The sequence below is a fragment of the Streptomyces sp. Ag82_O1-12 genome (genome assembly GCF_900182715.1).
Classification (GTDB): Bacteria; Actinomycetota; Actinomycetes; order Streptomycetales; family Streptomycetaceae; genus Streptomyces; species Streptomyces massasporeus.
On sequence record NZ_FXUW01000001.1, the window covers coordinates 8281030 to 8338348 of the forward strand.

Annotated in this window: 52 protein-coding genes and 5 pseudogenes (2 of these 57 running past the window's edge); 42 read left to right on the top strand and 15 right to left on the bottom strand. The window is 69.4% G+C overall.

The window, feature by feature from the left end; all coding sequences use genetic code 11:
• Window positions 1-1259 carry the 5' portion of a S8 family peptidase gene (locus tag QOL88_RS37780; protein WP_257028007.1) on the bottom strand. 541 nt of this gene lie to the left of the window's left edge, so the window shows 1259 of its 1800 coding nt (coding positions 1-1259); its start codon is at window positions 1257-1259; the stop codon falls past the left edge of the window.
• A gap of 246 nt (window positions 1260-1505) precedes the next feature.
• On the opposite strand from QOL88_RS37780, the gene QOL88_RS37785 reads away from it, so the two are divergent.
• Window positions 1506-2351 (top strand): RNA polymerase sigma factor SigF, encoded by an 846-nt coding sequence (locus QOL88_RS37785; protein WP_179879075.1) that lies wholly within the window; start codon window positions 1506-1508, stop codon window positions 2349-2351.
• Here the strand turns inward: QOL88_RS37785 and QOL88_RS37790 are convergent.
• Window positions 2338-2616, bottom strand: coding sequence for a hypothetical protein (locus QOL88_RS37790; RefSeq protein ID WP_179879076.1), 279 nt, complete (start codon window positions 2614-2616; stop codon window positions 2338-2340). The two genes, QOL88_RS37785 and QOL88_RS37790, sit on opposite strands and share 14 nt — an antisense overlap.
• A gap of 238 nt (window positions 2617-2854) precedes the next feature.
• Between QOL88_RS37790 and QOL88_RS37795 the strand changes: the two genes are divergently transcribed.
• Complete coding sequence (locus tag QOL88_RS37795) at window positions 2855-3214, top strand: hypothetical protein (RefSeq protein ID WP_097222683.1); 360 nt, start codon at window positions 2855-2857, stop codon at window positions 3212-3214.
• Between the two features lie 41 nt (window positions 3215-3255).
• Here QOL88_RS37795 and QOL88_RS37800 read toward each other — a convergent pair whose 3' ends face one another.
• Window positions 3256-3402 (bottom strand): hypothetical protein, encoded by a 147-nt coding sequence (locus QOL88_RS37800; RefSeq protein ID WP_257028008.1) that lies wholly within the window; start codon window positions 3400-3402, stop codon window positions 3256-3258.
• Window positions 3403-4301: 899 nt separating this feature from the next.
• On the opposite strand from QOL88_RS37800, the gene QOL88_RS37805 reads away from it, so the two are divergent.
• The 29 genes from QOL88_RS37805 (at window position 4302) to QOL88_RS37945 (ending at window position 38276) form a co-directional block, all read left to right on the top strand.
• Complete coding sequence (locus QOL88_RS37805; RefSeq protein WP_257028009.1) at window positions 4302-5243, top strand: ParB/RepB/Spo0J family partition protein; 942 nt, start codon at window positions 4302-4304, stop codon at window positions 5241-5243.
• A gap of 416 nt (window positions 5244-5659) precedes the next feature.
• Window positions 5660-6931 carry a TrpB-like pyridoxal phosphate-dependent enzyme gene (locus tag QOL88_RS37810; RefSeq protein ID WP_097222686.1) on the top strand — a complete coding sequence of 424 codons (1272 nt, stop codon included), beginning with the start codon at window positions 5660-5662 and terminating at the stop codon, window positions 6929-6931.
• A gap of 48 nt (window positions 6932-6979) precedes the next feature.
• On the top strand, window positions 6980-8017 hold the full coding sequence (locus QOL88_RS37815; protein ID WP_097222687.1) for a BtrH N-terminal domain-containing protein: 1038 nt from the start codon (window positions 6980-6982) through the stop codon (window positions 8015-8017).
• Entirely contained in the window at window positions 8014-10086 is a 2073-nt protein-coding gene (locus tag QOL88_RS37820) for a molybdopterin-containing oxidoreductase family protein (RefSeq protein ID WP_257028011.1), read from the top strand. The genes QOL88_RS37815 and QOL88_RS37820 overlap by 4 nt, the downstream gene beginning before the upstream one ends.
• Window positions 10079-10768 carry a class I SAM-dependent methyltransferase gene (locus QOL88_RS37825; protein WP_097222689.1) on the top strand — a complete coding sequence of 230 codons (690 nt, stop codon included), beginning with the start codon at window positions 10079-10081 and terminating at the stop codon, window positions 10766-10768. Before QOL88_RS37820 ends, QOL88_RS37825 begins: the two co-directional genes overlap by 8 nt.
• Window positions 10765-11442, top strand: a complete 678-nt coding sequence (locus QOL88_RS37830) for a hypothetical protein (protein ID WP_097222690.1) — start codon at window positions 10765-10767, stop codon at window positions 11440-11442. Before QOL88_RS37825 ends, QOL88_RS37830 begins: the two co-directional genes overlap by 4 nt.
• Window positions 11429-12415 carry a BtrH N-terminal domain-containing protein gene (locus QOL88_RS37835; protein WP_097222691.1) on the top strand — a complete coding sequence of 329 codons (987 nt, stop codon included), beginning with the start codon at window positions 11429-11431 and terminating at the stop codon, window positions 12413-12415. The genes QOL88_RS37830 and QOL88_RS37835 overlap by 14 nt, the downstream gene beginning before the upstream one ends.
• Entirely contained in the window at window positions 12412-13791 is a 1380-nt protein-coding gene (locus QOL88_RS37840; RefSeq protein WP_097222692.1) for a phenylacetate--CoA ligase family protein, read from the top strand. Before QOL88_RS37835 ends, QOL88_RS37840 begins: the two co-directional genes overlap by 4 nt.
• Entirely contained in the window at window positions 13781-14029 is a 249-nt protein-coding gene (locus QOL88_RS37845) for a ferredoxin (RefSeq protein WP_097222693.1), read from the top strand. The genes QOL88_RS37840 and QOL88_RS37845 overlap by 11 nt, the downstream gene beginning before the upstream one ends.
• A 7-nt stretch (window positions 14030-14036) precedes the next feature.
• Window positions 14037-15506 (top strand): tryptophan 2,3-dioxygenase, encoded by a 1470-nt coding sequence (locus QOL88_RS37850; protein WP_097222694.1) that lies wholly within the window; start codon window positions 14037-14039, stop codon window positions 15504-15506.
• 11 nt (window positions 15507-15517) lie between these two features.
• Complete coding sequence (locus QOL88_RS37855; protein WP_097222695.1) at window positions 15518-17014, top strand: 4-hydroxyphenylacetate 3-hydroxylase N-terminal domain-containing protein; 1497 nt, start codon at window positions 15518-15520, stop codon at window positions 17012-17014.
• Complete coding sequence (locus QOL88_RS37860) at window positions 17011-20046, top strand: flavin reductase (protein ID WP_097222696.1); 3036 nt, start codon at window positions 17011-17013, stop codon at window positions 20044-20046. Before QOL88_RS37855 ends, QOL88_RS37860 begins: the two co-directional genes overlap by 4 nt.
• On the top strand, window positions 20043-21077 hold the full coding sequence (locus QOL88_RS37865) for a phenylacetate--CoA ligase family protein (RefSeq protein WP_097222697.1): 1035 nt from the start codon (window positions 20043-20045) through the stop codon (window positions 21075-21077). Before QOL88_RS37860 ends, QOL88_RS37865 begins: the two co-directional genes overlap by 4 nt.
• Window positions 21078-21147: 70 nt before the next feature.
• Window positions 21148-22086 carry a carbon-nitrogen hydrolase family protein gene (locus tag QOL88_RS37870; RefSeq protein ID WP_097222698.1) on the top strand — a complete coding sequence of 313 codons (939 nt, stop codon included), beginning with the start codon at window positions 21148-21150 and terminating at the stop codon, window positions 22084-22086.
• Complete coding sequence (locus QOL88_RS37875; RefSeq protein WP_097222699.1) at window positions 22083-22871, top strand: carbon-nitrogen hydrolase family protein; 789 nt, start codon at window positions 22083-22085, stop codon at window positions 22869-22871. The genes QOL88_RS37870 and QOL88_RS37875 overlap by 4 nt, the downstream gene beginning before the upstream one ends.
• Window position 22872: 1 nt before the next feature.
• Complete coding sequence (gene mfnA / locus QOL88_RS37880) at window positions 22873-24054, top strand: tyrosine decarboxylase MfnA (protein WP_097222700.1); 1182 nt, start codon at window positions 22873-22875, stop codon at window positions 24052-24054.
• On the top strand, window positions 24051-24902 hold the full coding sequence (locus tag QOL88_RS37885) for a carbon-nitrogen hydrolase family protein (RefSeq protein WP_097222701.1): 852 nt from the start codon (window positions 24051-24053) through the stop codon (window positions 24900-24902). The genes mfnA and QOL88_RS37885 overlap by 4 nt, the downstream gene beginning before the upstream one ends.
• Window positions 24902-25678 carry an ABC transporter permease gene (locus QOL88_RS37890; RefSeq protein ID WP_257028013.1) on the top strand — a complete coding sequence of 259 codons (777 nt, stop codon included), beginning with the start codon at window positions 24902-24904 and terminating at the stop codon, window positions 25676-25678. Before QOL88_RS37885 ends, QOL88_RS37890 begins: the two co-directional genes overlap by 1 nt.
• Window positions 25671-26645, top strand: a complete 975-nt coding sequence (locus QOL88_RS37895; protein ID WP_097222703.1) for an ABC transporter ATP-binding protein — start codon at window positions 25671-25673, stop codon at window positions 26643-26645. The genes QOL88_RS37890 and QOL88_RS37895 overlap by 8 nt, the downstream gene beginning before the upstream one ends.
• On the top strand, window positions 26642-28024 hold the full coding sequence (locus QOL88_RS37900; RefSeq protein ID WP_097222704.1) for a coproporphyrinogen-III oxidase family protein: 1383 nt from the start codon (window positions 26642-26644) through the stop codon (window positions 28022-28024). Before QOL88_RS37895 ends, QOL88_RS37900 begins: the two co-directional genes overlap by 4 nt.
• Window positions 28011-28718: a class I SAM-dependent methyltransferase gene (locus QOL88_RS37905; RefSeq protein WP_097222705.1), complete on the top strand. Its 708-nt coding sequence runs from the start codon at window positions 28011-28013 to the stop codon at window positions 28716-28718. Before QOL88_RS37900 ends, QOL88_RS37905 begins: the two co-directional genes overlap by 14 nt.
• Window positions 28718-29551, top strand: coding sequence for a carbon-nitrogen hydrolase family protein (locus QOL88_RS37910; protein ID WP_097222706.1), 834 nt, complete (start codon window positions 28718-28720; stop codon window positions 29549-29551). Before QOL88_RS37905 ends, QOL88_RS37910 begins: the two co-directional genes overlap by 1 nt.
• 15 nt (window positions 29552-29566) lie before the next feature.
• Window positions 29567-31066 carry a B12-binding domain-containing radical SAM protein gene (locus tag QOL88_RS37915; RefSeq protein WP_097222707.1) on the top strand — a complete coding sequence of 500 codons (1500 nt, stop codon included), beginning with the start codon at window positions 29567-29569 and terminating at the stop codon, window positions 31064-31066.
• Window positions 31063-31815: a DNA alkylation repair protein gene (locus QOL88_RS37920; RefSeq protein WP_257028014.1), complete on the top strand. Its 753-nt coding sequence runs from the start codon at window positions 31063-31065 to the stop codon at window positions 31813-31815. Before QOL88_RS37915 ends, QOL88_RS37920 begins: the two co-directional genes overlap by 4 nt.
• 4 nt (window positions 31816-31819) lie before the next feature.
• Entirely contained in the window at window positions 31820-32857 is a 1038-nt protein-coding gene (locus QOL88_RS37925) for a BtrH N-terminal domain-containing protein (RefSeq protein ID WP_097222708.1), read from the top strand.
• Between the two features lie 15 nt (window positions 32858-32872).
• The gene (locus QOL88_RS37930; RefSeq protein WP_031106464.1) at window positions 32873-33268 is read left to right on the top strand and encodes a pentapeptide repeat-containing protein; all 396 of its coding nucleotides are present in this window, start codon (window positions 32873-32875) and stop codon (window positions 33266-33268) included.
• A 15-nt stretch (window positions 33269-33283) separates the two neighbouring features.
• On the top strand, window positions 33284-35062 hold the full coding sequence (locus QOL88_RS37935; RefSeq protein WP_097222709.1) for a carbamoyltransferase family protein: 1779 nt from the start codon (window positions 33284-33286) through the stop codon (window positions 35060-35062).
• Window positions 35063-35152: 90 nt separating this feature from the next.
• Complete coding sequence (locus tag QOL88_RS37940) at window positions 35153-36139, top strand: BtrH N-terminal domain-containing protein (protein ID WP_097222710.1); 987 nt, start codon at window positions 35153-35155, stop codon at window positions 36137-36139.
• Window positions 36140-36836: 697 nt separating this feature from the next.
• Complete coding sequence (locus tag QOL88_RS37945; RefSeq protein ID WP_257028015.1) at window positions 36837-38276, top strand: serine/threonine protein kinase; 1440 nt, start codon at window positions 36837-36839, stop codon at window positions 38274-38276.
• On the opposite strand, the gene QOL88_RS37950 is transcribed toward QOL88_RS37945, so the two are convergent.
• Both QOL88_RS37950 and QOL88_RS37955 read right to left on the bottom strand, forming a co-directional pair.
• Complete coding sequence (locus QOL88_RS37950; RefSeq protein ID WP_097223380.1) at window positions 38268-38942, bottom strand: NAD(P)-dependent oxidoreductase; 675 nt, start codon at window positions 38940-38942, stop codon at window positions 38268-38270. The two genes, QOL88_RS37945 and QOL88_RS37950, sit on opposite strands and share 9 nt — an antisense overlap.
• Window positions 38943-38950: 8 nt before the next feature.
• Window positions 38951-39943: an EamA family transporter gene (locus QOL88_RS37955; RefSeq protein WP_097222712.1), complete on the bottom strand. Its 993-nt coding sequence runs from the start codon at window positions 39941-39943 to the stop codon at window positions 38951-38953.
• Window positions 39944-40022: 79 nt separating this feature from the next.
• Here QOL88_RS37955 and QOL88_RS37960 point away from each other — a divergent pair, with 79 nt between their 5' ends.
• Window positions 40023-40937 carry a LysR family transcriptional regulator gene (locus tag QOL88_RS37960; protein WP_097222713.1) on the top strand — a complete coding sequence of 305 codons (915 nt, stop codon included), beginning with the start codon at window positions 40023-40025 and terminating at the stop codon, window positions 40935-40937.
• On the opposite strand, the gene QOL88_RS37965 is transcribed toward QOL88_RS37960, so the two are convergent.
• A complete protein-coding gene (locus QOL88_RS37965; RefSeq protein WP_179879077.1) occupies window positions 40931-41413 on the bottom strand; it encodes a GNAT family N-acetyltransferase in 483 nt (160 codons plus the stop codon). The genes QOL88_RS37960 and QOL88_RS37965 overlap by 7 nt on opposite strands.
• A 116-nt stretch (window positions 41414-41529) precedes the next feature.
• Here QOL88_RS37965 and QOL88_RS37970 point away from each other — a divergent pair, with 116 nt between their 5' ends.
• Window positions 41530-42054 (top strand): hypothetical protein, encoded by a 525-nt coding sequence (locus QOL88_RS37970; protein WP_257028016.1) that lies wholly within the window; start codon window positions 41530-41532, stop codon window positions 42052-42054.
• A 25-nt stretch (window positions 42055-42079) separates the two neighbouring features.
• Here the strand turns inward: QOL88_RS37970 and QOL88_RS37975 are convergent, their stop codons facing one another.
• The gene (locus QOL88_RS37975; RefSeq protein WP_097222715.1) at window positions 42080-42991 is read right to left on the bottom strand and encodes a helix-turn-helix domain-containing protein; all 912 of its coding nucleotides are present in this window, start codon (window positions 42989-42991) and stop codon (window positions 42080-42082) included.
• Window positions 42992-43078: 87 nt separating this feature from the next.
• On the opposite strand from QOL88_RS37975, the pseudogene QOL88_RS37980 reads away from it, so the two are divergent.
• The 4 genes and pseudogenes from QOL88_RS37980 to infA all read left to right on the top strand — a co-directional run.
• A pseudogene (locus QOL88_RS37980) lies at window positions 43079-43227 on the top strand (Crp/Fnr family transcriptional regulator); the annotation flags it as partial.
• A gap of 43 nt (window positions 43228-43270) precedes the next feature.
• Window positions 43271-43462, top strand: a pseudogene (locus QOL88_RS37985) (SAM-dependent methyltransferase); the annotation flags it as partial.
• A 210-nt stretch (window positions 43463-43672) separates the two neighbouring features.
• Complete coding sequence (locus QOL88_RS37990; protein WP_097222716.1) at window positions 43673-44464, top strand: GNAT family N-acetyltransferase; 792 nt, start codon at window positions 43673-43675, stop codon at window positions 44462-44464.
• Window positions 44461-44685, top strand: a complete 225-nt coding sequence (infA, locus tag QOL88_RS37995; RefSeq protein WP_007386266.1) for a translation initiation factor IF-1 — start codon at window positions 44461-44463, stop codon at window positions 44683-44685. Before QOL88_RS37990 ends, infA begins: the two co-directional genes overlap by 4 nt.
• 84 nt (window positions 44686-44769) lie before the next feature.
• Here the strand turns inward: infA and QOL88_RS38000 are convergent.
• From QOL88_RS38000 to QOL88_RS38015, 4 genes and pseudogenes are all read right to left on the bottom strand, one after another.
• Window positions 44770-45228: pseudogene (locus QOL88_RS38000) on the bottom strand (GtrA family protein); the annotation flags it as partial.
• A 472-nt stretch (window positions 45229-45700) separates the two neighbouring features.
• Window positions 45701-46177, bottom strand: coding sequence for an ATP-binding protein (locus QOL88_RS38005; RefSeq protein ID WP_097223382.1), 477 nt, complete (start codon window positions 46175-46177; stop codon window positions 45701-45703).
• A gap of 306 nt (window positions 46178-46483) precedes the next feature.
• Window positions 46484-47332, bottom strand: a complete 849-nt coding sequence (locus QOL88_RS38010; protein WP_097222717.1) for a class I SAM-dependent methyltransferase — start codon at window positions 47330-47332, stop codon at window positions 46484-46486.
• 74 nt (window positions 47333-47406) lie between these two features.
• Entirely contained in the window at window positions 47407-47778 is a 372-nt protein-coding gene (locus QOL88_RS38015; RefSeq protein WP_257028017.1) for an STAS domain-containing protein, read from the bottom strand.
• Between the two features lie 165 nt (window positions 47779-47943).
• Here QOL88_RS38015 and QOL88_RS38020 point away from each other — a divergent pair, with 165 nt between their 5' ends.
• The 3 genes from QOL88_RS38020 to QOL88_RS38030 all read left to right on the top strand — a co-directional run bounded on the left by QOL88_RS38020 (window position 47944) and on the right by QOL88_RS38030 (window position 49137).
• Complete coding sequence (locus QOL88_RS38020) at window positions 47944-48408, top strand: ATP-binding protein (protein WP_097222719.1); 465 nt, start codon at window positions 47944-47946, stop codon at window positions 48406-48408.
• Window positions 48409-48465: 57 nt separating this feature from the next.
• Window positions 48466-48633, top strand: a complete 168-nt coding sequence (locus QOL88_RS38025; protein WP_097222720.1) for a hypothetical protein — start codon at window positions 48466-48468, stop codon at window positions 48631-48633.
• A gap of 120 nt (window positions 48634-48753) precedes the next feature.
• Window positions 48754-49137 (top strand): VOC family protein, encoded by a 384-nt coding sequence (locus tag QOL88_RS38030; protein WP_097223383.1) that lies wholly within the window; start codon window positions 48754-48756, stop codon window positions 49135-49137.
• On the opposite strand, the gene QOL88_RS38035 is transcribed toward QOL88_RS38030, so the two are convergent.
• Window positions 49127-50221, bottom strand: coding sequence for an extracellular catalytic domain type 1 short-chain-length polyhydroxyalkanoate depolymerase (locus QOL88_RS38035; protein ID WP_097222721.1), 1095 nt, complete (start codon window positions 50219-50221; stop codon window positions 49127-49129). The two genes, QOL88_RS38030 and QOL88_RS38035, sit on opposite strands and share 11 nt — an antisense overlap.
• A 510-nt stretch (window positions 50222-50731) precedes the next feature.
• Here QOL88_RS38035 and QOL88_RS38040 point away from each other — a divergent pair.
• Window positions 50732-52186, top strand: coding sequence for a 3-hydroxybutyrate oligomer hydrolase family protein (locus QOL88_RS38040; protein WP_097222722.1), 1455 nt, complete (start codon window positions 50732-50734; stop codon window positions 52184-52186).
• A 125-nt stretch (window positions 52187-52311) separates the two neighbouring features.
• On the opposite strand, the pseudogene QOL88_RS38045 reads toward QOL88_RS38040, so the two are convergent.
• Window positions 52312-52724, bottom strand: a pseudogene (locus tag QOL88_RS38045) (5-methyltetrahydropteroyltriglutamate--homocysteine S-methyltransferase); the annotation flags it as partial.
• A gap of 371 nt (window positions 52725-53095) precedes the next feature.
• Here QOL88_RS38045 and QOL88_RS38050 point away from each other — a divergent pair.
• Entirely contained in the window at window positions 53096-54295 is a 1200-nt protein-coding gene (locus QOL88_RS38050; protein WP_097222723.1) for a S8 family peptidase, read from the top strand.
• Between the two features lie 86 nt (window positions 54296-54381).
• Here QOL88_RS38050 and QOL88_RS38055 read toward each other — a convergent pair.
• Window positions 54382-54624, bottom strand: a pseudogene (locus QOL88_RS38055) (cryptochrome/photolyase family protein); the annotation flags it as partial.
• Window positions 54625-54858: 234 nt separating this feature from the next.
• Window positions 54859-57319: the 3' portion of a family 78 glycoside hydrolase catalytic domain gene (locus QOL88_RS38060; protein ID WP_218892929.1), read on the bottom strand. 824 nt of this gene lie beyond the right edge of the window; 2461 of the gene's 3285 nt are visible here — the last part of the coding sequence; its start codon lies off the right edge, out of view — the gene reads right to left on this strand; its stop codon occupies window positions 54859-54861.

The following is a 57319-nucleotide window of genomic DNA, read 5'->3' on the forward strand; positions in this document are numbered from 1 at the left end:
GCGACGTGCGGCGATGCCATCGACGTGCCGTTCATGTTCCCGTACTTGCCGCCGGGGAGCGTCGAGTAGACGCCGTAGGCTCCGTCGCCGCCCGGCGCCGCGACGTCGATGACGTCCCGGCCGAAGTTGGAGTACGACGCCTTGATGTTCCCGTTGCCCATCGCCGCGACGGTCACCACGCCCGGCAGCTCCGTCGGGATGTCGACGCAGGCGTTGGTGATGGTGCGGTTGACGGGGGTGGAGTCGTTCGGGCTGGAGCTGTCGCTGCGCTTGTTCGCCAGGTCGTAGGTGGAGTTGCCCGCTGCCGCGACCTGGAGCGAACCCTTGCCCTCCGCGTACTCCTGCGCCCGGCGCACACCCTCGATGATGGCCGCCTGGTCCGGGTCGTCGGGGCAGTTGAACATCCAGGGGTCCGTGTAATAACTGTTGTTGGTGACGTCGAAGCCGTGGTCACCGGCCCACATGAAGCCGCAGATGGTGTTCTCGGCGAAGAACATGCTGGTACTCGGCTCCGCCACGCGCACGGACGCGATCTTCACGCCCGGCGCGACGCCGACCACGCCCTTGCCGTTCTTCGCGGCGGCGATGGTGCCCGCGACGTGGGTGCCGTGGCTGCCGACGTCACGCCAGGCGCCGGCCCGGGTGTCGGCCTTGCCGTAGGCGCAGGAGACGGAGTCCGCCGTGTCGAAGTTGGGTGCGATGTCCTGGTGCCGGTCGTCCACTCCGGTGTCGAGGACGCCCACCGTGACGGACGGCGAGCCGGTGCTGACGGCCCAGGCCTTGTCGGCGTTGATCCTGGTCATGTCCCACCGCGCGGTCTCGGTGAGCGTCGTGGACGACTGCCCGGGAGCGTTCGGCAGGGTGGGGGAGTAGGCGTCGGCGGGGACGTCCGAGGTGCGAGTCGCACCCACCTTCTGCACGCCCGCGACGGAGCGCATCGCGGCGGCGAAGCCGGCCGACGAGGAGTGGGCGACCACGACGCCGATCGCGTCGTAGTACGCGAAGACCGAACCGCCGTTCGCCGCGACGGCGTTGCGGGCGGCGGAGGTGTCGCCGGGAGCGGTGATGACGAGGTAGGAGCGGGTTCCGGCGGCAGTCTGGGCAGGCACGGCGGCGCGGGCCGCGCCCGGACCGGGCGGAAGGCCGGTGTCCACGTCGGCCGCTCCGGCGGGCGTGGCGAGCGCGAGGGCCGCTCCGGCAGCGGCGACGGACAGCAGCGACCGTCTGAGACGGCGCTGGGATGTGCGGGGGGTTGTCACAGCATCCTCCGAGAGCCCGGGGCGAGGGGTGGTGCCCGCCGGGCCGTGGGTCGAATGGGTCGACGCAAGATTTCAGATGAGGGCATGACAAGGGAAGGGTCTGCGGCGCTTTGATCGTCAGGGGGGACAAGTAGGTGACTTCACTCCGGATCGCACAGGGGGCATGCTCTGTACATGCCGGGGTACACGCGCGTTCGTCAGCCCGCGGGAGGCCGGCAGCGTGCAGCTATAGGGGAGGGAAGCATCGTGGCGACAGTGACTACGGCGAAGACGGACACGAACGTGGAGGGGCTGCCGGAGGTCGCCGAGCCCTCGCGGATGGCACCGAAGGACGCCCGGCAGCTGACGCGTCTGTTCTTCGACCAGCTCGCGGCGCTGGAGGAGGGCACACCCGAGTACCAGTACGCGCGGAACACGCTGATCGAGATGAACATGTCCCTGGTCCGCTTCGCGGCGGGGCGGTTCCGCAGCCGTGGGCCGGAGGAGATGGAGGACATCGTCCAGGTCGGCATGATCGGCCTGATCAAGGCCATCGACCGGTTCGAGTTGACCCGCGAGGTGGAGTTCACCTCCTTCGCCATCCCCTACATCGTCGGCGAGATCAAGCGGTTCTTCCGCGACACCACCTGGGCCGTGCACGTCCCGCGCCGGCTGCAGGAGGCCCGCGTCCAACTCGCCCGCGCCACCGAGGAACTCCGCAGCCGTCTGGGCCGCACCCCGACGGTGAAGGAACTGTCGGAGCTGATGAGCCTGCCCGAGGACGAGGTCAGGGAGGCCCGGCTGGCCTCCAACGGCTACAACTCCACCTCCCTGGACGCGGCGATCGGCGGCAGCGAGGACGGCGAGACGGCCCTGGCGGACTTCATCGGCGCCGACGACCGTGCCCTCGAACTCGTGGAGGACTTCCACGCACTCGCCCCGATGATCGCCGCGCTCGACGAACGCGACCGGCAGATCATCCACATGCGCTTCGCGGAAGAACTCACCCAGGCCCAGATCGGCGAACGCCTCGGCGTCTCCCAGATGCACGTCTCCCGCCTGCTCTCGCGCTGCCTGGCCCGGCTGCGCGAGGGCATGCTCACCGAAAGCTGACTCCGCGGCCCACGGCGCGGGGCGCCAGATCATCCGAGGAGGCCTCTGCCGCGAACCGGGTGTTCTCCCGCTGGGGGTCCGCCGGTCCGTCCCGGTGCAGGTCGGCCACGGCGAGGGAACGGCCGAATCCGTAGCCCTGGAGGCCGTCCGGGCGACCGCCGTCGAACCCGCCCAGGCTCAGCTGGGGCAGGCCGGCGACACCCTCGGCACCATCACGGCCCGCATGTACGGGGCCGCGCCGGCCGTCCTGCGGGACACCACGCACCGCTCGGCTGACGCCGGTCGGCTGGCGCCGAGTCGCACGGCGATCCGCCCGCCGGCCCCCCGTTTCCGCGGGCCGGCGGGCGGACCCAGGGGGTCGGGCAGGCGGGGCCCGTGCAACCATCTGCCCCACGCGGCCCCGTGCTGTCGCCGACCTCGGAGGGGCCCTCTGGGCGCCTGTCCGGCCCGTTGGCGGCACCACTCGAACCAACCCGGCGACTCGGCGCATACAATTTGCTCTCATGCCGAAGCCTGACGAGCTGATCGTTGACATCGCCGCCCGTGTGGAATCCGGGCAGAGCAGCCAGATGTCCCTGACCGTGGTCACCGGTGGTGCCGTCATCACCGGTCGACTGGCTCCCGAAGCCATGTGGCGGCAGAGGGTGTCGGAGGTGCTGACGGACTCCGCCCGCCTGGGTGAGTTCTCCGCCGTCTTCGAAACCCCGCCGAAGGAGGACGGCCCGCCCACGCATCTGCACTTCCATGTCGCGCGGATTCTGCAAGGCACCGTGGGAATCCCGGAGACGGGCGGCATGTTCCGCGTCGCGATCGAGGACATCAGCGCCTGGACCGTGGGCGACTTCAGCTACTCCGACCACTGACCGGCGGCCGTGCCGGCAGCGCACAACCGTGAAGGGCGGCTCTACGCGGCGCTGCCGTGACCGGCCTCGCCGGGAGCGCCCAGTGGCCGCGTCGGCCCCTCGTCCTCCACCACCCTGCGTTCCGGCTCGGTCGCGTCCAACTCCCAGTGGTGCCGGCACTCCTCGCACCGGGGGCCGTCCGCCCTCACGTCGAGCACCTCCCCGTTCGGGCAGTCCGTGCCGTCCCCGCGACCCTCACACGCTTCCCCGCCGACCCCCATGCGCTCGACCGTGCGCCGTCCCGTACCCGAACGGGAGGGCGCCGGCGGGGCGCACAGGGGCTCAACCCCGGCACAGCGCCCCGGCACCCGCCGTCAGCCCCACCTGCGACATCATGAGGCCGCGAGCGCCATCAGGGAGACAGGCAGGTCCCCGGCTCCTGGATCGTTCTGACGATCTGGCCGCTGTATGTGGCAGGTGAATTCACCGGGAGAGCAACCACCGAAGCAGGCGGAGTACTGGTCGAATTTTGAACTTTTTCGGGGTTGCGCGACACTACCTGTGAATCGTCGGCTTCCGTCGCTTCCATGATCTCGTCTTTGCACTTCACGCAGGCCAAGAGAACCGGCCGCGTGGTCCGGAAGGCGAAGGGAGATCATGCGGCCAACTGCGGGGATTTCTCCGTCCGCTCACGGGGAGCGGCTCATTCCGCCCGCGGGGGAGCTTTGCACTCCGGTCCGCCCCTCGATCAGCGATCAAGAATGGGAGGGCTTCCTCGACAGGACGGTATGACAGAAGCCTTGCACCGATCCGATCCTCCTGCCAGGGTTCGGGAGTCGGTTCTCGGCATTGCGTCACGGGGGAGACTCGATGTTGTTCACCTTTCCGATGGACCATGACGGCTCTGCCTTTCCTCGGCCCGTGGTTCGCCGCGCTGCCTGACGACATCCGCAAGCGGATGAGTCGCACGACAGTCGGTGGGCCCACTGGGAGTTGCTGAGGAGGAAGAGTGATGGACCACATCTCCGCATCCGTACAGAAACCGATACGGCAGCACGTACGCCGCCCGGATCCGCATCTGGGCGGACGTTTATCGGAGATCACCCAGGTGCCGATCAGCAGAATCATGGTCGGGGGCTCACTACGTACGGCCGGGGAGGATCCACGGCACATCGACGCGCTCGCCGAAGTGTGCTCCGAACTGCCGCCGATCGTCATCCACCGGAAGACGATGACCGTCATCGACGGTGTGCACCGGCTCAGGGCGGTGGAGAACAGCGGCGCCACGCACATCAGCGCCGTGCTCTTCAACGGCGATGAGCGCGAGGCCTTCGTGCTCGCGGTCAAGCTGAACAGCAACCACGGACTGCCGCTCTCCCTCGCCGACCGCAAGGCCGCGGCCCTGCACATGCTCGCCGACTTCCCGGAGTGGTCCGACCGGCGGCTGGCGGGGGTCGTCGGCCTGTCGGACAAGACCGTCGCGGCACTCAGGCGACGGTCGGGTGCGGAACTTCCGCACCCGACCGCGGTGCGACTGGGGCGGGACGGGGTGGCCTACCCCCTCGCGGCGACGGAAGGCCGCAGTCGCGCGCTGGCCCACCTCACCGCGCATCCCGACGCGTCCGCGCAGGAGGTGGCGCGTGCCGCGGGCATCTCGCTCACCACGGCGAAGGACGCGCGAAAGCGGGCCCGCGCACTTCGAGGTGAGCCACCGCCGACGGAGCAGCCGGGCGCCGGGCCGGTCCGGGAGACCGGGGCCGGCCGCCCCGCCCTCGTGAAACGTCCCAAGGCGGGGAGCGCGGACCTGGCACTGGCCGTGCGGCGGTTGCGCGCCGATCCCTCGCTCCGGTTCACCGAGGTGGGCCGGAAGCTGCTGCGGACCCTGGACCCCTCGGCCACGCAGCCGCACGACTGGGCGGCGATGGCGAGCAGCATCCCGATCCACTGCGCACCTCTGATCGCCGAGCTGGCACGGCACCACGCCGAGAGCTGGCAGCTCCTGGCGGAATCGTTGACGGAACGGATCAATTCCCGGGAAGCTGACGTATAGATGTCCGGCCGGTTCATCGAACGCCGTTGCCGACGCCTCGGATTTGTCGCCTCCGGTTTTTCCGTCGAGATCATCTCCTGGATTCTCGCGGACGTTGCGTGAAGCGCCGGCGCATCAGATTTGGCGCACTCGGGGCCTATTCGCCGACGCGCTCCGAGCTGTCTCCCGGTGTCTGATCGAGCCGGCGTGGCTCCTGGTGGGGGACAGAAAAGCCTTTCTGAAGCCTGCGGTATTTGTTGAATGTACGACTTGAGTTCAAACGGTTGCGCGGTGCCCGAACGGTTTGTACTGTGACTCACACAATTTTGAAGCGGGGGTGCGGGGGGAACGTGACTTCGTATAGTCCTGGCCATGTTGGGCATGAGCAGTCACCCGTGCCTCAACACATTGTTCGTGACGGTTCATCCTTACCGGGGATGCCGACCCATTGGTACAACTTCCTGGCGGATCTACCGGGACCCATGCCCGAAGTCAGGGATTCCGGAAGCCCCACGGCCGCAGAGATATCGGCCAGAATTCGGCCGCGAGTCCTCGTCGAGCAAAACGGTTCGGGCGAGCAATGGATTGCCATTCCCGAACCGGTCCTGGAGTTGCTGCGGCAATGCGGCCGGCCGACACCGTTGCACCGGGCGCACCGACTCGAGAAGTATCTCGGTACCGGCGCGAGAATCTACCTCAAGCGTGAAGACGTCCTTCCCACCGGCAGCTTCAAGCTGAACACCGCCATAGCTCAGGCGTATTACGCGGCCGAGGAGGGGCGGACGACCCTCGTCACCGAGACCGGGGCGGGTCAATGGGGGATGAGCGTCGCGCTGGCGGCGAAGATGTTCGGCCTGCGGGCCGAGATCTTCATGGTGAGGTGCTCGCTCGAGCAGAAGCCCTACCGGCGTCACTACATGGAACTCCTGGGGGCCGAGGTACGGCCGTCGCCGTCGACCCGCACGGCGATCGGACGAAAGATCCTCGGGGAGAACCCGGGCCACCCCGGCAGCCTCGGCACCGCGATCAGCGACGCGATCGAGCACGCCCTGGGCGACCCCTCCGCCGCGTACCTCGCCGGCAGCGGGATGCCGCACGTCTACCTCCATCAGACGTTGCTGGGGCTCGAGGTCGCCCAGCAGCTCAAGACGACCCACGGCGAGGACCTGGGCGTCGACGGGCGCGGCGACCACCTCATCGCGTGCTCGGGTGGCGGAAGCAACCTCTGCGGTCTCATCGGCCCTCACCTGCGGGCCAAGGCCGACGGGGCCGACCTCCGCTTCCTCGCCGCGGAATCCACGGCGGCGCCCCGGCTCACCCAGGGCGTCTACGCGTACGGCCGCACCGACCTGGGCGGCTACACGCCCGAGGTGCTGGGCTACACGATGGGGGAGAGTTTCATCCCCCCGCCCAACCACGTCGGCGGCCTGCGCAACCACCACAGCTCCGCCCTGGTCAGCCTGCTCCGGCACGAGGGCGTCCTGGACGCCGTCGCCTTCGACCAGCGGACGGCCCTGGAGGCCAGCCGGCTCCTGCTGCAGACCGAAGGCCTGTTGCTCGCCCCCGAGGCCGGCCACGCGGTCGCCGCGGCCCTGGACGTCGTGGCGAAGGCCGACGCGGAAAACGCCGAACCGGTGATCGTGGTCCTGGCCAGCGGCTCCGGATTCCTCGATCTGCAGGGATACAACGAAGTCCTGCTCGACGCATAGCCGCACCATCGTTCACGGCATCTTCGCACCATGCGATTGGGAAGCCATATGCGCTTGGCGACATTTCAGCCCCAGCACGGCGTTCATTGCGAGACGACCACCCTCCGCAACATGCTCCACCATGCCGGCGCCGGTATATCCGAAGCCATGCTGTTCGGCCTCGGCCAGGGGATCGACTTCCAATACTGGGACGCTCCGGATCCTGCTCGCGGCACGCCGATGCTCACCGGTCGGATCGAGCCTGCCCTGCTGTCCCGCAACGCCTGCGCGGCCCTGGGGGTGACCTTGCGTGAATCGCGGTCACCCGACCCGGAATCGGCCTCCGCCACAGCGGCGCAACTGCTGGCCGCGGGCCACGTCGTGGGAGTGTCCGTCGACATCTTCCACCTCGACTACTTTTCGTCCCGCAGTCATTTCGCGTCGCACTACATCGCGGTGTACGGGCTCGACGACTCCCTCGCCCACGTCGTCGACACCGATCAGCAGGGAGGGGCACAGACCCTTCCGACGGAGTCGCTGCGCCGAGCCCGCGCTTCCGACGAAGGCTTCATGCCGTCGCCCCACCTGCACCTGTACGTCGAGAAGCCGCCGGAGCGTCTGATCACCGACACCGACGCGGTCCTGCGTGAACAGATCTGGAACGCCGTCCGGCTGACCGCGGAGCGGATGACCGAGGACCGCGGACCCCGATTCGGTCTCCGCGCCATGCGCCGGGCCGCTTCCGAGATCGCCGGATGGAGCGACACCCTCGCCTCCCCGGACGACTCGGTGCCGGGGGTCGGGCGCTTCTGGCGCTTCGCGGGAACCGGCGGAGCGAACTTCCGCAAGCTCTACCGCGAGTTCCTGCTGGAGGCCCGGCAGCGGTATGACGACCCCGAACTCGACCCGTTCGTCGAGGACTTCGGTGACGTGGAGCGGCAGTGGGACCAGGCGATCGACCTGCTGATGGCCTACCGCGGCGCGGACGACGGGCGAGGGCGACTTCAAGCCGTCGCGTCCCGGCTGCACGCGATCGCCGACGCCGAACAGGCCGCCTTCGAAAGGCTGCTCGTCTCGGCCGCCAAGCGGGCGGGTGAGTCGGCTTGACGATCACCCGGGCCAGGTCCATCTGCCGTATGTGCCACGGCGGTTGCGGCGCCGTGGTCGAGCTCACCGACGGCGTCCCCACCGACATCCACGGCGACCCGGACAATCCCACGAGCGAAGGCTACTTCTGCATCAAGGGCAAGGCCTCACTCGACCTGCTGCGCAGCCCGGACCGGCTGACGACACCGCTGATGCGGACCGGCCCGCGCGGCTCGGGGACGTTCGAGCCGGTCAGTTGGGAAGCCGCCCTCGACCGGATCGCCGGCGAGCTCGCCGCGACCATCGGCCGGCACGGACCCGAGTCCGTCGTCCTCGGCCAGGGCACCGACCGCAACTACCAGGAATGGGTGTTCCGGCTCGCCAACGCGATCGGGACGCCGAACGTGGTCGGTCCGGCACACGTGTGCTTCTACCCGCGGGTCATGGCCTCGATCATGACGTACGGCGCCTTCACCTTCTGCGACTACGACGGCGACCCCGAAGTCGTCCTGCTCTGGGGCAGCAACAAGCCGAGCACCCACTCGGACGGCGTGATCGGCGTCAAGCTGCTGGGAGCCGTCGAACGCGGCAGCCGTGTCATCACCGTCGATCCGCGACGTACGCAGACCGCCGCACGCTCCAGCCTGCACCTGGCGATCCAGCCGGGCACCGACTGCGCACTGGCCCTCGGCATGATCAAGACCGTCATCGACGAAGGCTGGTACGACCACGACTTCGTCGCCGCGCACACCTCCGGGTTCGACGAACTCGCCGCGCACGTGAAGGCGTACGACATCGAGCGGGTCGCGCGGATCACCGGACTCACGCCCGAGCTCATCCACGAAGCCACCCGCTCCTACGCCCTCGCCGCCCGGGCCTGCATCGAGGCCGGAACCGGTCTGTCGCAGAACGAGAACTCCTTCGACGCCCACCGCGCCATCGCCATCCTCGCCGCGATCTGCGGAAACATCGACGCCCCCGGCGGCGACGTGATCTGGGAGCCGATGCCGATCGAGGGCCGGCGTGCCTTCCCCCGCTCGGACCTGCTCCCCGAGGAGCAGGCGAAGAAGCGGATCGGCGGCGACAAACACAAGATCCTTTCGATGTCCGGCTGGGTCGCGCCGGGAGACCTGCACGAGGCCATCGTGACCGGCGCGCCGTACCCGATCACCTCCATGCTGATCTTCGGCAGCAACATGCTGGCCTCGCACGAGAACACCGGGCTCGTCCGCGAGGCGATGAGCAAGCTGGACCTGATCGTCGTGTGCGACCTGTTCATGACGCCGACCGCCCGGTACGCCGACGTCGTCCTGCCGACGTCGAGCTGGCTGGAGCGGGACCAGATCGTCGAGTTCAACTCCTACATCGCGGCCCGGCAGAAGATCGCCACGGTCGACGGCTGCCGGTCGGACGAGGAGATCATCCTCCAGCTCGCCGAACGGCTCGGCCTGGGCGAGCACTTCTTCCCCTCGCTGGAAGCCGCTCTCGACGCCAAGCTGGCCGGCATCGACCTCACCTGGGAACAGTTCACGAAGATCGGCTACATCCGGAACGAGAAGCGGTACCACAAGTACCGCGACGGCGGATTCCGTACCCGGTCCGGACGCGTGAACCTGATGAACCACGGGCTGCGGGCCATGGGCTACAAGGCGTTCCCGGTCTTCCGGCGCCCGCCGGAAACCGACCAGGCCCTCCCGTACGTGATGACCAGCGCCCATCCGCGCCAGTTCTACAACACCGAGTTCCATCAACTCCCGACCACCTCGCGCAGCCAGAGCACGGCGCGGGTGACCGTCCATCCGGACACCGCCGAGCGGGAAGGGCTGACGGACGGCGAAGAGGTGGACCTCTTCACGCGGGCCGGTGCGCGCGGGGTGCGCATGACGGTCAAGATCTCCGACTCCGTCGCACCGAACGTCGTGATGGCGGACGCCGGCTGGTGGTATCCGGGCGAGTCCTCGGTCGACGCCTCGCTCAGATCCTCGGTCAATCTCCTGACGGACAACGACCGTTCCGACGTGCACATGGGGAGCGCGACGATGAGAGGTGTAGCAGTGGGAATACGGCGGCTGGGGCCGGGCCGTGGCTAGCGCGCGGGGCACCGTCGCCGCCCGGGTGCCGGAGACCGACGAGGGCCTTCAGGGCGACGAACTGGCCCTCAAATACGACGAGATGCAGCGTCACATCCGGGACAACGGCTGGCTCCAGGAGAAGATCGACGACATCCTGGCCGCCGAGATCACCACCGGCGAGGTCCTGGAGCTGGGATGCGGCCCGGGCTACCTCGGCCTGGAATGGCTCACCCAGGCCGAGGACTCCGCCCGGCTCGTCGGCCTCGACATCTCACCGGCGATGCTCCGGCGGGCGGGCATCAACGCGGGCGGCTACGGCGTCGCCGAGCGGTGCGCCTACGAATGCGGCACCGTCCTGGCCCTGCCGTTCGAGGACGACCGCTTCGACCACGTCATCAGCGCGTCCTCCCTGCACGAATGGGCGGATCCGGTGACCGCCCTGTCGGAGATGCACCGCGTGCTCAGGCCGGGCGGCCGGTACTGCGTCTCCGATCTGCGCAGGGACGTCGACCGGACGACGTTCCAGTTCATGAAGGCGAACATCGCGGCCGACATGCGCCCGGGCTTTCGCACCTCGATCCGGTCCGCGTACGTCAAGAGCGAGATCGAAGAGCTGCTGCGCGGCACCGCGCTCGACACGGCCGTCGTGACGGAGGCGCAGATGGGGATCGTCATCACGGGCAGGAAGGAAGCGCCATGAACGCACTCGCGGGAAGTTCGCCGGCCATCACCGCCACGCGCGACGGGCGCTTCCCCGACCGCGCCGGCTTCGGACGGGCCTGGGAGGAGATCCTCCGGACGTCGAGCACCTGGCGGGACCTCGACTGCGGACAGTACCTGTCGGCCTGGTGCGGATACGCGCCGGAGCACGTCGTCGAGAAGTTCGCCGGTGTCAACCACGTCGGCATCTACATGGGCGACTACGACAACGACGACGAGGTGTTCGGATGGAACGCCCACCTGAACGACCTCCGGGCGTCCGGCGAGATCACAGCCGTCGAGATGGGGCCGTCGTACATCTCGCCCCGGCAGTACGGCACGCCGGGATGGTGGAACTCGATCGCCCTCACCGACGGACGGGTCATCGAGATGTTCGCCTGCCGCCGGTTCGGCCCCTGGGCGGACCGCCCCGCCGGAGAACGGGGACGGCTCATGTCGCACGTCGCCATCGACGTGCACACCGACGCCGACGTCCGCTACCTCCTGGACGTCCTCGACCGGGACGTCGACCACCTCGAGAACATCGCGTTCACCGAGGCCGACGAGCTCGGCCACACCTACGGCCACCTGCGCAACAACGACAGCGGTTCCGTGCTCGAGATCGTCTACGAGGCGCAGCGCGGCGGAACGGGGCACGGCGATGGCGGTCATTGAGATCTCGCCGCACTCCGGCGAACACTGCGAATCGACCGCTCTGCTCAACATGCTCCGCAACCACGACATCGAGCTGAGCGAGCCGCTGATCTTCGGGCTGGGACAGGGGCTGTCGTTCCTGTACTGGCACTCGAAGCAGATGCCGAGCCCGTTCCTCGCCGGCCGGGTCAAACCCGACCACCTCATGCGCAACGTGGCGGACGCCCTCTGTCTGGAGCTGCGGGCGCAGGAGACGTCCTCACCGGCGAAGGCCGAGGCCACGCTGATCGAGGCTCTCGACGAGGGCGATGTGGTGGGCCTCAAGCTCGACCGCTACCACCTCGACTACGCGCGGGAGAACCACCACTTCGCCGCGCACTACGTCGCCTGCATCGGCTACGAGGACGACAGGTTCGTCGTCGTCGAGACCCGGTCGCTCGGCGTCCGGTCGACATCGCGGGAGAGCATGGCCCGGGCCCGGTCCGCCAAGGGACCGATGTCCTCGCGCCACCTGTCCGTCCGGGTGAACCCGAGCGGGTACGACGAGTCGATCCTCGCGAAGGCCTGCCGCACCTCGATCCTGGCCGCCGCACAGGACTTCCTGAGCCCGCCGATCACCAACATGGGATTCAAGGGGATCGCGAAGGCCGGCTCCCTGATGCGCGGATGGCACGACAAGCTCGACCGGCCGGTGGAGGCGATGAGCGCCGTCGGCACCAGCATGGAGGAAGGCGGCACGGGCGGCGGACTCTTCCGGACGCTGTGGGCGCAGTTCCTGGAAGAGGCGCACGAGCTGACCGGTGTCGAGGCCTACGACGAGCTCGCCGTCGAGTACCGCCGCATCGCCAAGCGCTGGACGGACGTGGCGAACCTGCTGCGCGACGCCGACGACTCCGGCGCCCGGCGCTCACTCGACGACGCCGCCTCGATCGTCAGCAGCTTGGCGGCCGAGGAACGTACGGCGATGGCGAGGCTGGAGGAGGCGTCCCGATGACCACGCTCGCCCGGCCGGCCGGGCACGACCCGCGCGGCACACTCCGCGACACCCTCGTCTCCCGCGTCGACATCGCGCGCAAGGTCGCCACGGTCACCTCGCTGGACCGGCAGGCGCTCGACGCCTGGGCCGCTCAGGCGCTCTCCGCGACCGTCGAGCACGCCTGCCGCAACTCACCGTTCTACACCGGCTTCGTCCCGGCCGAGGTCGCCCGAGCGGTCGCGCAGGGCCGTCCGCACGCCTTCGAGGCCCTTCCCTTCACGACGCGCGAACATCTCGCCGCCGCCTATCCGCTCGGCATGCTCGCCGTGCCGAGGCGTGAGGTGATCCGGTTCGACGAGAGTTCCGGTACCGGCAACGGGCGCCCCATCGCCGCGTTCTTCACGATGGCGGACTGGCTGGAGAACAACCTCACCGTCGCCGGGCTGCTGGCCGCCGTCCTGGACGAGCGGGACGTCGCGGCCATCGCCGTCCCGTACGAGCTGGCCGGGGTGGGCCAAGACCTCGACCGGGCGATCGAGATCCTCGGCTGCACCATCGTGCCGCTCGGCGCGGCCTCACCGTCCTGCACCCCGGACCGGATGGTCGACGCCCTCCTGCGGTCCGGCACCACCACCCTGGTGTGCTCCGGGACGCGCGCCCTGTTCCTCGGCGAGATCGCCCGCCGCCGGGGCATCGACCCCCGGCGCGACCTCGCCGTCTCGAAGATCCTCATGGCGGGGGAGGGGGCGTCGCCGGCCAAGAAGCGGCGCCTGGCCGACCAGTGGGACGCCGTCGCGTACTCGATGTTCGGCATGACCGAGACCAACACGCTGGCCATGTTCTGCCGCGAGCGCGCACTGCACCTGGTCGAGACACGGACGTTCTTCGAGGTGGTCGATCCGGGGTCCGGCGAGCGGCTGCCGGACGGCTCCGTCGGTGAGCTGGCCGTGACGACGCTGGCGAGCCGGGCCATGCCGCTGCTGCGGTACCGCACCGGTGACGTGTGCCGGATCGAGGCGGCGCCGTGCGCCTGCGGTTCCCCGCTGCGCCGGCTGCAGCACCGGGGCCGGATCGGCGACCGGATCCCGCTCGGGGAGCGCTGGACCTCCCAACTGGAGGTCGAGGACATCGTCCTGGGCGCCATGACCACCGAGCCGTACTACTTCGCCTTCGACATCGACGGCGATGCCCTTCAGATCGCTCTGCCGCCGACCGGCGCCGACGACGCGACCCGGAAATCGATCGAGGCCGCAGTCCGTGACCGCCTCGGAGCGGCCACCCGATTCCGCGTGCTGGACACCGACCGGTTCGAGACGGCGCTGCGAACCTCGGCCAAACCGACGATGCGCAACTTCAGTGCCTACGGGGGAGGAGGGGCTGACGGTGAGGGTTGAACTGCCGCTTCCCACGCGCATTCCGATCGACGGGCGCTTCGAGATCGATGACACGTGCATCGACTGCAAGCTCTGCAACGACCTGGCGCCCGACAACTTCGACGCGGACCTCGACAACGACGTCCACTACGTGTGCAAACAGCCCGAGACACCCGACGAACTCGAGCGGGTCCTCGACGCTTTCGAATCCTGCCCCACCGAATCGATCCGGTACTCAGCGGAACCCAGCGGGGAGTGATGGCGCGATGCCAAGCCTGGACGATCCAGTGGAAGCCGGCATGTGCGCCGGCCGACGGCAGATGACCGGACTGGGACCGGTGGCCGAGAGCTACGACCAGCTGCACCGCATCGACCTGCTCGGCGAGGCGCGGGCCGCACGAGGAGTACCGGAGGGCACGTACGACTCGACGGTGTGCGCCGTCCTCCAGGCGTCCGAGGTGTGCCTGCTCAACCTGGCCCGGCTGGCGAACAGGACCCAGGCATGCCTGCTGGCCGACGACATCCCGACCGCGTCCCGCTACGTCCAGTGGGCCGTCGGGTTCCACCGGCTGCTGCGCAGACTCGGCACGGTGATGTTCGGCGCCCGCGGCATCTACGGAGCCGCCGTGTCCGCGGGGGCCACGGCCGTCAGCATCTCCGAGTCCGCCGGCTACGCGGCCTACGTCGACGCGCTCCGCGGCCTGGAGGACGTCGCCAAGGGCTCGCTGCTGGCCGGCGCACCCGAGCTGACCCGCTCCACCATCGCCACCAAGAGCATCGACGACCCGCTGTACCGCGTGCTGCACGGCATCCGGGTCGGCTGCCACGACGCCACCAAGTGGGAGAGCGACCTCACCTCCGTACCCATCGGGGTGAGCCGGAGCACCGACGAGCTGATCTCCGCCGAGACACTGGCGCGCGCGGTCGCCGCGACCGAGCTGAACGCGGACACCCTGCACGGCGAGTTCGTCGCCCTCCACCAGATCCCGGAGATCCTCTGCGCCGAGGCGAACGACCATCTCGAGGTCGCGATCCGGGCCATCCGCGCCTCGGCGCTGAGCCGGGCGGCGCAGCACCTGACGGCCTGCCGGGAGCTGCTCGACCCGGTGGTCGACGCGCAGCGGGTGATGGCCGAACACCTGGCCACCGGGGAGTACCACGAGTTCCGGACCAATCTGGGACCCGCGAGCGGTACGCACTCGCTGTCGATCAAACAGCACATGTTCCGGGATCTGTTCAAGCACATGTGGAACGACCTCGAGGCCTGGCTGAGCTCGCTCGGCGGGTCGTCGCTGGAGGAGACCGTCCGGGACATCGACGCACGCCGCCACGACGACCCGGAAGGCTGGCTGCGGCACACCGTGGTCGACCAGGCGTTCAAGCTGCACTCCGCCCACCAGCAGTGGCGCCACGAACATCTGCACATGCCCCGCAACTGCCTGGGCAGCGGCGGCACCAAATCCATGATCGGCATCCCGGACGGGCCCCAGGCGGTCTACAAGATGCGGGACGCGGCCAACGCCCAGCACGCACTGGCCACACTCCACCGGGCACGTCGGACGCCCCTGACGAACGCCGTGCCGGACTCGCCCATGGTCAAGCTCATCACCGATCCCAGCTCCCTCGACTCCGAACTGATGCGGGTCGTGGGCGAGGCGACACGCGAGTACTTCCCCCAGGTGCAAGAGCAGAGCTACCAGCCGTTCCGGTCCGGTGCGGCCGAGCGGAACCCGTAGGAGCGCGGACGGTGACCACCACAGGATCCACAGCCTCTGACAAGCCCACCGACGAGACGGCCCTTCTGCCGGGCACCTCCGGCGGCGCCTGGCGAGGCAGCGAGTACATCGCCAGCCTCAAGGACGAGCGGGAGGTCTGGTGCGAGGGACGCCGCATCGACGTGACCGGCGACCCGGGCTTCAGGCCGATGCTGTCCACGCTGGCCGGCCTCTACGACGCCCAGCACCTGCCCGACCGCGCGGACGAGATGCTGCACCGCTCGGACACCTCCGGCAACCTGGTCAGCCTGTCGTACCTGGCGCCGGCCGACCGGGACGACCTCGGCCGCAAGTGGGCCAACTCCCACCGGTGGGCGGAGGCCTCCTACGGCCAGCTCTCCCGGATACCCGACTTCATGTCGAACGTCGTGGTCGGGCTCTATGACTACCGGTTCGAACTGGCCAAGGTCGACCCCGAGTTCGGGCGCAACGCGGAGAACTACTACCACTACTGCCGCGAGAACGACCTCACGCTGACCCACGGCCTGGGCGACCCCCAGATCGACCGTTCCTCGACGCCCGCCGACCGGCCGGAACTGGGTCTCAGGGTGGTGCGGCGCGGCTCCGACGGCATCGTCGTGCGGGGAGCCAAACAGATCGCCACCCTGGCGCCGTACGCGCACGAGGTGCTCATCTACCTCTCGCCCGCGAACTACCTGCGCGAGGACCCCAGCTACGTCTGCTGGTTCGCCGCTCCCCTGGCGACACCGGGCCTGCGCGTCCTGTGCCGCACGTCGTACGCCGAAGGCTCCGGCGGCCTGTCCGCGCGCTACGACGAGCAGGACGCCATGCTGGTGTTCGACGACGTGTTCATCCCGAAGGACCGGGTCTTCCTGCTCGACGACTCCCAGGCGGCCGTCCGCGGGTTCGGCGAGCTGAACAAGTGGTCGCTCTACACCGGCCAAGTGCGCTACTACCACCGGCTGCGCACCATGCTCGGGGTCGCGTCACTGCTGGCCCAGGCGATCGGCGTCGACAAGTTCCGGCAGGTCACGGACCTTCTGGGCGAGCTCACCTCGTACGTCGAGATCGTCCGGCTCGGCCTGGCCGCGATCGACGCCGAGTGCCGGCCCACCTCCTCGGGCCTGCTCGCGCCCGGCTCGACGGCAGCGCTCGACGCCGTCGCCGGCCGCTTCTCGACGCGCGGCTCGGAGATCATCCGGCAGATCGGCGCGTCGGGTCTGATCATGCAGCCCTCGGAGGCCGATCTCGGGACCTCCGAGCTGCGCGCGGTGCTGGACACCTACATGTGCGGGCGCGAGACGAGCGTCGACGAGAAGTCCCGGATCTTCCGCCTCGCCGCCGACCTGGCCGTCGACCGCTTCGGAATGCGCCAGGAACTCTACGAGACGTGGAACCGCGGTGATCCCGCCCGGGTCCGCTCGATGCTCTATGCCCGCTATCCCGACCTGCGGCGCTGCGAAACCCAGGCCCGCGACCTGGCCGAAGGGCGGAACGACACCACATGAGTCTCGACAGCATCCGGCTCGAAGGCGTCACGACCCACAACCTCAAGTCGGTCGACGTCTCCTTCCCCAAGGGAAAGCTGGTCGTCGCCGCGGGCGTCTCGGGATCGGGCAAGTCGTCCCTGGTCATCGACACCCTCTTCGAACACTCCAAGACGCTCTACCTGGGCGCGCTGTCCAGCAAGTCCCTCGACATGGGCGACGGCGACTACCAGTTCGACCGGATCGCGGGGACCCAGCCGCCGGTGGCCCTGCGCCAGCGCGACGGCGGCTACTCCAATCCCCGCTCGACCGTGGGGACCCTCACCGGCCTCGACGGGCTGTACCGGCTGCTGTTCGGCGCCGGCTCGCGGCCGGTGTGCCCGGCCTGTCTCGGCCCGACCGGTCCGGACCTGTTCTGCGACGACTGCGGCTGCTTCGCCGAACCGCACTCCGCGAAGCACTTCAGCCCCAACCGCAAGGAAGGCAAGTGCCTCCAGTGCGACGGCATCGGTGAACTCGTCGGCTTCGCGCTGAACAAGATCATCCCGGACCGGTCGAAGACGCTCACCGAGATCTGGGACGGCGCCGACCCGGGGACATTCGCCGTTCCCAACGTGCGCAAGGCCTTCGAGGCGATGGCCGCGGACATCGGCCTGGACCTCGGCCTGCCGTTCGAGAAGCTGAGCGCGGAGCAGACCGAGCGGGTGCTGCACGGCTCGGACACCATCTACACGCTCAAGATCCGCAAGGTCACCAACGACTTTCGCTTCGAGGGCATCCTGGGCTTCCTGGAGCGCGCGTACCGCAACGCGTCGTCGGCCGCCCGCAAGAACGCCTTCACCAACTACCTCGGACGGGAAGTCTGCCCCGGGTGCAACGGAGGGCGGCTGCGCCCCGAGTCGCTCAGGGCAACGGTGGCCGGGCACACCTTCCACGACTTCCAGAGCGACGAGTTGTCGCGTTCGATCACCCGGTTGCGCGACGGACTCACGTCCGGTGCCGTCCCGGCGCAGGTGCGTGAACTCGCCTCCGCGATCGTCAAACAGAGCGCGAACATCGACGATGTCGGCCTCGGACACCTGCAACTGCAGCGGCCGGTCATCACCCTCTCCGGCGGTGAACTGCAACGGCTGCTGCTGGCGCAGCACCTGGCCAGCGACCTGACCGGCGTCATGTACGTCCTCGACGAACCGACCGCGGGCCTTCACGAAGCCGACACCGGAAAGATCCTCACCTCGCTGCGACGGCTGCGCGATCTCGGGAACACCGTCATCGTCATCGAGCACGACGAGTCGGTGATCCGCGCCGCCGACTGGATCGTCGAACTGGGACCCGGGGCCGGCTCCCGCGGCGGCGAGATCGTCTTCGAGGGCCGCGTCGCCGACCTGCTGAACTCCGGTGACTCGCTGACAGCGACCGCGATGCTGACCGGCGGGCCGTCGCGGGCACGGGCCGAACTCGCCGACGCGTCCTGGCTCGAAGTGCACGGCATCACGCGCAACAACGTGGTCGACCAGACCGCGACCTTCCCGCTCGGCGGGCTCACCTGCGTCTCCGGCGTGTCCGGCGCCGGCAAGAGCTCACTGGTGGCCGGCATTCACGCATCGGTCTCCCGGGCCATCGCCCAGCGGTCGACGGGCGCGGCGGACGGGAGCACCGGCATCCAAGGAGCCGAAGCCCTCGACGACGTCATCTACGTCGAGCAGCGGCCGATCGGCCGCTCCAGCCGGAGCACGCTCGTCACCTACATCGGCATCAGCGACCACATCCGCGACGCTTTCGCCGGCAGCGCCGACGCGGTCGAACGCGGCTTGGGACGAGGCGAGTTCAGCCCGAACGTCGCCGGCGGGCGGTGCGAGTCCTGCAAGGGACTCGGGCTGGCCGAGATCGAGATGACCCTGTTCAAGAGCGAGTTCATCGTCTGCCCCGAGTGCGAGGGCCGTCGGTTCCAGGAGCACGTCCTCGAAGTCCGGCTGGGCGACAAGAACATCCACGACGTGCTGTCGATGACCGTCGAGGACGCACTCGATTGGTTCGACGCCCAGAGCAGTCCCAAGGTCGTCCAAGCGCTCGGCGTGCTCCGCGAGTTCGGCCTCGGCTACCTGCAACTCGGCTGTTCGACGACCACGCTGTCCGGTGGCGAGGCGCAGCGGCTCAACCTGGCGGGCGAGCTGCTCAAGCAGCGCCGCAGCCGCACGCTGTTCATCTTCGACGAGCCGACGCGGGGCCTGCACGCCGCCGACATCCGCCACCTTCTGGCCCTCTTCGAACGCCTGATCTCCACCGGCAACACCATCGTGGTCATCGAGCACGACCTGAAGGTGATCGCCATCGCCGACTGGGTGATCGACCTGGGACCCGGCGCCGGCCGCGAGGGTGGCCGGGTGGTGCACAGCGGGACACCGGAGGACCTCGCGGCCAACACGGCGAGCGTGACCGGGCAGTTCGTACGCCGGCTGCGCGACGAAACCGGCGCGGCGACGCCGATGCCCGAACCCGCCGGACTCCTTCAGCCGAGTGCGGCGCCGGACCTCGGGATCATCGGCGAGCTCCTCCCACGGGCCGTCACGGTGGTCGCCGGCACGGCACGGCAGTCCGAGCGGAACGGACCGACACCGTACGGACTGGTGATCGGCTCCCTCACCGTCGTCTCCGACGAACTCGCCCTGATCGGCTTCCTGGTCCGCTCCGGCAGCACCAGCTGGAACGCCATCGCGGACACCGGCCGGTTCTGCGTCAACATCCTCGGCGAGGACCAGCACGAGGTGTCCGACGCCTTCTCGCAGGGCAGGCCGGACAGCCGCTTCGACACCCTCGCGTGGACCCCCTCCGCCAATGGCTGCCCGCGGCTCTCCGGCGCCGTCGGCACCATCGACTGCAGCCTGAAGTCGACGTACCGGATCGGCGACCACGAGTTCGTCCTGGCGACGGTCGTCAGCGTCGACATGGCGGGCGGCGCGGACCGCCGCCCACTGCTCCGGGGCGAACGGGGCGACAGCGCTCTCGACGACTACGGGTGGCGCCGGTTCGCCCGGGAAGCGGAGGCCAGGTGACCACGACCACGTCCCTCGCAACGCACTACGAACAGTTCCTGGAGCTGCTCAGCCGAGACCCCCGCACCGTGGCGGACGGCCGCGACACCCTGCGCGCGCGGTACGGCGAACGAGTCGACCCGTCGGGCGGATCACAGCCGGTCGTGCTGACCCGCGACGAGTGGATCCGCAACCAGATCGACCTGACGCTGGCACTGGGCCGGCTGCTCACCGAGGACGACGCCGTCGTCTCGGCCGTGCCGTACGAACTCTCGTTCATCGGCGCCGAGGTGGACCGCGCGATCGAGATGGTCGGCGCCTCGGTGATCAGCGTCGGGACGAGCGGGACCATCTGCCCGATGCCGCGGCTGCTCGGGCTGATCGAGCAGTACGAGGTGACGGCCCTGGTGTGCTCGCCGAGCTTCGCCGCGGAGCTCGCCGCTCTCGCGGTGTCCCTGGGCAAGCGGCCCGCGGACTCCACGATCCGGACGATCGTCTGCGTGGGGGAGGCCTGCTCCACCGAGCGCCTCGACCGCATCGGCGCCGCCTGGGCGGCCAGGACCTCGGCCCTGTACGGGACGCCGTCGACACCGACGGTCGCCGTCGCCTGCGACCACGGCGCGCTGCACCTGTGCGACCACCGGCTGCGGGCGGAGGCCCGCGGCGGTCTGCGCGGCGAGCTGATCCTGAACGGCACACCGACCGGCGAGGTCGTCGAGCTGTGGCCGGCGGAGGGCCGCTGCGACTGCGGTTCCCCGAGCCGGGTCCTGGTGCCGCTCGGCAGCGTGGCGTCGGCGGTACGCGGACCGGACGGGCTGGTCTCGGCGGTGGACGTGGAACGGATCGTGTTCGGCCACAGGAGGCTCGCACCGCACTTCGCCTGCGCCGTCCGGGACGGCACCTTCCACGTGACCTGCGCCGTGGCCGACACCGACGCGGTGGACACGGACGCGATGCGGCGCGCGATCCGCGGCGGCATCGACGAGGCACTCGGGGTCGACGCCGAGGTCACGATCGTCGGCGTAAAGGACTGGAGTACCGCCCCGTCATGACCCGCACCCCGCCGCGGCGCGCGGTCGCCGCGGCCCATCCACCCGGTGGCATCTCGAGGAGACAAGACGCATGAGGGTAGCGGTAGTACAGACCCAGTGGGTCGACGACCCCCAAGACGGCCTGCGCAACGCCTACCAGGCGATCGAGGACGTCTGCGGTGCCGGCGACATCGACCTGGTGTGCTTTCCCGAGTTCCTGCTCGGCCCGCCGTGGTACATGCCCGGGCAGGACGGGCTGAAAGGACGCACCGACACCCCGATACCGGGGCCGATCGTCGACGGCTTCCAGTCCCTGGCCCGCAAACTCGACACGCACATCCTGCTGGGGTCGCTCGTCGAGGACATGCAGGACGGCATGTACCGGAACACGTCCCTGCTGATCGGCCGGCAGGGCGTCATCACCGGACGCGCCGTCAAGGCACACCCCTTCGGCAACGAGATGGTGGTGTGCCGCCAGACGGACGCACTCGGCGTGCTGTCGACCGAGTTCGGGCAGATCGGCATCGCCGTGTGCTCGGACTTCTGGATCCCCGAGGTGGTCCGGCTGCTGGCGCTCGCCGGCGCGCGCACGGTCTTCGTACCGGGCGGGACACTGGGGCAGAACCAGCCGCTCATGGTGAACGCCCTGCGCACCGCGGCGTACCTGAACGACGTCAACATCGTCTACGCGAGCTCGGTCGGAGTCGTCCGCGGCAAACGCGGCGACCGGCTCGTGGAGATCCACTTCGCCGGCACCAGCCTGGTCGCCAGCCCGGACGGCGTGCTCGCGCAGGCCGGCAGCGACGAGCCGGAGACCCTCGTCGTCGACATCGACGAGCCCGCGGACGGCGACGGCCGCCGCTGGCAGCAACTCCGCAGGCCCGACGCCTACCGGGCGCTGCTCACCCCGTACGCCGGAGCGGACCGGGACCTCGCCGCCGAGCTGCGGGCCAGCCTGACCGGGGGCGGCGGCCCGGACCGGGGCCGGCCCGCCGCCGCGACCAGCACACATGAGGGGACTCGTTCGTGACCATCTTCGTAGCGCAGCACGCCCGCCGGGCGACCCCTGAGGCGACGGCCTCCGCCGTACTCGACGATCTCGACAGCCGGGTGACCGACGAGGCGTCGTTCGTCGTCCTCCCCGAGAACGCGTTCACCACCGGTGGCGAGGTCCAGGCACTGTCCCGGCCCCTGCGCGAACAGTGCCTGGACCGGCTGACGGCACTGGCGCGGACCCGCGGTACCTACGTGCTCACCGGCTCGTGGGCGGAGACACGGCCGGGCGGCGGGCTGACGCAGGTGGCGAGGCTGCTGGACCCGAGCGGCTCGGAGTGCGCCCGGGTGGAGCGGCCCGTCCTGCCCGACGGGACGACCGGCACCGGCGACGACTTCCCCGTCGTAGAGACGTCGTTCGGCCGCGTCGGGGTGCTCCTCGGCCCCGACTTCTGGCTGGTCGAACCGCCGCGCATCGCATGCCTGGCCGGTGCGGAGCTGCTGCTGGTGGCCGGGTCCCTCGACGGCAGGCAGCAGGAGTCGCAGCGCGCCGCGGTGTGGGGCATCGCCACCCTCAACACCGTCGCCGTCGCCTTCTCCGGATCGCTGAGCGAACGCTGCGGTGGGGGCAGTGCCGTGGCGGCGCCCGAGGGCTTCGTCGCCGAGGCGGGCACCGACGAGGGTGTCATCGAGGCGCCCTGGGACGTCGAGAGGATCCGGCACCTGCGCGAACCCGACCTGCGCTTCCAGCAGACCCTCTGGTTCGGACTGTGGGCGCGCCGGACGGAGCTGTACACGGACCTGACGGCGCAGGTGAGTTGAGATGCGCGACACCGGTGCCTCCGCCTCCGACGTCCGAGAGCGGATCGCCACGGAGATGGCGGACGACGTGCCCTGGAACAGGGTGCTCAACTCCATCTGCACCGAACCCCATCCGCTGGGTGTCGAGATGGCGTCCGCCGCGGCACACACCAACCTCGGCGACGTGCGTATCTTCCGCGGCACCAAGCGGATCGAGCGCAGGGTCGTCGAGCTGCTGCTCGACCTGATGGGCAACCCCGGCGGGTCGGGAAGTCTGGTGTCCGGTGGCACCGAGGCGAATCTGATCGCGATGCTGGTGGCCCGCGAGTCGGCGCGCGCCCGGGGACGGCTGACCGACCGGCCCGAAGTCGTCGTCAGCAGCACCGTGCACTTCTCCTTCACCAAGGTCTTCGGCCTGCTGGGGCTGACCCCGGTGGTCGTGCCGGTCGACGACTCCCTGCGGTTGCCGGCCGGCGAGGTGGCCCGGCGCATCGGCGAGCACACCGTCGCGGTCGTCGCGACCGCAGGCAGCAGCGAGTTCGGTGTGGTCGACGCGGTCGACGAGATCGGACCCGTGGTGGCGGGACGCGCCGTACACCTGCACGTGGACGCGGCCACCGGCGGCTTCATCATCCCCTTCGCCCGTGAACTCGGCCACGACCTGCCCCGGTTCGACTTCACCGTGGACGGCGTCGACTCGATCACCATCGACCCGCACAAGTACGGACTGGCCAACGTCCCGGCCGGGGCGATCCTGTTCCGCGGCGCCCAGGACGCCGGACGTTTCGCCGTCGACTCGTTCTTCATCGACACGCCGGTGCACAACACCCTGCTCGGCACCCGGCCGGGCGCCGCCGCGGTGTCGACCTACGCGGTGCTGGAGCACCTAGGGCGGGACGGCTTCCGCGACCTCACCCGGACCAACTTCGAGGTGACGAAGTACCTGGTGGACGGGTTGCGCGCCGCCGGGCACGCGTTGTTCGCCGAACCGCAGCTGAACATCGTCGTGGTCAAAATGCCGCACGCGGTCCGCATCTCGCAGCTGCTGGAGTCGAAGGGCTGGATCGTCTCCACGTCGAAGCGATTCGGCGAAACCCTGCGGCTGGTCGTCACCCGGCACGTGACACCCGCGATGGTGGACGAGTTCCTTCCGGTGCTGGAAGCAGCGTGCAAGGAAGTCACGGCCGAGGCGGCACCACGATGAGCCTCTTCCGTGGCGCCCGCACCCGGCTCGCCGCCCTCCAGCTGCGGATCGATCCCGGACAGCGGGACGAGAACCTGGCGCGAGCCGCCAAGCTGCTGTCCACCGCACGAGAACGCGAGGCCGACCTGGCGTGCCTGCCGGCGACGTTCGCCACCGGCCTGAACTTCCCGACGCTGCGCACCGACGCGACCACCGAGGACGGCCCGGTCGTCGAGTTCCTCGCCGAGCAGGCCCGCACCCTCGGCATGCACATCGCCGCGGGCGTGCTCCTGTCGGCCGGACGGGACGTCTTCGACGCGGCCGTGCTCGTCGGCCCCGGCGGCGACCCGCTCGGCTGGTACCACCGCGCCTGTGTGTGGGCGGGCGAGTCCGAGTACATCTCCACCGGCTCGCCCGGCGAGGTGATCGACACACCCGTCGGGCGGATCGGCCTCCAGGTCAGCTACGACCTGCGCTTCCCGGAGGCGAGCCGGCAGTACCTCGCCCAGGACGCCGACCTCGTCGTCTGCGTGGCCAACCTCTTCGGGCCGTTCTCGCACCCGCTGCGCTCCCTGTGCCGCGCCCGGGCCGCCGACAACGAGTGCGCGCTGGTCTTCGCCAGCGGGGTGGGGGAGAACCGCTTCGCGAACATGACCTACGTCGGCCGCAGCATGATCGTCGACGGTCTGGTGCAGGACGCCCGCGAGGACCAGGACGCCGACATCCTCGCCGAGGCCGACCCGGGCGGCCAGGAAGCCGTGATCCACGCGGACGTGTACTGGCGGCAGCGGCGCAAGGTCCGCGCCGGGCTGCCGTTCCACGACGACCTGCGCTCGACCTGGACCACGAACCACGGGGGGCCCGCCTGATGAGGGCAACGCGTATGCAGCCGGAGTCCGGCTGGCTCGGCGACGTGCTCGGCCTGGTCGTCATGGACATGCGGCAGTTCTTCGACAACCGCCTGTTCGCGGTGTCGACGCTGCTGACGTCGGTGTCGATGGTGCTGGCCTTCGGGGCCGCGACCGACCAGATGGTGAGCCCGGCCCCGACGGCCGCCAACTACTTCGGCTTCGTCTTCCCCGGCATCATCGGCGCCGGCATCATGTTCAGCTGCACCTACACCGTCGGCTACACGGTCATCATCGACCGCAACCGCCGCACGATCGAGGACCTGATCCTCTCGCCCCTGTCGTACTCCGGGTTCCTGCTCGCCCGGATCGTCGGCGTCGTGCTCAAGTGCCTGTTCCAGTTCGTGCTGGTGCTCCTGCTCGGCGTCGGGGTCTTCGACGCCCGGATCGAGTCGGTACCGCTGTTCGTCCTGGGCTTCTTCACCGCGTGCACGGCGTTCGCCGGACTCGGAATCCTCATCGCGACGTACACCAACGAGATCTCGTTCCCGGCCGTCGTGAACATCATCGTCATCCCGCTCATGTACTTCGCCGGGATCTTCTTCCCCCTCGAAAACCTCGGGACGCTCGGCGACGTCTTCGCCAGGCTCCCCCTCTCCGTGCACGTCGACATCTTCCGGGCCGCCACCTCGCCCGACGTCTCGGCCACCGGAGCATCGGCGCTGGCGGTGGCCTACTCGTTCCTGGCTCTGGGCATCGCCGCCTGGGCCTTCCGCAGGAGGATCGGCCATGGCTGACACCACGAGCACCGCGGCGCCGGTCCTGTCGGTCTCCCGGCTCGACCACCGCGTGAGCCCCGACTTCGCCCTGCGCTCCCTCACCTTCTCGGTGAACACCGGCGAGGGCGTGGCCATCATCGGCACCAACGGCGCCGGCAAGACCACCCTGATCCGGCTCGTCGCCGGGCTGCTGCGCCCGTCGGGCGGCGAGGTGCGCATCTGCGGCACCCCGCCCCGCCGCTGGGGGCAGGTCGGCCGCCACATCGGGTACGTCCAGCAGGCCAAGGACCTCCCGGACGGCGTCAGCGTGGAGACGTACGTCAAGCACCAGCTCAAGCTCCGGCGGGCCGACCCCGGCCGGTACGAGGAGCTGATCGCCCTGGCCGACCTGGAGCGGTACCGCCACCAGTACGTGCGCAGCCTCTCCGGCGGCAGCCAGCGCAAGCTGCACGTCATCTGCGCCGTGGCGCACCGCCCCGACCTGCTGATCCTCGACGAGCCGACCACGGGCCTGGACCCGACGGCCCGCGAGACGCTCTTGCAGCTGCTGGGGAGCCTCAAGAAGGACGGCGTCGGCGTGCTGTTCGCCAGCCATCACCGCGAGGAACTTCTCGCGCTGGCCGACTCGGTCGTGGTGCTCCACCAGGGCCGCCAGATCAAGGACGCCTCACTCGACGCCGTAACCCGGTGGGGCGAGCGCTCCAGCCTGATCCTTCAGGCCTTCACCGAATCCCACCTCGAGCGGCTCCAGGACTGGGCCGGGCAGGAGGCGCGGGCCGGAGGCCCGGTCCGGTCCGTCCGCACCGCCGACCAGGGCGTGCGGCTCGACCTGTCCGACGGTGACCACCACAGCACTCTGGCCGAGGTGGTCGCCCGAGCCCACGCCGCCGGCCTCGCCCTGCGCTCCGCGTCCTACTTCCAGCCCACTCTGGCGGACGTCGTCCGTTCCATCGTCGACCAAGTCGAACCGGAGGACATCGCATGAGCATCACCACCACGACCACGAGCATGCCGTTCTGGAAGGAGTACCCGGAGCGCGACAGCGAGTGGGTGCGGCAGTACCCCACCAAGCACGTGCCGGTGAACGAGGAGGAGGTGTTCACGCGCAAGCCCATGGGCGTGTACGTCCACATCCCCTTCTGCAACCGGCTCTGCTTCAGCTGCCCGTACATCAAGCACCAGACCGACCGGGACCTGACCCGCACCTATCTGGACGCGCTGAAGACGGAGATCACCAACTACGCCGAGCGGCCCTACATCCAGGACCACGTCATCACCCTCGGCTACATCGGCGGCGGAACCCCGACCGCGCTCACCGCCCCGCAACTCGACGATCTGCTGGGCCACATGTTCAGCAGCTTCAACGTCGAGGAGGGCGCGGACTTCTCCATCGAGACCACCCCGGTCGACATCAGCGAGCGCAAGGCCACCGTCCTGCTGGAACGCGGCATACGGCGCATCAGCCTCGGGGTGCAGACGTTCGTCCCGGAGGAACTGAAGAACATCGGCCGCCCGAACGACCCGGAGATGCTCAAGGAGAGCATCCGGCTGCTGCGCCGGTGCGGATTCGAGAACATCAACATCGACCTGATGCACGGCATCAACGGGCAGACGATGGAGAGCTGGGAGCACAGCCTCGACGTCGCCATCGAACTCGGGGTCACCTGCATCTCGTTCTACACGTACATGGAGTTCGCGCAGATCTCCACCAAGCGCAGGAAGCTGCCGCCGGTCCCGGAGAAGGCCGTGGTCGACGACATGTTCCTGTTCGCCGCGGAGAAGCTCTCCAAGGCCGGCTTCCTGGGCTACTACGGCGACTGCTTCGCCAAGCCCGGCCACCAGCCCAAGTACGGCGAGACGTCGTGGAGCGAGGACATCCCCATCATCCCCCTCGGCCCCACCGCCACCGGCCACCTGCGTGACCACTGGTACTTCAATGAGCCCGACATCGGCCGCTACATCCAGACGGTGATGGAGGGCCGGCTGCCGATCTCCATGGGCAAGCACATCACGAAGTCGGAGTCGATCCGGCGGTCGATGGTGCTTGGCGTCAAGGCCGGACGGGTCAACCGGGAGCGTTTCCGCCGGATCCACGGCGTCGACTTCATGGAGATGTTCCGCGCCGAGATCGACGACCTGATCGAGAAGGACCTCATCACCGCCGACGAGAACGGCATCGAGGTGACCGGCCCCAAGGGCTGGTACTACCTGGACAACATCTCCAAGGCGTTCTACTCGCCCGAATTCCGGCGCTACCCGCAGCACCTGGGAGCGGACATCTCCAACTTCATCTCCAGCCGGCCGATCCCCCTGCAGATCACCACGCGACCCAAGGACGAGGAGGCCGGCTGTGACCACCACTGAGGCCCGACTGCTGAACCTGACCGAGCGGGTCCCTCAGGCGTCCCCGCACGACGACATCGACAAGGTCCGTTTCTACGACCTCGGCATGCGCCGCTCCGCGCTGATGGCGTACAAGCGGCCGAGCGACCGCATCATGGCCCACGTCCGCGACGGGATGACCGACCTCGTCGAGGTCGGCTTCAACACCGGCCTGCTGTCCCTCCACGTGGCCGGCAAGCTGCCGGACCTGGCGGTGTCCGGAGTGGAGGAGAACCAGAACCTGGTCGACGTCGCCGAGGACAACCTGACGCTGGCCGTATGGGCCAACAGCGCCGGCGACGTGGAGTTCGAGATGGCCAAGCTGAACCGGCTGCCCTTCCCGGACGACTCCGCCGACATCGTGTTCTCGTTCTCCTCGCTGCACCGCTGGCGCCGGCCGGTCGAGACGCTGAAGGAGTGCGCCCGGATCTGCAAGCCCGACGGTGTCGTGATCATCGAGGACATGAACCGGCACGCCGAGGAGGGGCACATCACCTTCATCCTGCAGTTCGTGAAGGAGGGCGGTGACGAGTTCATGCGCTCGTTGCAGGCCGCCTACACCCGGGACGAGGCGGCCGAGCTGCTCAAGGAGGCCGGCCTGACGGACTGGCAGGTCGTCGAGGAGGACCTCGGCCTGGTGATCTCCTCGCGTCCCCTCGAACCGGTGAGCACCTGATGCCCGGGACGAAGATCGCGGTCGTCCAGATGGAGTCGAAGCTCGGCAAGCCGACGCAGAACCTGCGCCGCGCCGAGCACTACATCGGTGAGGCCGTCGCGCAGGGAGCGGACCTGATCTGCCTGCCCGAGGCGTTCTCCACCTCCGGCAACATCCTGGAGGTCGCGGACGTGTCGGTGACCATACCGGGGCCGGAGACCGACTTCCTGCGCGAGCAGGCCAAGCAGGCCGGCGTGCACATCGTGGCCGGGCTTCTGGAGCGCGGCGGCGACGGCAAGTACTACAGCACATCGGTGCTGTGCGACCCCGAGGGAACCCTGCTCGGCCACTACCGGCGCGTGCACTGCCACGAACTGGAGGCCCGCTACCTCAGCGGAGGGTCCGAGTACCCCGTCTTCGACGTCGAGTTCGGGCGGATCGGCCTGATGCAGGGCTACGACATCAACTTCCCGGAGGTCGCGCGGGAGTACGCCCGCCGCGGCGTCGACATCATCGTGTGCTCCGCGCTGGTACCGGAGATGTTCGCCTACGTGGCGAACATGCGCCTGCCGGTGAGGGCCGTGGACGCCGAGTGCATCGTCGCGTTCGCGTCCGGCATCGGCACCAACCTGTTCGCCGGATTCGGCTACATGGGGCGCAGCCAGGTCCTGGCGGACCCGCTGTTCCTGGAGGCCGAACGATTCGACTTCGTCGACGGCGACGAACGGATGGTGGACCTCGGCAAGGAGCCGGGCGTCGGCGTCGTCGAGGTCGACCTGGACCGTATGCGCCGCTACCGCACCAAAGCCACCCTGAGCGGCGACCTGCAGCCGGCGACGTACTGGCAGTCCTGACGAGAGTGAAGGCCCATGCGCGTACTGCTCATCTCCACCAACAAGATCCGGGTACCGCGGCCGGCGCTGCCCATCGGCATGGCCTATATCAGCGCCGCGCTCAAGCACGCCGGACACCAGGTCGACGTCCTCGACCTGCTCTGGGAGTCCCGGGAGCTCAAGGCGGTCCGGGAGAAGCTGACCACCGGGACCTACGACGTGGTCGGCATCGCCGTGCGCAACCTGGACAACCTGACGTTCATCGACCCCGTCTTCTTCGGCCCCATGACCGAGAAGATCGTCCAGTGCGTGCGCAAGTACACCAGCGCCACCGTCGTCCTCGGCGGCTCCGGCTTCTCGGTCGAGCCGCTGTCGTTCTTCGAGTACGCCCAGCCCGACTACGGCATCGCGGGTGAGGGCGAGGCCGGCATCGTCCAACTGCTGGACTACCTGGAGTCCGGCGGGCGGCGGGAGTCGATATCGGGGCTCTGCTATCTCGACGACAACGGCAAGTTCTGCCAGAACCAGTCGAGTCAGGCGTTCGACCTGGGCGCGCTCGAACCCGACCGGTCCGTGTACGACCCCCGCTACTTCGAGGAAGGCGTCTCGGCGGCCTCCGACCTCACCCGCGACCACCAGCCGGCCATCGAGACCCTGCAGACCAAACGGGGCTGCAAGCTGTTCTGCTCCTACTGCATCATCCGCAAGACCGAGGGCAAGGGAGACCGGTTCAAGGAACCGGCCGAGGTCGTCGGCGAGATCCAGCGGGCCATGGCGGAGAACCCCGCCGTGCGGGAGTTCGAGATCGTCGACGCGACCTTCAACTACCCGATGGAGTACGCGGCCGAGGTGTGCGAGGAGATGATCCGCGCGGGGCTCGACGTGCCCTGGTACTGCCAGCTGACGCCCAACGCGGTCACACCGGAGTTCGTGAAGCTGCTGCACGCGGCCGGCTGCATCCGGGTCGACCTCGGCACCGACGCACTCACCGACGAGGCGCTGGCGGACCTGATGAAGGGCTTCGACATGGCCCGCGTCCTCGAGATCGACCGCCTGTTCACGGCCAGCCCGATCGAACACACCCACTGCGTCTTCCTCGGCGGGCCGGGGGAGACCCCGCAGGCACTGAGGGAGTCGATCCGCTTCACCGAGCGGTTCCTGAACCCCGCCCAGATCTACGCCAACCTCGGCATCCGGATCCTCAGCGGCACCAAGCTGCAGCGCCAGGCCGTCAAGGCGGGCATCCTGCGGGAGGGCCAGGGCACGTTCGTCCCCGCCTTCTACGTGGAGCCGGCGATCCTCGCCGACCGGGACACGCTCGACTTCGTCCGCGACGCCTACCTGAGCCACAAGAACTGGTACCTGTGGTGGGGCCTGGGCGGGCAGAACCTGACGGACCGTTCGAGGGAAACCGTTCAGGCCGTGGCCGACATGCACCAGGAATACGAGTACGTCATGCAAGGCAAGCCCCGGCTGGAACGCGCACCGAAGCCGGTGACCGCCCAGCCGCTCAAACTCACGATCGGCACCAAGTGATCAATGTTCCAACCGCCGCGCACCAACTGTCGAAGACCCTCGCGGCCAAGGCCGACCCGGACTTCGCGGTGCGCATGCAGCGCTACTTCCCGCACGAGATCCGGGCCCTCGGGGTCGGCAACGCCGCGGTCGCCGAGATCGCCGCCGACTACTTCCGTGACCGGCGCGACACTCCCGCGGCGACACGGCTGCTCCTCGCGGAGGAGCTGCTGGCGCACGCCGAGTACCACGAGGAGGTGCTCCTGGGCTTCGCGGTCCTGCACAAGGTCGCCAGGACCGGACTCGGCGAGGAGCTGCTGGACCGATGCCGGCAATGGCTGGAGACGTACGTGTCCAACTGGGCGCAGTGCGACGACATGTGCCTGAAACTGCTGTACCCGTTCTTCCTCGGGCACCTGGAGCTGATCCCGCGGACCCGGAGCTGGGCCGGGTCCGCCTCCCCGTGGGCCAGACGCGCCGCGAACGTGGCCGTCGTGAAGTTCGTCCGGCGCACGGTGGGCCGGACGGTCTTCGAGCTGCCGCTGTCGCACGTCCTCGACAACTGCGTCCGGCTGATGCACGACGACGACACCTATGTGCAGAAGGGCTCGGGCTGGCTGCTCAAGGTCAGCGCCGAGGCCCACCCCGACGAGGTGGCCGAGTTCCTGCGCACCTGGCACACCGAGATGCCCCGCGACACGTTCCGGTACGCGGTGGAGAAGATGGACCCGCCCCTGCGCCGGTCCTTGATGGCACTGGGACAGGGGTGACGCGATGAACGACACCGGCCGCTACGCCCACCGGCGGGGCATCCACTGCGAGTCGGCCTGCCAATGCGCCGTCCTCGCGGCCGGCGGCTACGACGTCGACGAGGAGATCGTGTTCGGGCTGGACGGAGGCTTCGGCTTCTCGTTCTTCCCGGCGAACGGCGACGCGCCGGACATCGTCGTCGGCAAGCAGGCGATCATGCCGCTGCGGGCGGCACGGCTGATGGGTGTCGAGGTCGCCGCGCACACGCCGAAGTCCGGTGACGGCCTGGCCAAGCTGCTCGCATCGGCACCGGCCGTCATGACCCGCGTGGACCTCGGCCTGCTTCCGTACTGGGGGCTGGAGGGCCGCACCTCCTTCGGCGGGTACTTCGTCAACGTGGTCCGCCCGCTCGGCGCCGACGCCTTCGAGGTGTCGGATCCGGCGTTCGACGAACCCGTCACCGTGAGCGCGGCCGAGCTGCAGGCGGCCCGGTCCAGCCGCAACTCGCCGCCGCTGAACCCGGACTGGAAGGTGTACGTCTTCGGCGCGCCGAGGCGAACTCCGCAACTGGACCGTGTCGGACCGGTGGCCGTGCGCACCCTGTGCCGCGAGATCCTCAAGCCGGGCAGCCGGAACCTGGGCATCCCCGGGATGAAACTGCTGGCCACGACGGCGGCGTCCTGGCCGCAGTCCAAGCACGGCGAGGTCGAGGACGTGGACCTGGCCGGCCACGTGGTGCGGACCGACGCACTGGCGCGTCAACTGCTGCACCTGGGCCGGCAGATCGAGTCCTTCGGCACCGGCGGCGGGCTGTTCCGCCCGATGATCGGCCGCTACCTGACGAGGGTCGCCGACAGTACCGGCGACACCCGCTACGCGGACGCGGCCGGGCAGTTCCTCGACAGCGGCCGGCTCTGGTCGAATCTGGGATCCGCCCTGCTGGCAGCGGGGGCCGCCACCGCGCGCGGCGATCTCAAAACGCTGGTGGACGCCGTGGCGGACACGGCCCGGTCCGCGATGGACGTCGAGAAGCGGGCGCTGAGCGCGCTCACCACTCTGTAGACGCGAGGTCGACACATGCCCACCGAGGACGAGACCGTACTGCTCCAGGGTCCCCGACGCTGGAACGAGCACGCCCGCCGGCGCCGGGCGCAGGGCCCCTTCCGCCCCGACCTGCGCAAGGCGCGGCTGCACGGCGCCGACCTGCAGGGCGCCGAGCTCGCCGACGCGGACTTCACCGACGCCGTGCTGACCGAGTCGTATCTGATGTCCGCGGACCTCAGGGGCGCGAATCTCGAAGGCGCGGATCTGTGCGAGGCGTACCTCATCCTGGCCGAGCTGAACGGCTGCCGCCTCGTGGGCGCGAACCTGGACGGCGCGGACCTCAGCGGTGCCGATCTGACCGGCGCGGTGCTCGACGCGGGCTTCCGGCGATCCACCGTGATCTCGGACTACCTCACGATCTGGCCATAGCGAAAGGAGCTCCTCATGATCGTTCTGGGCTACAACGGATTCGGCAAGTCTGCGGAAATCTTCGGACGCCTCTTTCGCGCCACCGGCATCGACCGTCATCTGCTGTACGGCCATGACTCGTCCGCTGCGCTCGTCGTCGACGGGAAGCTGGTCGCCGCCGTCGAGGAGGAGCGGCTCAACCGGGAGAAGAAGACGTCGAGCTTCCCGGTCAACGCGATGCGCTGGTGCCTGGATTCGGCCGGGATATCGTTCGACGACGTCGACACCTTCGCCTTCTCCTGGCAGTTCTCGCAGGACGTGCTGAACAAGATGATCGCCGAGATCACCGAGGACCGCGCGGCGTCCGTCGAGCAGAAGTTCGCGCGCTTGCGGCGTCTGGCGGAGACCCACGAGGCGATGTTCAGCGAGACCGCGACCGAGGCCGATTTCCTCGAACACACGGGCCACAGGCTGAACCCCGAGAAGCTGGTCCGGGTCCCGCACCACATCGCGCACCTGATGACCGGATACCACCTCTCGGGCGGCGCGGACGCGGCGTTCCTGGTCAGCGACGGGCGCGCAGAATGGCTGTCCGCGATCATGGGCGAGGTGCGCGACGGTGAGGTGAAGATCTTCGACGACATGACCATCGACTCGCGTCACTCGCTGGCGATGCTCTTCTCCGTGGTGACGCGCTATCTCGGATTCGTCCCGAACAACGACGAGTACAAGGTGATGGGTCTGGCCGGCTACGGCCCGCCGCCGGAGCCGAACCCGTTCCTCGAGCACGTGGTCGAGACCTGCCCCGACGGCACCTACAGGATTCCCTACCCGGCGAACGCCGTACCCGCCTACTACGAGCTCTTCGACCGCATCTTCGGCGGAGATCCCGATGGCCGGGAGGAGTTCGACTACCGGGTCCGCGTGGCCAGTGCGGCCCAGCACATGCTCGAGACCGTGACCGCCGGCCAGATCCGCACGCTCGAAGCCCGGAGCGACCTGCCGCGCGTGATCTTCGAGGGCGGACTCGCCCTGAACTGCGTCAACAACAGCAAACTGCTGGAGCGTTCACGCTTCACCGGGATGGACGTCAGCTTCGGTGCCAGCGACGTCGGTGTGGCCATCGGCGCGGCGCTGTTCGCCAGCGGCCGGGCCGGCACACCGCCCCGGGTCGACACGTCGCCGTACCTGGGCCCGAGCTACGACGGTCAGGAGATCCAGGCGGCCCTCCAGCAGTTCGCCGACCAGGTCGTCTGGCGAGAGCTGGACCCGGCGGACGTGCCGCGGGAGGCCGCCGTCCTGATGCAGGAGCGCTGCGTCATCGGATGGTTCCAGGGGCGTATGGAGTACGGCCCGCGCGCCCTGGGCAACCGCAGCATCCTGGCCAACCCGAAGTTCCCCGACATCAAGGACATCATCAACGAACGCATCAAGCACCGCGAGCAGTTCCGGCCCTTCGCCCCCGTGGTCCTGGAGCACCTGGCGCCCGACGTCTTCGAACTCGGCAAGAAGACGTCCTCGCCCTACATGACCTTCGTGGTTCCGGTGCGACCCGAGTACCAGGAAAAGATCCAGGGCGCCTGCCACGTCGACGCCACCTCGCGGATCCAGACGGTCACCGAGCAGAGCAATCCCCTGCTCGCCCGGCTGCTGCGGGAGTTCACCGACCTGACCGGGATTCCCTGCCTGATCAACACCTCGTTCAACGTCGCGGGCGAACCGATCGTCTGCTCGCCCACGGATGCCCTGTCCTGCTTCCTCAAGACGGAGATGGATCATCTGTTCCTCGGCAACTTCCTCGTTTCGCGAATCTGAACGAGTGAAGGCCTCCCTGATTCCGGCGTCCGCAATCGTACTTCAGGGGGTTGCGCTACGCTCTACGCGAAGGAAGGGAGACCAGAACAAGTGTCGCTTTTAGAAGAAGATCCGTACGTCGGCAACCATTGTGAGTCGACCACCCTCGTGAATCTCTTGCGGCAGCGAGAGGTCGACTTGTCGGAGTCGCTCATCTTCGGGCTCGCCGGTGGTTTGTCGTTCATCTACTGGCGGACGAAGCAGATGCCGACCCCGTTCGTCGGTGGCCGTATCAAGCCCGACACGCTGTCCGAGAATCTCGCGAATGCGCTGAAGTTGCGGCTGTCCGTTCACGAGACGTCGTCGGTGAAGCGGGCGAAGGAACATCTGCTGGCCGAGCTTGAATCCGGAACCGTTGTCGGTCTCAAGCTCGACCGCTATTTCCTCGACTACTCCACCGACGACTTCCGGTTCGCGGCCCACTACGTCGCCTGCGTCGGCCACGACGACGACCGTTTCGCTCTGGTCGAAACCCAGCCGCTCGGCCTGCAATGGGCCTCGGCGGAATCCCTCGAGACAGCGCGGAACGCCCGGGGCCCGATGAGTTCCCGCAATCGCGCCTTCACCCTCGATCTTGCGAAGGGCGGCCTTCCTGATCTGGGGAAAGCCGCACGCAAAGGCATCAAAAAGGCGGCGGAGGAATTTCTGAACCCGCCCATCTCCAACTTCGGATACAAGGGCATGCACAAGGTCGCCGACCTGATGCCCCAGTGGCTCGACGACCTCGAATCGCCCGCCGACAGCCTGCCCGAGATCTGCACGATCATGGAGGACGCGGGAACCGGCGGCGGCCTGTTCCGCACGATGTGGGCGGAGTTCCTCGCCGAGACCGCCGATATCACCGGCACCGGCGCATACCAGGAGGTGTCGGACGCGTACCGCGAGGTGTCGAAGAAGTGGACCGAGGTGGCCGGACTGCTGAACGAGGCGGGAGTCGCGTCGTCACGGGAATCCCTCCACAGCGCGTCAAAGCTCGTACATGAGGCCGCAGACAAGGAGCAGCTCCTGATGCAGCGCCTTCTGGAACTGTCGAGCTGAGCCGGGGCGCTGTCGTCGGGCGGGATGGTGGTGGGGGCGGGGACATCAAGAGTGCGGGGCGGCACGGGCAAAGAGAGGGTCGAGCGGATCGCCGTCGTACCCGACGACGAGACATTCCGCGGCCACCGGGCCCAGGCGAGCTCCACGAGCCGGGCCAGGACCGTCGCGGCGGACGGCAGCCCGGCCGGGTCGAGACCAAGAGCCCGGGCCGCACGGTCCCGTCGACTGTCGAAGTCGGGTACGTCCTCCCGGTACTCGTCGGCGACGGCCCGGAGTTCAGTGCCTGTCCGCCCGGGAGCGTCCCGCCACCACGGCGCTACGAGAGACAGCCGCACCGACTCCGGCAGCCCGCGCGCGATCGGGCCGCCCTCGCCGTCGAGGCTCACGTACACCACCAGGCGTTCCTCTCCGCCCTCACCGACGAAGCAGAACGCATCCCCCGAGCTCGCCCGTGCGAACATGGTCTGGAGGCGCAGCTCCATACGGACATCCGCCGATCGAAGTACGCGTCATGCTGGGAAGCCGGTGGCGGCCGGCGCGAGGTCCAACGCGCGCTGGCCCATTGGGCCAAGTGTTAGCCCCACCGACCACTCAGTACGGGGATGGTGCAAACGCCGGACGGGTGGGTACTTGCGTGCGGCGGCCCGTCGACGTCGGGCGGGTGAGCGGTGCGAGTGTGTGGAGTGGGGAGATCGTCGTGGCATTGAGCGAGGTGCGGGGCGCCCGGGCTGTCCGGGGCTGTGCCCGGATCCTGGCGGGCCGCTACCGTCTGGATGCGCTGATCGGTTCGGGTGGCGCGTCCGACGTGTACCGCGGTTTCGACCTGCGGCTGCGGCGGCCGGTCGCTGTGAAGATGTTCCGCGCCGGTACCGGCTTCGACACGGAGGAGATCTTCCGCAGCGAGGCCGAGATCCTCGCCCGATTGCAGCATCCAGGACTGGTGACCGCCTTCGACGCCGGACACCATGACGGCGACGCCTTCCTCGTCATGCAACTGATCGACGGACACACGCTGAAATCCCGCATCGCCGAGGGACCCTTGTCGTGCGAAGCCGCGGCGGCGCTCGGCGCCGCATTGGCCGAAGCGCTGGCTCACACCCACGAGGTGGGGATCGTCCACCGGGATGTCAAACCGTCCAACATCATTCTCGACTCCTCCGGCCGCCCCCATCTCACGGACTTCGGCATCTCCCGGCTGCTCGACGCGACCACCCGCACCGCCACCGCAACCATGACCGGCACCGCGGCCTACCTCTCTCCCGAACAGGTGCTGGGCCGACCGGTGGGCCGGCCCGCCGACATCTACGCGCTCGGCTTGGTCCTCCTCGAATGCCTCACCGGCCGACTCGAATACGACGGCGGCCCTCTCGAAGCGGCCATAGCGCGCCTGCACCGCGCGCCCGCCCTCCCGGACTCTCTGCCCGAGGGCTTCGCCGGCCTGCTGCGGGACATGACCAGCCTGGAAGAGCAGGGTCGCCCCACGGCCCGCGACTGCGCCCGAGCCCTGACCCGCCTGGTCGGCACGGGCGCGACAAGCCCTGTTGCCTCCGTGGCCCGGCCGGCGCTCAGCGCCGTACCTCCCACAACCGCAGATCCCGCCGACTGCACACGCCGGAGCTTGACACCGGTCGTGGAAGCACCCTCCGCCCCGCACGCCTCAACAGGCCTCCCAGAGGACCTGCCCCGCTCCGCCTCCACACGAGGCCGCCTTCGCACGCGAGGGGCGGTGGCCGCACTGGCCGCCCTTGTCGCCGCAGGCCTGCTGGTCACCGACGGCTTTTCACACCGCGACAGCGCCGGCGAAGCGGCCCCGTCAGCCCCCGACCCGGTCGCCCCTTCCACGCGCCCGGACACCCCTGCTCACAACGACGACACGTCCTCCGCCCGGGCCACCCCTGCTCGCAACGACGACACGTCCTCGGCCCCGGCCACCCCGCCCTCGCGCAGCCCCTCCGCCCCCGTTCAGCCGCTGCGCCACGCCGTACCAACGCTCCACGACCATCGGCCCGTTGACAGCTCACCGCGCGCCACCCACCCCGTGGGCAAGGCTGTGGGGAAGGGCAGGGCCAAGGACCTCGACCAACCGCCGGGGCAGGCCCGCAAGACGCAGAAAGGCAAGAAGTCCGGCTCACGTTGACGGACGTTCGCTGCGGTGGACGACGGTGACGTGGTGGTCGGGCCCAGGACTCTCGAGTTCGTCGACGACGGCGACGGCCAAGTCCTCGGCGCTGATCCAGGAGCGGCCGTCGGCGCCGATGAGAAGGGTGTCGGTGCCGCGTCGATAGCCGCCGGTCCGTATGCCGGGCTCGAGCAGGGCCGGTGGACTCAGGTAGACCCAATCGGCTTCGGCGTGGGACTGGCAGGTTCGCAGTTGGGCGATTCCGGCGGCGGCGACGGCCTTGATGCCGGCAGGCACGAACGCCGTGTTGTCGGCGACCAGCAGATGCGGGTCGTCGGGGCTGCGCAAGGCCCCGGCGCCGCCGACCACCAGGACGCGGATGCCGAGCTCCGCGGCGAGGTCCAGCACCGTACGGGTCGTGCCGACCAGGAACTTTTCGTCGACCGGCACGGTCCGCACGGCGAGGACGACGGCGTCCACACCGCCGTGGGAGGCGGAGCCCGCGAGCGCCTCGCACAGGGCGCGTGAGTCGTTGGCGTCGACCGCGACCGGTGTCACGTTCGGGCTCCCCGTCCGACCCACGGGTCTCCGAGACAGGGCGATCACCTGAAGCCCGCGTGCACTCGCTTCGTCGACCACCCTGCTGCCGACCATTCCCGTCGCGCCCAGCACAGCGATCCTCATGTCCGTCCTCATCGGGTCTCTCCTTCTCGTACGTCGCCGGCACGCGATTCGGTCTTCTCGGCGCGCGCCGTTGCCGGCCGGTCACGGCCCCAGCGGCCGGTCGGCTTCGGGGAATCGAGCTGAGCCGCGAGCAACGCGGCCAGGGCCAGGACGAAGCCACACATCTGCACCGTGCTCAGCGATTCGCCCAGCGCGACGCCGATGACGGCCGCGACCAGCGGGGACAGCAGCACCAGCGGTGCGGACGCGCCGACCGGCAGCTTGCCGATACCGCGGAACCACAGCGTGGACGCGATCAGTCCACCCACACCGCCGAGCCACAGGTATCCACCGACGGCACCGGCATCGACGCGTGGCGGTGCGCCCTCGATCACGAGTGTGAGAGGCAGCAACAACAGGCCGCCCGCCGTCAGTTGCCAACCGGTGAGGGCCAGCGGCCCGATCCCCGCGGGGAGGCCCCAGCGTTTGATCAGGACGATCCCGGCGGCCATGGTGGCCGTACCGCTGAGACCCGCGAGGACGCCGACGGCGTCCAGCCTGGCCTGCGGACCCAGCACGACGAGTCCGACGCCCACCATGCCGAGCACGCCCCAGGCCAGTCGCCAGGCCGTCGGCCTGATGTGGAGCATCGCGACGGCCAACCCGGCGACCATCAGCGGCTGGCCGGCGCCGAGGGTGGCGGCGACACCGCCCGGGAGTCGTTCGGCCGCGATGAACAGGAGCGGGTACAGGGCGCCGATGTTGAGCGCGCCGAGGACGGTGGCCTTCCACCACCAGCCGCCGCGGGGGAGTGCTCGGGTGATCGCCAGCGCGAGCAGCCCGCCGGGCAGGGCCCGGAGCATGCCGGCGAACAGCGGATGGCCGGGCGGGAGCAGTTCCGTGGTGACGACGTACGTGGTGCCCCAGGACGCGGGGGCGAGGGCGGTCAACGCGATGGTGGGCACATGGTGCGCGGAGGGGATCCGTGGCGGGGCAGGTGCCCGTTCGGTCGAAATGTGCATGGGTTGAAGTCTGAGAAGAACCCGTGCATGCGTCCAACACATGCTTGTCATCGCAACCATGAACCAGAATCATGACGGCGTGGATCTCCAGCAGATGCGCTACGTCGTCGCCGTCGCCGAAACCCGCAATTTCACCCGCGCCGCGGAGCGCTGCTTCGTGGTGCAGTCGTCACTGAGTCACCGGATCGCAGGTCTGGAACGAGAGCTCGGGGTCAAGCTGTTCGCCCGGTCCAGCCGGCGCGTCGAACTGACACCTGCGGGAACGGCGTTCGTCGCCGGCGCCCGCGAGTGCCTGGCCGCCGCCGACCGCGCGGCTGCCGACGCCGCCGCCGCGACCGGGGTGATACGCGGACGGATCTCCGTCGGCGTGATCGTGACAACGGCTGCCGTCGACGTACCCGAGCTGCTCCAGACGTACCGCGCCCAGCACCCGGACGTCCGCGTCGCCCTCCGTTCCGGTCGTAGCGATGAACTGGCGGCGGCGGTACGCAGGGGCGAGCTGGACATCGCCTTTCTCGGTGTGCCGCAGAGTGAACCGCCCGTCGGTGTGGAGACCGTCGCTCTCGGTCACGACGAGCATGTACTGGTGGTGTCGGCCGGGCACCGGCTGGCGGGCGCCTCCCAGGTCACGCTCAAGGAGATCACCGAAGAGACGTTCGTGGACTTCGTGAGCGGGACGCCGGCCCGGGCCCAGTCCGATCAGGCGTTCGTCGCCGCCGGCCTGGTCCGCGACGTCGCCTATGAGGCCGGCGTCGTAGAGCTGATCACCCGGCTGGTCGCACGGGGGCTCGGCATCGCGCTGCTGCCGTCGGCGTTCATCCGGCCGCGGGCCGCCGGCGACCCCGACCTGACGTTGATCCCCCTGGCCGACGGGCCGCGCCGGACCGAGTACCTGGTGTGGAATCGCTTCAACCCCAGCCCGGCCACGCGGGCGATGCTCGACGTGCTCGGGGTGGGAGCGCCCCAGGACCAGGCTTCGGTCGGCGACTACTGAATCAAGAATTCCAGCTCGGGCCGGTCCCAGGCCACGGCGGGCGGGTTCGCGGAGACGGTCCCGGTGAGCAGCGCGCCCACGCTGCGGTAGAACCCCTCGGCCGGAGGATGCGACACCACCCGGACGCGGTCCAACCCCGCCGCGCGGGCCTCGGACTTCATGTGCTCGACCAGCAACCGCCCGATGCCGCGTCCCTGCATCCCGTCCTCGATGAAGAGCAGGTCCAGCTCCGGTGGCACGAGGACCAACGAGTAGAAGCCGAGCACCCGGCCCGCGGAGTCACCGGCGTCGACAGCCACGAAGACCCGATGCGTCTCGACGTAGTCGGGCCCGACGCGGTAGTCCGCGACCATCGCCGCGTACTGCCCCTCGTAGGCACGCGAGCCGCGCACGAGTCGCGTGAGCCGCTTGGCGTCCCGGGCCACAGCCCGGCGTATGACGATCCCGCCGCGCATGGATGTACTGCGCACCTGCATACGGAGCATCTTACGCAGCCCGACGGGACGGGGTGTTCCCGCTGCGCACCGGGCACACCGAGCGATAAGCTACCGCCCGGTAACTTTTGGGGAGCGACCCCGAGGCGCCGAGCGAAGTGAGGGGGAGGACGCAGATCTCCGACCTGGCCTTCTACGCCCGCGTCGCCACCCGCGGCGACGTGTTGGGCGCGGGCGTCGGCATGCAGCCCGCCGTATGGGAGACCAAGCTCGGCGCCGACTTCCTCGACGCCGAGGACGGAAGCCTGCTGCGCCGGGACTACGGGCTCGTGGAGCTGTCGTTCCAGGAGGAGGACGGCGCCTGGCCCTGCTTCGGGGTGAGCGTGCAGGTGCACCGCTTGCGGCGGGACACCGAGTCGTCCGTACCGGCGGCCCTGCGTCAAGCGTACGGCGCGTTCGCGCCCTCGACGCGCTTCGCGGACCTGGCCGCCGCGATCGCCGGGCTCGGCTGCTCGCTCGACCCCGAGCCGGACGAGGACGGCACGTCGCGAGACATGCACCGCTACCGGGTGCCCGAGTCGGGCGTGCGGATCTTCGTCCGCGCGGAGGAACACGCTCCACGGCAGGCGGGCGAGGTCTGGAGCCTCAGCGTGTCTCCCGCGTGGTGGCGCGCGGCGGGCTGACCAAGCCCGCAGCGGGATACGCCGGTCAGGCTCGATCTGCGGTGCGCAGGGCCCGCGCCAGCCACTCCAGTTCCTCGGTCGCGTCGGGCGACGCGTCCTGCCCGCGCACACGGGCGACGAGCGTGCGGTAGCGCTCCGCCCCTGCCTCGATCCCGGCCTCCAGGCCGCGCAGTACGGCGGCCCGGTCGGTGTCGCCGAACAGCTCGGACAGCATGTCGCCCGCCTCCGGGTCCTCGGGGGCGACCCCGCGCTGTCGGGCTGCCGCGACGGTCTGCACCACCTGCCTGGCCCACCAGATGGACGCCCCGGCAGGACGACCCTGCCCCGGTACGGGCGTGTTGAGCTCCATCCACGTGCGCAGCCGGGCGCGGAAGGCGGGGTCCCCCACCAGTTCGGCCAGTTCGATCCAGGCGTCGACCTGCTCGGGAGTCGGATCGTCGGGCAGGTCGACGCTGTAGGCGCGCAAGCGGTCGCGCACGCGCGGCTCGACGTCGAGACCGCCGAACACCTCCTCCTTGAACTCATCGACGACCTGCTTGCGTTCGGCGGCGGAAAGCCGCGCCAACCGGTTCATCAGTGCGGTCTCCTCAGCGGTGGAACCACGGGTTGCCACGGTGGACAGGACGGCCCGGCTCACCTTGAGGGAGCGGATCTGCGCATCGAGCGCCGCCACATGCGCGTCGGCGACCTCCGCGACCGTGGTCCGGCCGCTCAGCACCCGGCACACCTCGTCGAGCCCGAGGCCCAGCTCCCGAAGAGTGCGGACCAGCTCGACACGGGCCACGGACCCGGCGTCGTACAGCCGGTAGCCGCTCGCGGAGCGGGCCACGGGCGGCACCGCTCCCTCGTCCGACCAGAAGCGCAGGGTGCGCACCGAAAGTCCGGTGCGGTGCGCGAGTCGGCCGATGGTGAGCACGTCGGGGCGTTCGTCATCCATGGGCGAGATCCTGGACCCTCCGGTCGCTGGAGACTCAAGTGCCGATCTCACCTCACGCTCCGATAGACCGCATCCACCAAAGTGTCACTGCGGATGCTGCCCCGGGTCGAGGCCGAAGGCGGCGCCTACCGGGTCAACCGGCGGCTGCGACGGGCGTCCTCGCCGCCCTCGCCGACCGCTGCGCGCAGCACGACTTCGCGGCCGGCGACGTCCTCGCCGAGCGCGGCAGTCCCGCGCCGATGCCCGCCACGGCAGCACGTCACCGCCGAGACCTCCGGCACCCTCCTCACCAGCTGGAACCCCCGCTACGGCCAGCCGCCGAAGTGGGTCTCCCAGATCAACGCCCACTTCGAGTGCAACATCCACTCCCGGCGTGAGTATCTGCGCGCCAAGGCCGACAACCGGCTCGTGCCGCAGACCATCGTCGACCTCACCCCCGACGGCCCCGCGACCCGGGCGTGCCGGGCGACTTGGGCGTGCAGGGCGACTTGGAGAAAAAGGCTTTGAGTGAGACGGCGACCCACTGCTACTTTCGCGGTGGACCGTGAAATCGTCGTATGGAGGTGAGCCCCGTGAACGCAGTTACCCGTGGGAGCTCCCTCAACCCGTCACGGTCCGGCGGCTGACGTTCGGTGTCGCCAGGAGCGCCTGAGATCGAGGCACTCCTGGAAGGAGACTCCGATGAACACAAAGCCCTTCACTTCTGGCCTGGGCGAGAACGCCGTGATGATCACGCGCGTCGCTGACAGGCAATGGCACGCACTGGACGACGACCTGGTGGTCGGCCGCGCGCATGCCCAACGTCGGCCCGACGGACGGTTGTTCGTCAGCATCGACGCCTGGCACGACGTGGCCTTCGACCTACTGGCCGAGGCGATGCTGGCGGAACTGCCGTCACCGCTGTACACGCTGGTCGACGAAGCCGACGTCGAGCTGACGGCCGGCTGGAGGCGGGCCGGGTTCACGATCCGGCGCCGCGAGTGGGAGTACGTCGTGCCGACCGACCCGAGGGTCACAGGTCTGGACGAAGTCCTGCCACCTCCGGGCGTGACGATCGTGCCCGCCGGTCAGGTGGACGTGAGTCTGCTGCGGGCGGTGGACCGCGCCATCCGTGACGAAGTCGAGGCGACCGTCGGGTGGCAGTCGATGCCCGCGGAGGTGGTTCCCTGCCCCGAAGGCGACACGATCGTCGACCCGTCGAAGTACGCGGTGGCCGCGGCGCCGGACCGCTACCTGGGGTTGATCCGGGTGGTGAGGATGAAACGGCCGCGCATCGGGCTGGTCGCGGTCCGGGCCGGCGAGCAGCGCCGCGGCATCGCGCGGGCGCTGCTCGCCCACGCGCTGGGGACGCTGCACCACTCCGGGACCACCGCGGCCTGGGCGGAAGTCCAAGAGTGTAGTCAAGCGGCCTCGGCGCTGTTCGAGGGCATCGGCGCCCGGCCCATGAGCAGCAACCTGGAGCTCGTGCGATGACGAGGAACAAGAACGTCATCGAGGTCGAGGGCAAGGTCGTCGAGTGCCTGCGCAGCGCCATGTTCACCGTGGAGCTCGAGAACGGCCACCAGGTGCTCGCGCACATCAGCGGGAAGATCCGCAAGAACTACATCAAGATCATGCTGGAGGACCGGGTGCTGGTGGAGCTCCCGCCGTACGACCTGACGCGCGGCCGGATCGTGTTCCGGTACCGCAACTAGCGGCAGTCGGCACCAACCGCGGTCGCTGATCCAGGGGCCCTGGTCACGGCGTTCCCGTGACCAGGGCCGCGACGACGGCTCGCACGGGACGACGGTGCGGGCACTGGCCGTGGTCCGCGACAGGTGCCGCGTGAAGACGACAAGCCGCAGGACGGCGAATCGTGCGACACCGGCGAGTGCGGACGCGGACAGGTAGACGACCTGCTCTACCTCCGCACCGGGTGTCACCACCAGTTGATGCAGGACGTAGATCGCCCCGCAGGTCACCGCATACGCGGCCACTGCCGACCCGGCCGACTGCGCATGCTGACGCAAGGTCGCGTGCCGGGCTGCGCCGAAGGTGAACCGGGCGTGCAACTCGGTGGCGAGGAGCGTGGACACCGTGGTGATCAGGGCGTTGGCCACCATCCAGGGGACCCATGCGGCGAGGGCCACGACGGCGAAGCTGGAGGCGACGCCCACCCCACCGCCGCAGAGCACAAAGCGGACGAAGGCGGTGAGCGTGTCCGGTGCCGCCTCTTGCTGTCTCTGCGCTGTCTCCATGTTGCCCCCCGCTCGTTTCTGTATATGGAAACGCTACGTTGCGTTCACGGTCGAGGCAAAGGAGTTGTTGCCTGAGATTTTCATTTATGCATGTCAAGGCCTTGAAATCATTGCAATGCATGCGGGGTAATGCAATGAGTGCGTCACTCGCCGTTGCAATTGATGGAAGTGAAGGCTATGCGTGCCGCCGTCGATCCGTCAGCGGGCCGTGGCAGCTTCCGCGCGGGCCAAGGCGCCCGTCTTGCGCGGGAGGGATCGAGCGCGGGCCGGGGCCGGCGCGTCATAGGCACGGAGCGGTCATCACTCCATGTTTCACCCGCTCCCCGAGCCGGCCGCCGCTTCAGCCGGTACTGCCGCAGGGCCCGGCGGCGCTCGACACGAACGGCAGCGTGTCTCGTGAACACTCTGACGAGAAGGCAGATCAGGCCCGTGCTGACCCCCGGCGGGCTGGCACTGCCGCAGCCGCGCCGGGTTACAGCATCTGGCGGCCGGCCGGGGCCCCGCCGGGGTCGTCGGCGAGCATCACGTCGGCGGTGATGCGTTTGCCGACCGGCTCACGGTGGATGGCGAAGCCGACGCAGATGGCGGCCACGATCTCCAGGCCGTGCTGGCCGATCCGGCTGGGGTCGGGAGCGAGGATCGAAGGCAGGGTGGTGCTGCTGTCCCACACGCTGATCCGCGCGGCCCCGTCGGCGATCTCGAGACTGAGCAGGCAGGGGCCGGGGGCGTACTTGCGGGCGTTGGTGACCAGCTCGCTGACCACGAGCTGCACCATGCCGATGGCCCGGCCGGAGACCGGAAGGCCATGTACGGCCTGCACCCGGGTCAGGAAGGTGTGGGCCATGTCCCGGGCTTCAGCGATGCCCGTGTCGTCCTCGAACGCCGCGGACATGGATATGGCACTGGTGGCCAGCGGATGCCGCTCGTCACCTGCCTCTTCATGGTCCATGCAGTTCGCCGTGTCCTTCAGTCCTTTGTCCAGCACGTGCCGCGCATACCCACAAACTCGCGTGCAATGCCAATGACCGACCGTGTGCGATATCACTGATGCGCGTCCGTCACGGTTGGCGGGCGTCGAGGATCGCGAGGTCGTCCTCGGCGAAGGGATCCGATGCTCCGGTCCGCCCGGCTGGCGCGGTTGCGAGGCAAACCCGGACCGCTTCGCGGGATGCCGACCGTCCGTTCCTGCGGGAGCTTCGGTGGCTTCACTCATCAGGCTCCTTGGAATCGAGCGCCCAGGGAACCGTGAAGTGCTCTACCGGCGGACCGCCGAGATCAGTCCGCCGGGTCGCTCATCGCGCTGCGGCGGGGTACCGATCGGGCGGCCGTAGGCGGCAGCGCGCTCACGCAGGGTGTGGCTGTCGGCTTCCCAGCCATGCCCGGCCAGCCAGCCGACCGGGTCGTCGGGCATCTCCGAGACCCACAGGGACGCCGCCGATCCCGGCACGGCGTCCGCGCCGAAGCGCTCGATCACGCCACGCGAGCCCAACGTCAGCCCCATCCGACTGCCCGCCGCCGACTGCGCGCTGATCCGGGCCAGCAGCAGCTCCACCGCGTCCACCGGCAGATAGATCAGCAGTCCTTCGGCGATCCACGCGGTCGGCAAGGCCGGGTCGTGCCCCGCGGCGGCCAGCGCGCCAGGCCAGTCCTCCCGCAGATCCACCGCGACGGTGATCCGCTCGCAGCGCGCCACGGCTCGCTCCTGGCGCAGCACCGAAGCCTTGAAGTCCAGCGGGGCGGCGGTGTCGACCTCGAACAGCCGGGTGCCCTCGGGCCAGTTCATCCGGAAGGCCCGGCTGTCCATGCCGGCACCGAGCAGCACGACCTGCCGGACCCCGGACGCGGCGGCCCGCCGCAACAGGTCGTCGAGGAACTTCGTCCTGATGACGATGGAGAACGACACGGCCCGCCGACGGCGTCGCGCGACCTCGTCGGGCAGCGGCGGCGAGGAGGGCCACAGGCCGCCGGCAGCGGCGAAGGCCTGTGCCAGCGGGTCGCGGAACAACGCGTCCTCCCGCTCGGTCTCCAGAGCCCGAACCCTGGCCACGCCCACCGCCGTTGCCCACACCCCCGACGGCTGCACCCGCTCCTGCTCATCAGTCACCGCGCCGGCCTAGAGGAGCGATTCCTGGGGGCCTGGTGAGCCAAGCCGTGCTCTCAGGGACAGAGTCACGCGGGTCAGAGGTCGGGGTGGAGGGCCTGCTCGGGGGTGGGGTGGCAGGTGATGAGGGTGTCGATGCCGACCAGTTGCAGGACGCGAAGGACGGACGGTTGGGCGCCGGCGATCCGCACCCATCCGTCCGCGCTGCTGACCTTTTGGTGGGTGGCGACGAAGACGTTGATGCCGCTGGAGTCCATGAAGGTGACACCGGAGAGGTCGGCGACTATCCGCGGCGGCACGGCCCCGCCCTTTGTGAGGAGGGCCTCGCTGAGCACGTCCTGGACGTCGTGGTCGATCTCGCCCCGCAGCGTCACGACGCGGATGCCCTCGACCTCGCGATGCTCGGCATGGAGGTGCCCGCGCCGGTCCGTTCTTTCCGTGTGGGCCACTGTTTCCTCGACTGCGATCTAGGTGCCCCCAGGACGGGACGCGTTCCGGTGATCCTGCCCCGTGGCTCCGGCCGCATGCACCCGCGTGACCGTCGTGACCTCGGAGGGCGGGCATGCACGGCAGGACGCGGGGTACCGGCTGACGAACGGGGAAGGCGAGGGTCAGTGGAATCCGAGACCGACGGTGATGGGCGTACGACGCTGGAACAACATCTGATACGTGTGGGTTTCGCCCTGGGCGGCGACGACGGTTGCATCGCGGACGCCCGCCAACGCGCCATCGCCTTCCTGCAACAGGCCGGCGCAGACTATGGCCTGACGGTGCCCGCACGCGCGAAGCAACTCACCCAGCTGGTGGTCAGCGAACTGGTCACCAACGCCTACAAGTACGCTCCCGGGCCCATCCTGGTGGAACTGGGCCTGACCGCGCGGGCAGTGGAAGTCGTCGTATGGGACAGCGATCCCACGGTTCCCGCAGCCCGAACGGCTGATCCCGGCCGGATCGGCGGCCACGGCCTGGAGATCGTCAAGGCGGTGACCGACGCCCTGTCCGTCCATCAGGAGACGGTCGGCAAGCGCATCGCAGCCCGCATCGTGCTGCCCGACGCGTCCAAGGCACCGCAAGGGTGACTGCGAGGGCGGAGGCGGGGCATACGGGCTTCACCCCCTATGAGAGGAGCTCGTTTCATGCTCGGCATAGTCGCGGCGGTGCTGTTCTTCTTTGCGTTTCTGATCAACGCGGCGGAGATCAGCACCAACGATGTGTTCTCTTCGACGAACGTCATGTTGCTGGGACTGTTGTGCCTCGCTCTGCAGGTGGCCGGAGTCGGTGGCGGCTGGGCCCGCAGACGATGACCTCACGCTCTGCAGATCCGGTGGCATCCCTTCAGCGGATCTGCAGAGCACCCAGGGTGTCCACTGCCGGTCCGCCGCTACGTAGCTGTACTTCCTACGCGATGCTGCATAGTGATCGACATGATCGGACGCCTGTTCTCCCTCGTCATCGACTGCCCCGACCCGTCCGAGCTCGCCGGCTTCTACGAGGTCCTGCTGTCGCTTCCGCGAGTCGTGGACACGACCGACTACGTAGTGCTCCAGAACACGACCGGCACCGAGACCGTCACCTTCCAGCGCGTCGACGCTTTCCGGGCGCCGCGGTGGAGTGATCCCGAACGTCCGGCCCAGATGCATGTCGACGTGATGGTCGACGACTTGGACCTGGCCGAACCGAAAGTGCTCGCCCTTGGTGCCACGCTGCTCGAAGGGTCGGACAAGCCGATCGGCTATCGCGTGTACGCGGACCCGGTGGGGCACCCCTTCTGTCTCCTCACGCGTGAAAGCGTGATGCTCAGCGAATAGCAGTATCCGTCGGCGACGGCGAGGGTGCCAACAGGGGCTTGCGCGCCTGGATTCCGAGGCACAGAGCTGAGGTCGCAGGAATCGGCCCGGTGGGGGCGGGCAGGGAGCCGGTGTCCTCGTTGCCGTCGAGCCCCCAGAAGCGGGCGGTGTGGTAGCTGGAGCAGATGGTGTCGAGGTAGTACGTGCCGGCGCTGCCGCACTGTTCGGCGCCGCTGCCCGGGTCGACAGCCAGCCCGTGCCCCATGCCGGAGACGGTGTAGACCTCGACGGCGGAGCGGCCGGAGGCGTCGTCGTAGACACTCAGCGTGGTGCCCCCGCCGAGGCTCTCGGTACGGGAGGGCGTCTGGCCGATGCCCCACACGTTCGTCCACTGGTCGCGCAGCTCCGTGGCGTTGGCGGGCCTCACAGTGGTGTCGGCGGTGCCCTGCCAGATCGCCACGCGCGGCCAGGAGTTCGTGCCGGCCGGAGCGGTGGAACGCACCAAGTCCCCCCATTGGGCGGGGCTCTTGTCCGGCGGGCTGTACATGCAGGTGTACGCCGTGGACACACTGCTCGCGCAGCGGGCGGGCAGTCCGGAGCCGATGGCCCCGCCCGCGAAGACGTCGGGGTAGGCGGCCAGCATGTTCGCCGTCATGGCGCCGCCCGCGGACAGGCCGGTGATGTAGACGCGCCGGGTGTCGCCACCGTGGAGCGCGACGGCCTTGTCCACCATCTGCTTGATCGACAGTGCCTCGCCCCGACCGCGTCCGCTGTCGCCCGGCTCGAACCAGTTGAAACAGGAGTTGGCGTTGTTGGCGCTGCTCGTCTGGGGCAGGACCAGCGCGAAACCGTACGCGTCGGCGAGCTTGGGCCAGCCGGAGTGCGCGTAATAGTCGTTCGCGTTCTGCGTGCAGCCGTGCAGGGCGACGACCAGAGGGGCGCCGGCCGGCAATGCGTCCGGTGCGTAGGTGTACATCGACAGGTTGCCGGGGTTGGTGCCGAACCCGGTGACCTGGGTGAGGCCCGCGGCGGATGCCTGGGGTGCGGCGGCGAGCAGCCCGCCGGTCAGGGCCAGAGCCCCGGCGGCGGTCGCCCATCGGCGCATGCCTCGACAGAGGGTCCGGGAGAAGCGGAACGCAGGGTGCGACTGTCCCATGACGACTGCCTCCTGACGTGGCGGAATCTCGCCGGTGCCGGTGCCGGTGCCGGTGCCGGTGCCGGGGGAGCGGCGAGCAGCGTGTGCCGTGCATCATCGGCGTTCGCGGGCCGGGGGCGGCATGGGTGGGGCAGCCACGTATGGCGGGAACCTGTGTGAGGGCAGAACATGTCCCGGCTCGTACAGGACCGTGTATGGCGGGAGCGGACACGGTACGGCAGCAGGAGCCGCCCAGGACGCTCGATCGTCGCCTGGCCGGCCCCGAACGCGCAGGCCCCCCAAGGCAAGGCAGGAGCTACCGGGCCGCCCCACCGCAACGGCAGGACCGCTCCGCTCAGCGCCGGGTGGTGCCGACAGCTACGCCGCCGCCCCGAATGGTGTTCGCCGGCCCCATATGTGGCCGCGAAACCGCGCCATAGCCTCCCGCGCATCCCTGTTCACGACGGTGGAGGCTCACGCATGCGCTTCTCATTCCACCCCCCGGCCCACTGGCGACGCGGCGGTCCGGCGGGCCTGGCCCTGGCCGCCCTCACCTGCGCACTCGCACCGGCGCCCGCCGTGGCGGCACCGGCCGGTCCGGACGCCGTCCACTGCACGCACCTCACTCAGGTGCGCGTACCAGGCGCCGAGCACCAACGAGCCGCCTGCCTCGAGGAGTTGACCACGGCCGGCACGGTCGCCTCGGGCCACACCGACCCGGCCGACTGGGCGGGCCTGACGCCCAAGGACCTGGCCGTACCCCGCGGGGTTCCCGGCCTTCAGATCGACGGCTACTTCCCGGACACGTCCACCACCAACACCAACAACGGATGGAATCACGACGCCCAGTTCGTCATCCGCCTTCCCGACCGGTGGAACGGCGGCCTGGTGGTCGCGGGCACCCCCGGCAACCGGGAACAGTACGCCAACGACCGGGCCATCGCCGACTGGGTGCTGTCCCGCGGCTACGCCTACGCCGCCACCGACAAGGGCAACACCGGCCTCGCCTTCTACCGGGACGGCAAAGAGCCGGGAGACGCCATCGCCGAATGGAACGACCGGCTCACCCAGCTGACCCGATCCGCCCGCGCCACGGTCGCCCGGCACTATCACCGCCCGCCGGCGCGCACCCTGGTGACCGGCATGTCCAACGGCGGATACCTCGTGCGCTGGCAGTTGGAGAACCATCCCGGCCTCTACGACGGGGGAGTCGACTGGGAGGGCACCCTGTGGCGCTCCGACGGCTCCACCCTGCTGAACTTCCTGCCCCGGGCGCTGCGCCACTACCCCGTGTTCGCCGCCGGTGGCGAGGAAGCCGACCATGCACGCAGAGCTCTGCACACCGCGGGCTTCCCGGCGGGGTCCGAGTTCCTGTGGCCCTACCACCACAAGGTCTACTGGGACCTGACCCAGCGCATCTACCGCGAGGAACTGGACCCCGGTTTCGACGGCCCGACCGAGGCGGGCACGCCCTTCTGCGCGCCGGGCACCCCCGCCTGTGACGCCGACTACGACTACGCCGCCCGGCCCCGCGCGGTCCACAAGGCCGTGGAGAAGATCGCTCTGACCGGCCGGATCGGCAAACCGCTGATCACCTTGCACGGCACCCTGGACGTCCTGCTGCCGATCACCCGGGACTCCGACGGCTACGCCCGCATGGTGCGCCAGGCCGGCCGCGGCCAACTGCACCGCTACTACCGCATCGAGGGCGGCACTCACACGGACGCCCTCGTCGACACCCACCCGGAGCACCTGCGCCCGCTCACGCCATGCCACCGCACGGCCTTCACGGCTCTGGAGAACTGGCTCACGCCCGGACACCGCCCGCCCGCTTCCCACACCGTCCCGATGCCCGAACAAGCAACCCCCGCGACACTCCTGAACACCTGCCTCCTCAAGGCCCGCGGCGACACGGCCTCTCCGCCCGCGTCCTGAACGGCCCCGCACGACCGGCGGCCGGGGGAGGACGGCAGGTGCGTCCTTCCCCGGCCGACCCGGCTCGTCGTCAGGACGGTGAGAGTTCCTCGCGGACCGTACGGGCGGCGTGGACCAGGCTCTCCATCGATGTCCCGCTCCCGGACGGAGTCCAGCGGCACGTGGAGCAGGGAGAAGGAGGGGCCAGGTCGACGCGGTCGGCTGGCCCCCGCAGGGTGCCGAGGGTGGACAGCGACTTCTCCATCTCGTTGACCCAGATGTTGCGCCCGTTGACGACTCCGGCGATCAGCCGCTTGCCGGGCAGCCCGCCCGCGCCATCCAGGGCGTCGAGGTTGGCGGCGGCGGACTCGGTGAAGTCCAGCGCGAGCCCGTCGACGGGAGCCTTGGCCGGCATCGGAAGCGCGTCGCCGAGCCGGTCGAAGTACGAGGCGACCAGCAGCTTCGGACGGTCGATCAGGGCACCGAGGTCGCGGTAGGCGCGCGCTGCGGCATTCAGTTCAGCGGTAGTGCGGTCCTGGACGAGTGCGGGCTCGTCGAGCGGGGTGACTAATCGGTCTGGTTCTTGCTGCGGGGCGCGGGCGGCAGCAATTTTCGTGTTCTACGAAATGCCGACCCGAAATCGCTTGCTGCGGAACTGGCGCTGTCTACCCAGATTGTTTGAAGCCACCGCCCCTTCAGACGCATGGTCACACATCCTCGACACAACGTCCGTATGAGCGTCAGGCATGTGATGAATGAACGCGCCGGGGAGGGTGGCTGATTCGTGTGCTGCTGACCTGCCGATACGGCGCGAGTTGGCGTGAAGACCTTGATCTGGGCACATCAATGAGTCAGGTTCGAGGCGGGCCGGACGCAGTTCCGGTCCGAACCCCCACACCCCCCACGAAAAGTGACGAGGAGAACCCTCACATGTCAGCTCGCGCATTCACACGCAGAATGCAGGTCCTCACCGCCACGGCCGTCGTCGCAACCCTGACGACCTTCGGGACGGCGCACGCACAGGTCGCTCCCGAATCCGTTCCCGCCGAAGGCACCGTGTACGGCCTCGGCGCCAAGGGAACCGTGCCTGGCAGCTTCATCGTCACGCTGGACCACAAGGTGAACAAGTCCGCGCTCGCCAAGGAGTACGGCGGCAAGCTCAAGCGCACGTACACCGCCGCCCTCGACGGCTTCTCCGCCGGCGGCCTCTCGTCGGCCGAGGCCAAGCGTCTGGCCGCCGACCCGTCCGTCGCCAAGGTGGTACAGGTCAAGAAGTTCGGCATCAACGCCACTCAGGACAACCCGCCCTCCTGGGGCCTCGACCGCCTGGACCAGGCGGACACCGCAGGCGACAGCAAGTACACCTACCCCGACGGTGCGGGCGAGGGCGTGACCGCGTACGTCATCGACACCGGCGTGCGGACCACTCACAAGGACTTCGGGGGACGGGCCGCTTCCGGCTTCGACGCCGTGGACAACGACAACGACGCCGCGGACGGCAACGGCCACGGCACCCATGTCGCCGGCACGATCGCGGGCACAGCTCACGGTGTCGCCAAGAAGGCGAAGATCGTCGCCGTCCGGGTGCTCGACGACAACGGCTCCGGAACCACCGAGCAGGTCGTCGCCGGCATCGACTGGGTCACCAAGAACCATCAGGGCCCTTCCGTCGCGAACATGAGCCTGGGCGGCGGCGCCGACGAGGCCCTCGACGAAGCCGTGCGCAAGGCCATCGCGGCCGGCGTCACCTTCGCCGTGGCCGCGGGCAACGAATCCTCGGACGCCGGGCAGGGCTCCCCGGCCCGCGTGAAGGAAGCCGTCACTGTCGCGTCCTCCACCAAGGACGACAAGCAGTCGGACTTCTCCAACTACGGCGCGGTCGTGGACGTGTACGCCCCCGGCTCCGACATCACCTCCGCGTGGAACGACAGCGACGAAGGCACCAAGACCATATCGGGCACCTCCATGGCCACCCCGCACGTCGTGGGCGCCGCGGCCGTCTACCTGGCGGGCCACAAGGACGCCACGCCGGAACAGGTCGCCAAGGCCCTCACCGACGGCGCCACAACCGACAAGATCTCCAACCCCGCACAGGGCACCGCGAACAAGCTGCTGAAGATCGTCGAGTAGTCGTCCTCGACCGGCGCTCGCCGTGCTGTCCTGAGAAGGCACGGCGAGCGCCGGCGACGTGCTGCGCTGCGCGGCGAACGGGCCTGTCACGGCACCTCGTCGCCCCGACGCCGCTCCTGGCGCAGCACCTCGCCGAGGTCGACGAGCCGGTCCGGGCCCTGCACCGCACGCCGCATCCGGGCGGTGCCGGACAGGCGGTGCCGGTGCCGGTGCAGGAAGGCCCAGTACCCGGTGGTGTACGGGCACGCGCGAGGGCCGGTGCGCTCGGTCGGCCGGAAGGCGCAGCCCTCGCACAGTTCGCTCATCCGGTGGATGTAGGCGCCGCCCGAGTGCCGTCACAGTGTGGCGGCGGGCATCCGGTGGGCCCGATGCGCGGCGGTGGCGGTCACGCCCGGGCCGAAGCGAAGCACGGTGCCTTCGACGCGGTCGGGCGGCGTCGACCGCTCCGCCGCCGCAGGCTCGACCCGGGGCGGCGTTCCTGCGGGAGGCGCTCAGTCCACCGAGTAGGCCGAGATCCCCGGCCTACTCGGTGCGCCGTCGATTCGGCGCGCCCCCGGCCCGCCCTAGTGGGAATCCGACCCGGCGACGAAGTCGTAGGTGCCCGACCCGACCTGGAAGACGGCCGCCCCGTCCTCCATACGCAGGAAGCGGACTCCCTTCGCCTTGTCCGCCGGTCGGCCGCCTTCGGTCACCGCGCGGCGCGTGTCGGCCGGGACATGGACTTCCGCGACCGTGTTGACCGGCACCGTCACCTTCAGGGTGAACGCGCCGTCACGGCTGGTCCAGCGCGATGAGAGCAGCCCGTGAACGGTGTGGAGGCTTCCGGAGCCCCGGGTCAGGTTGCCGCCGGGTACGGGAGCGATCCGGGAGCGCTTGTAGCCGGGCTCGATGGGGGAGAGGCCACCGATGTTCTGGAACATCCAGTCACCCACGGCGCCGTACGCGTAGTGGTTGAAGGAGTTCATGTCGACGGGGCCGAATTCGCCGTCGGGCATGATCGAGTTCCAGCGCTCCCACATGGTGGTGCCGCCCTTCTCGATCTCGTAGCCCCAGGACGGGTAGTCCTTGTGCAGGAGCATCTTGTAGGCCAGGTCGTCGCGGCCGATCCGGCTCAGCGCGGGCAGCAGCAGCGGTGTGCCGATGAAGCCGGTGCGCAGGTGGTAGTCGGTCAGGGCCAGCTTGGCCACGAACTTCTCGCCGACCTTGCCGACGAGGGCCGGGTCCGCGAGGAGGTCCATGCCCAGGGCCATGGCGTATCCGGTCTGGGAGTTGCCTTTCACGGTGCCGTCGGCTGAGACGTAGGCCTGGGTGAAGGCGTGGCGGATGTCGGTGGAGAGCTTGCGGTAGTCGGACGCCGCGGACTGCTCGCCCAGTGCGTCGGCGACTTCCGCCATCATGCGGGCGTTCTCGGCGTAATAGGCCGTGCCCAGGATGCCCTGTTCGGTGGGGTCGTCCAGATGCAGCCAATCGTTGGTGAAGAACGTGGTGCGGCCGGGCTCCAGAAGGTCGGCTCCGGCACTCTCGCGCACGAACTGGAAGAACTTGCGCATCGCCGGGTAGTTGTCGCGCAGGATGCGCGTGTCACCGTAGGAGCGCCACACGTGGTACGGCACGGTGATCATGACGTCGGACCAGCCGACGCCGCTCTCGGCGAACTGGCCCTGGGGGGTCGGCACGACAGCCGGCAAGTCACCGTTGGCCTGCTGGGAGGTGCGGACGTCCGCCATCCAGTGGGACAGGAACGCGCGCGTGTCGACGAGGTAGTTGGCTGTCGGGGCGAACAGGCTGATGTCGCCCGTCCAGCCCAGCCGCTCGTCCCGGGCCGGGGTGTCGGTGGGGATGGACAGGAAGTTGCCCCGCTGGCTCCAGGAGATGTTGCTGACCAACTGGTCGAGCATGCCGTCCGAGGTCTTCAGCGTGCCGGTGGAGGGGAGGTCGGAGCCCCAGACGACGCCCTGTACGTCGGTGAGCGCGGGTGGTGAGTCCACTCCGGTGATCTCGATGTAGCGGAACCCGTGCTGGGTGAAGGTGGGCTCGTAGGTGACCGCTGCGGAGTCGGCGAAGACATAGCGGTCGGTGACCTTGGCGCTGCGGAAGTTGTCGGTGTAGAGGGTGCCGTCCTTGTTGAGCACCTCGGCGTAACGGATCTTCACGGTCCGGCCGGCGGAGCCGGTGAGGGCCAGCCGGGACACGCCGACCATGTTCTGGCCGAGGTCGTACACGTAGGTCCCGGGGCTGGGCTCGGTCATCTTCCGGGCCTTGAGGACCTGGGTCTCGCGCACCGGCTCGTCGCTCTGCGGGACGAGCCGGGCGGTGCGTGACTCCACCGTCGCCGCCGTCTCCCAGCCGGCGTCGTCGAATCCGGCGCGGCTCCAGCCCGCGGGCTTCAGACGGGCGTCGTACGTCTCACCGTCCTGCAGGTCGGCCTTCACGTAAGGTCCCTCGGCCGCCTTCCACGAGCCGTCCGTGGCGATCCACTGCACGGAGCCGTCGGTATAGGCGACGCGCACCTTCGCCACGAGCGCCGGAGCGTCGCCGTACTGGCGGCTCCAGCCGATCCCCACCTTGCCGGCCCACCAGCCGTTCGCCAGAAAGGCGCCGATCGCGTTGTCGCCCCTGTTGAGCAGTCTCGTGACGTCGTAGGTCTGGGACTGGATGCGCTTGTGGTAGTCGGTCCAGCCCGGGGCCAGTACCTGGTCGCCGACCCGCCTGCCGTTGATCTCCAGCGCGTAGATGCCGAGCGCGGAGGCGTAGACCCGTGCGGAGGCGACCTTCTTGCCGGGCTCGGTCGCAAAGGCCTTGCGGAGCAAGGGCATCGGCCGGATATCGGGCCCGTACAGGGCGTCCGTGGTGCCGGAGACCGCGAGGGCGGAGTCGGCGATGTCACCGCCGGAGAAGGGGTTCCGGCCGGAGGCGAAGTCGGTGTCGAGCAGAGTGCTGCCGTCGGCCCCGGTCACGACGGCGTCGTAGACGGTTCCCCGCTCGCCGCAGCAGGCGTGGGTGCGGAAACCGATGTAGCCCTTC

Excerpts from the sequence above, each read along its gene's own strand:
- QOL88_RS37895 (WP_097222703.1), top strand. The coding sequence starts at position 25,671 with ATGGCTGACACCACGAGCACCGCGGCGCCGGTCCTGTCGGTCTCCCGG.
- QOL88_RS37810 (WP_097222686.1), top strand. The coding sequence starts at position 5,660 with ATGCCGACCCATTGGTACAACTTCCTGGCGGATCTACCGGGACCCATG.
- QOL88_RS37950 (WP_097223380.1), bottom strand. The coding sequence starts at position 38,942 with ATGAGGATCGCTGTGCTGGGCGCGACGGGAATGGTCGGCAGCAGGGTG.
- QOL88_RS37885 (WP_097222701.1), top strand. The coding sequence starts at position 24,051 with ATGAGCCTCTTCCGTGGCGCCCGCACCCGGCTCGCCGCCCTCCAGCTG.
- QOL88_RS37935 (WP_097222709.1), top strand. The coding sequence starts at position 33,284 with ATGATCGTTCTGGGCTACAACGGATTCGGCAAGTCTGCGGAAATCTTC.
- QOL88_RS38030 (WP_097223383.1), top strand. The coding sequence starts at position 48,754 with ATGATCGGACGCCTGTTCTCCCTCGTCATCGACTGCCCCGACCCGTCC.
- QOL88_RS37975 (WP_097222715.1), bottom strand. The coding sequence starts at position 42,991 with ATGGATGACGAACGCCCCGACGTGCTCACCATCGGCCGACTCGCGCAC.
- QOL88_RS37815 (WP_097222687.1), top strand. The coding sequence starts at position 6,980 with ATGCGCTTGGCGACATTTCAGCCCCAGCACGGCGTTCATTGCGAGACG.
- QOL88_RS37870 (WP_097222698.1), top strand. The coding sequence starts at position 21,148 with ATGAGGGTAGCGGTAGTACAGACCCAGTGGGTCGACGACCCCCAAGAC.
- QOL88_RS37890 (WP_257028013.1), top strand. The coding sequence starts at position 24,902 with ATGAGGGCAACGCGTATGCAGCCGGAGTCCGGCTGGCTCGGCGACGTG.
- QOL88_RS38050 (WP_097222723.1), top strand. The coding sequence starts at position 53,096 with ATGTCAGCTCGCGCATTCACACGCAGAATGCAGGTCCTCACCGCCACG.
- QOL88_RS37900 (WP_097222704.1), top strand. The coding sequence starts at position 26,642 with ATGAGCATCACCACCACGACCACGAGCATGCCGTTCTGGAAGGAGTAC.
- QOL88_RS38025 (WP_097222720.1), top strand. The coding sequence starts at position 48,466 with ATGCTCGGCATAGTCGCGGCGGTGCTGTTCTTCTTTGCGTTTCTGATC.
- QOL88_RS38035 (WP_097222721.1), bottom strand. The coding sequence starts at position 50,221 with ATGCGCCGATGGGCGACCGCCGCCGGGGCTCTGGCCCTGACCGGCGGG.
- QOL88_RS38040 (WP_097222722.1), top strand. The coding sequence starts at position 50,732 with ATGCGCTTCTCATTCCACCCCCCGGCCCACTGGCGACGCGGCGGTCCG.
- QOL88_RS37955 (WP_097222712.1), bottom strand. The coding sequence starts at position 39,943 with ATGCACATTTCGACCGAACGGGCACCTGCCCCGCCACGGATCCCCTCC.
- QOL88_RS37930 (WP_031106464.1), top strand. The coding sequence starts at position 32,873 with ATGCCCACCGAGGACGAGACCGTACTGCTCCAGGGTCCCCGACGCTGG.
- QOL88_RS37965 (WP_179879077.1), bottom strand. The coding sequence starts at position 41,413 with ATGCAGGTGCGCAGTACATCCATGCGCGGCGGGATCGTCATACGCCGG.
- QOL88_RS37860 (WP_097222696.1), top strand. The coding sequence starts at position 17,011 with ATGAGTCTCGACAGCATCCGGCTCGAAGGCGTCACGACCCACAACCTC.
- QOL88_RS37795 (WP_097222683.1), top strand. The coding sequence starts at position 2,855 with ATGCCGAAGCCTGACGAGCTGATCGTTGACATCGCCGCCCGTGTGGAA.
- QOL88_RS37850 (WP_097222694.1), top strand. The coding sequence starts at position 14,037 with ATGCCAAGCCTGGACGATCCAGTGGAAGCCGGCATGTGCGCCGGCCGA.
- QOL88_RS37830 (WP_097222690.1), top strand. The coding sequence starts at position 10,765 with ATGAACGCACTCGCGGGAAGTTCGCCGGCCATCACCGCCACGCGCGAC.
- QOL88_RS37915 (WP_097222707.1), top strand. The coding sequence starts at position 29,567 with ATGCGCGTACTGCTCATCTCCACCAACAAGATCCGGGTACCGCGGCCG.
- QOL88_RS37925 (WP_097222708.1), top strand. The coding sequence starts at position 31,820 with ATGAACGACACCGGCCGCTACGCCCACCGGCGGGGCATCCACTGCGAG.
- mfnA (WP_097222700.1), top strand. The coding sequence starts at position 22,873 with ATGCGCGACACCGGTGCCTCCGCCTCCGACGTCCGAGAGCGGATCGCC.
- QOL88_RS37990 (WP_097222716.1), top strand. The coding sequence starts at position 43,673 with ATGAACACAAAGCCCTTCACTTCTGGCCTGGGCGAGAACGCCGTGATG.
- QOL88_RS37840 (WP_097222692.1), top strand. The coding sequence starts at position 12,412 with ATGACCACGCTCGCCCGGCCGGCCGGGCACGACCCGCGCGGCACACTC.
- infA (WP_007386266.1), top strand. The coding sequence starts at position 44,461 with ATGACGAGGAACAAGAACGTCATCGAGGTCGAGGGCAAGGTCGTCGAG.
- QOL88_RS37910 (WP_097222706.1), top strand. The coding sequence starts at position 28,718 with ATGCCCGGGACGAAGATCGCGGTCGTCCAGATGGAGTCGAAGCTCGGC.
- QOL88_RS37835 (WP_097222691.1), top strand. The coding sequence starts at position 11,429 with ATGGCGGTCATTGAGATCTCGCCGCACTCCGGCGAACACTGCGAATCG.
- QOL88_RS38005 (WP_097223382.1), bottom strand. The coding sequence starts at position 46,177 with ATGGACCATGAAGAGGCAGGTGACGAGCGGCATCCGCTGGCCACCAGT.